The organism is Variovorax sp. GW823-FHT04B03 (assembly GCF_058796495.1).
The window spans coordinates 969353-1026428 of the sequence record NZ_JBXAIT010000001.1 but is presented as its reverse complement, the minus strand read 5'-3'; the positions used below and the strand labels follow the sequence as shown (position 1 = coordinate 1026428).

Below are 57076 nucleotides of genomic sequence, written 5' to 3'. Positions count from 1 at the left end.
CGCGAATGCGATTGTGTCCCGTCGATTCATCGACATCTGCTAAAGCGTTCGCCAGGGCTCCGCAGAGTTGGCAACGCGCCAATTGAACTTCAAGGAGTGACCACAGTGGCGAACGACTTTCTCTTTACTTCCGAATCGGTTTCCGAAGGCCATCCCGACAAGGTCGCGGACCAGATCTCGGACGCGATCCTCGACGCGATCTTCGAACAAGACCCCCGCAGCCGCGTCGCCGCCGAAACGCTGACCAACACCGGCCTCGTGGTGCTTGCCGGCGAGATCACGACCAACGCGCACGTCGACTACATCCAGGTCGCGCGTGACACCATCAAGCGCATCGGCTACGACAACACCGAGTACGGCATCGACTACAAGGGCTGCGCGGTGATGGTCTGCTACGACAAGCAGTCCAACGACATCGCCCAGGGCGTGGACCACGCCTCCGACGACCACCTGAACACCGGCGCCGGCGACCAGGGCCTGATGTTCGGCTACGCCTGCGACGAAACGCCCGAGCTGATGCCCGCGCCGATCTACTACGCGCACCGCCTCGTGGAGCGCCAGGCCCAGCTGCGCAAGGACGGCCGCCTGCCCTTCCTGCGTCCCGACGCCAAGAGCCAGGTCACGATGCGCTACGTGGACGGCAAGCCCCACAGCATCGACACCGTGGTGCTCTCCACGCAGCACAGCCCCGACCAGAGCGAAACGCCGACCAAGATGAAGGCCTCGTTCAACGAAGCCATCATCGAGGAGATCATCAAGCCCGTGCTGCCCAAGGAATGGCTGCAGAACACGCGCTACCTGATCAACCCGACCGGCCGCTTCGTCATCGGCGGCCCGCAGGGCGACTGCGGCCTCACCGGCCGCAAGATCATCGTCGACACCTACGGCGGCGCCTGCCCGCACGGCGGCGGCGCGTTCTCCGGCAAGGACCCGTCGAAGGTCGACCGCTCGGCCGCCTACGCCGCGCGCTACGTGGCCAAGAACATCGTGGCCGCCGGCCTGGCGCGCCAGTGCCAGATCCAGGTGGCGTACGCCATCGGCGTCGCCCAGCCGATGAACATCACGGTCTACACCGAAGGCACCGGCGTGATCCCCGACGAGAAGATCGCCGAGCTCGTGCGCGAGCACTTCGACCTGCGTCCGAAGGGCATCATCCAGATGCTCGACCTGCTGCGCCCGATCTACCAGAAGACCGCCGCCTACGGCCACTTCGGTCGCGAAGAGCCCGAGTTCACCTGGGAAGCCACGACGCAAGCGGCCGCACTGCGCGCTGCAGCCGGCCTCAAGTAAGCACTGCGATTACCGGGTCTCAAGGCCCGCCGTCCCCTCGGGGCGGCGGGCCTTTTCATTTCATGGCGCGTTCTTCAGAAGCGGTACGCGCCGCTCAGGCCCACCGTCCAGCTGCGCCCAGGCGCGGGCTCGTAGAAGCGCGCATTGCCTTCGTTGACGATGACCGAGCCCATGTAGCGCCGGTCGAACAGGTTGTCGACGCGCGCGAAGGCGTTGAAGTCCCAGCGCTCCCACTTCTTCAGGTAGCCGGCATACAGCGCCGCCACGGCGTAGCCGTGCGCGCTCGCGGTGTTCAGGTCGTTGGCCTGGATGCGGCTCAACGCGCGCATCTCGACGCCCGCGCGCCAGCCCTCGGGCGGCACCCAGCCGAGCGAGGCGAACAGCGACTGGCGCGCGATGCCCGGGATGCGGTTGCCCGCGTTCACGGCATTGCCGCCCGCGCAGGGCGACGGCGAGCAGAACGCATTGCGGTAGGTCGCGTCCAGCCACGTGTAGGCGACCTGCGTGCGCCAGTGGTCGGCCGTTTCGTGCTGCCAGCCCAGTTCGAAGCCGTTACGCCGCGTGCGCCCCGCGTTCTGGAAGGTGGCGCGGCCGCCGCTGTTGGTGGCGGTCACGATCTCGTCGCGCGTGCGCGTGTGGAACAGCGCCGCCGTCAGCAGGCCGCCGGCCAGCCGCGCCTTCGCTCCCACCTCGAGGCTGTCGTTCACCGACGGCCGCAGCCCGAAGTTGAGCCCGCTCGCCCCGCCCGGGCGGTACGACAGCTCGTTGAGCGTCGGCGTCTCGAAGCCCCGGCCGACCGAGCCGTACACCGCGAGATCGGGCGTGGCCTGGTAGCGCAGCGAGGCCACGGGCAGGGTCTTGCTGTAGCTCGCGCTGCCGCTGTCGTTGCGGTTGGCACCGGCTATGTACAGGTCGTGCGAATCGAAGTGCACGCGGCTGCGGCGCACGCCGGCCTCGAGCGTCCAGCGCTCCGCGAAACGCCAGGCGGCCTGCGCATACGGATCGAGATTCCAGACCTCGTTGCGCTCGTTGCGGCGCAGCCGCCCCTGCACGCCCAGCAGGGGCGCGGCCACCGGGCCCTGGTAGTTCTCGTAGCCGCGGCGGCGCTCGCGCAGGCTGTCGTAGCCCAGGCCTGCCACGAGGTCGAAGGGCCGGTCGGCCAGCTGCAGCGCGGCGGTCCAGCGCAGGTCGACGCCGCCGTACTGGCGCGAGAGGTCGATCACGCCGCCCGCGTGCAGCGGACTCTGCTGCGCGGACGGCGGGATCGACTGGAACTGCACCGTCTTGCGCTCGCCGCCATAGACCATGAACTGCAGCGCCTGCTCGGCATTGAGGCGCCGCTCGTAGCGCAGGCCGACCTGCGTCTGCTCGACCGTCTTGCGCGTGTCGTACTGCAGCGCCAGCGGCGCCTTGCGCGGTGCCTGCGCGACCTGCTCGGCCGTCAGGCCCAGCGGGTCTTGCGCCTCGATGCGCACGCTGTTGAACACCAGCGTGAGTTTGTCGCCGTTGTCGAGTGCGATGCCCAGCTTGCCGTTCGCGATGTTGCGCCGCGCGGCACTCTGCTCGCGCCAGCCGTCGGTGCGAAAGTGGCTCGCGCCGAGCAGGTAGTCGACCGCGCCCTGCGAACCGCTCAGCTGCAGCGACTGGCGCCAGCTGCCGAAGCTGCCGCCGGCCAGCGAGTACGACAGGCGCGGCGCGCCCTCCCCCGATGCGGTGAACGCCTGCACCACGCCGCCCGACGAATTGCCGTACAGCGCCGAGAACGGCCCGCGCAGCACTTCGACGCGGTCGACCGAGCCGATGTCGATGTTCGAGGTCTGCCCCTGCCCGTCGGGCAAGGTGGCCGGAATGCCGTCGACGTACAGGCGCACGCCGCGCACGCCGAAGGTCGAGCGCGCGCCGAAGCCGCGCACCGACAGCTGCAAGTCCTGCGCGTAGTTCATGCGGTTCTGCACCTGCAGGCCGGGCACGGCGCCCAGGCTCTCGGACAGGTTGACCTGCATCCGGCTGTCGCGCATCTCGTCGCCATCGACGCGGTCGACCGAGCCGGGCACGAGAAACGGAGACAGCGTGCCGCGCGGCGTCGAAACGGTGACATCGCGCAGCGTGCCGGCCGGCGACGTGGCGGGCTGCTGGCCGTGCACGGCCAGCGGAGCGCCCAGGATCAGCAGGCGAAGCGGGTAGGAGAGTGCGGCATTCATCGGCACCGATTCTGCGTCGGTGCCCTGCCCCTTTCGCCTAGCGCGAACCCGTGCGCGGCGAGCGGCGCCAGCCGTACCAGGCGCACACGAGCACCGGAATGCCCAGGCCCACCCAGGCCACCATGTCGCCGAGGCCGCCGTCGCTGAACAGCGCGGTGATCAGGCCGACGGTGGTCATAACGCCCAGCGCGATGGGCCAGCCCCACATGCGCCAGAAGGACTGGTGCGGTGCCTTGTGGTGCGTCGTCATGCCTGCACCTTCATGGCCGGTGCCGGGTCGGGCTGCGGGCCCGATGCCGAGGGCGGCGCGCGCTCCGTGGCGGGCGCCGCAGTCGTGGCAGTCCGTGCCGGCACGGTGTTGCCACGCTTGAGCCACAGGTACAACCCGCTGCCCAGCACGATGATGGTCGCGATGTCCAGCAGCGCCCACAGGATCTGCATCGGCATGCCGCCGTAGTCGCCGAAGTGCAGCGGCTGCGACACCAGCAGGCCCGTGAGGTACCACGGCATCTTCGGCGCTGCCGTCACCTCTGCGGTCTTGGCATCGACCAGCACCGGCTGCAGCAGCTTCGAGGTGAAGGGCTCGTTGCCGCGCAGGAAGAAGGTCGTGTGGTGCGGGCTCGAGAACGAGGTGCCCGGGAACGCGATGAACGACAGCTTCATGCCGGGCGCCTTCTGCATCGCGCCTTCCATCGAGCGCTGCAGCGAGCCGCGCTCGGCCACCGGCACCACCGGCTCGTTCTTGTAGGGCGCGAGCAGCGTGCTGAGCTGGTCGTACTGCCAGTACTTGATGATCAGGTCGGCCCAGGTGTTGATCATGCCGGTGGAGCCCACCACGAACAGCCACACCAGCGTGACGATGCCCAGCAGGTTGTGCAGGTCGAGCCACTTCAGGCGCGGACGCTTCTCGCGCCGCACGGTACCGAAGTCAAGCTTGCGCATGAACGGCGAGTACAGCACCACGCCCGAGACGATGGCCACCAGCAGCAGAAGCCCCATGAAGCCCAGGAACAGCTTGCCCGGCAGCCCGGCGAACAGGTCGACGTGCAGCTTGAACATGATGTACATGAAGCCCTGGCTGAACTCCGGCTGCGCCAGCACGACGCCGGTGCGCGCATCGACCGCCACCGACTTGAAGTCTTCGGTGGGCTCGGGCGTGGGCGTGAGCGTGACGAACCACAGGCCGTCGTCGTCCTCGGGCTGCGAGACGAACTGCACCACGCGGTCGGGGTGCTTGGCGCGGCCGATCTCGACCACCTTGTCCAGGCTGATGCGCGGCGTGTTCGCCGGCATCTTCGGCGCCTCGACCTCGGTGCCCAGCAGGTGGCCGATCTCGTGGTGGAAGATCAGCGGCAGGCCGGTGATGCACAGCAGCAGCATGAACACCGTGCAGACGAGGCTGCTCCACTTGTGCACCCAGGCCCAGGTCTTGATCTTTCGGCTGTCCATGTCGTCGTGCGTCGTTGGGTGGTGAAAAGGCTAGAAGCGGTAGGTGGCGCTCGCCACGATGTTGCGTCGCGCACCGTACCAGCAGTCACCGCGCGACAGGCAGGTGCTGAAGTACACCTTGTCCGTCACGTTGTTGATGTTGAGCGCATAGCGCCACTGGGCCGTATCGTAAGCAAACACCAGGTCGGCCAGCGCCACACCGGGGATGCGCGGGCCGGTGCCGAACTGGGTGTCGCGGAACGAACTCATCACGCGCACGCCGGCGCCGGCCGAGAAGCCGCTCATGCCGGCCACCGAGAACCTGTACTTGGCCCAGAAGCTGGCCTGGTGCTTGGGCAGGCCTTCGATCTGCGCGTCGGCGTCGGTGTAGTTGTAGTGGGCGATCAGGTCGAGGTTGGGGCCCACCGAGCCCTTGGCTTCCAGTTCCACGCCCCGGGTCTTGGTCAGGCCGCGCTGCGAGAACACCTTCGGCTGCTCTTCGACGATCTGGTTCTTCTCGCGCAGGTCGTACACCGCGGCGCTGAAGGCCATGGCGCGATTCTTCGGCTCGTACTTGACGCCCGCTTCCCACTGCTCGCCGCGCAGCGGCGAGAAGATGCGGCCTTCGCGCGGCGACTGCGGCGTGAACGACTCGCTGTAGCTCAGGTACGGCGACCAGCCCGAGGGATGGGCGTACATCACGCCCAGGCGCTTGGTGGTGGCGCTGCTCTTTTGCTCGTCGCTGCCGGCGGCGCTGGACACGGCCCGGTCATGACGCAGGCCGGCCACGAAGATCCAGTTGTCGAGCTTGATCTGGTCCTGCAGGTACAGGCCGGTCTGGCGCTGGCGGGTGCGCGGACGCGCCACGCGCTCGGGTTCGTCCACGTGGCCGTACACCGGCGCATAGAGGTCGATGGTGTCCGCGGTGGTGCCGCCCCAGACGTTCTCGCGCTGGCGCGCGAAGTCCGCGCCCACGAGCAGCGTGTGCTGGAGCGCGCCGGTCTGGAAGTGGCCTTCGACGTGGTTGTCCAGGGTCTGCGTGCGGTTGCGGGTCAGCTGGCTGTCGAAGTAGCGGGGGAACACGCGCTTGAAGATCGGGTCGGTCGACCAGCTGTCGAAGCCGCTGAACGCGCCGCCGTAGTGGTAGCGGTTGTCGTTTTCGTTCTTCGCGTAGCGGAAGTTCTGGCGCACGGTCCAGCTGTCGTTGAACTTGTGCTCGAACTGCCAGCCGAAGGTCTGGCGCTCGCTGTTGTAGTAGTCGCCGGCCTCGCCGATGAAGCGGCTGGCCGGCACGCGGCCGTTTGGGTTCGGCAGCAAGGTGCCTTCCCACGGCAGGAATTGCGAGCTGCTGCCGCTCTTGTCTTTTTGCCACAGCCCCTGCAGCGTCAGCGAGGTCGCCGCGTTGGGCCGCCAGGTGAGCGAGGGCGCGATCACGCTGCGGTCGTCTGGCACGTTGTCGACCTGCGAATCGGACTTGCGCTGCAGCGCGATCAACCGGTACGACAGCGAGCCGTCGGCATTCAGCGGACCGGTCAGGTCGGCCTGCACCTGCTTGCGGCCGAAGCTGCCGAACTGCACGCCCACCTCGCGCTGGGCCTCCTGCAGCGGCCGCTTGCTGACCATGTTGACCACGCCCGCCGCGGTGCCCGCGCCGAACAGCATGCCCGAGGGGCCGCGCAGCACTTCGAGGCGCTCCAGCGTGTAGGGCTCGGTGCGCGTGGTGCTGGTGTAGTAGCCGTAGGCCTGGCGCAGGCCGTCCAGGTAGATGTCGGGATAAGCGCCGCGCACGCGGATCGAGTCGGTGCGCGAATCGACACCGTAGGCGTCGGAGCGCACGCCCGCCGCATAGTTGAGGGCGTCCTGCAGGTTGTTGGCGCCCTGGTCGACCATCTGGTCGCGCGTGATCACGGTGACGGACTGCGGCGTTTCCGAGAGCGGCGTGTCGGTCTTGGTGGCGGTGACGGCGTTCTTCGCGCGGTAGCCGATCACGGGCGAGGTGGCGGTCTCGGCTTCGGCATTTGCATCGACGCGCACTTCAGGGAGCGAGCCCGTGCCGCCCGTTTGCGCCAGAACGTGCTGCTGCGCGTAGATCGCCAGGCAGCCCACCAGCACCGAAGCGGCCCTGCGCCGCGCCCTCATTCTTGCCATGTTTTTATTGCTCATTGAACACTATTGATAACAATTCGCATTCTATTGTCAAGAAAGTCGCGGTCCACGGGTTTTCCAGCACACGGGGGCGAAGCGTTGCAAAACCGCCGCGGTCGCCGTCGCGCGCCGGGCTACGATGCCGCCCGCACGCCCTTGCGTGCGCTGACAGGCCCCATGCTCAAGCTCCTCGCCTCGTTGTTTCCTGCGCTGCGCGGCCCGGCGCTGGTGCTGGTCGTGCTGGTGCTCACCGGCTGCGCCGGCCTGCCGCCGCGCCTGCCCGATGGGCCGCCCTCGATCGCCATTCCCGCTTCGGCCGCCACCCCAATCGGCCATGCCGCCGCCAGCCTCGATTCGCCGCCCGACGGGCTGTCGAGCATGCGGCCGCTGATCGAGGCCTCGTTCGCGCTCGATGCGCGGCTGGAGCTCATCCGCCGCGCCCGAGCCTCGCTCGACGTGCAGACCTACCAGCTCGGCAACGACAAGACCGGCCGCCTGCTGCTGCGCGAACTGCGCGACGCCGCCCGGCGCGGGGTGCGCGTGCGGCTGCTGCTCGACGACTTCTACACCGCCGGCATGGACCGCCTGCTGCTCGGGCTGGCCGCCGAGCCCAACGCGCAGGTGCGGCTGTTCAACCCTTTCGTGAACGCGCGCGACCATTCGTCGCTGCGCTGGCTGGAGTTCTTCGGCGATTTCCGGCGGCTCAACCACCGCATGCACAACAAGCTGTTCATCGCCGATGGCGCCATGGCCATCGCCGGCGGACGCAACCTCGCGGACGAGTACTTCCTGCGCAGCGAGAGCGCCAACTTCATCGACTTCGAGCTGCTGCTGGCCGGCCCAGTGGTGCCGCAGTCGGCCGGGATCTTCGACACCTACTGGAACAGCGACGTGGTCTACCCGCTGCAGCGCATGGCCGGCACCACGCTCACGCCCGACGAGCTCAAGGCCGCCTTCGACGCCGCGACCTCCCCCGCCTTCGCGCCGCTGCCCGATCCGCTGGCCGCCACCGACCTGCTGGGCGACCTGCCGCTGGGCGCGCAGCTGGACAACATCGGCGAGACGCGCTGGATCCGCGCCGAGGCCGCCGCCACCGCCGACAGCCCGAACAAGGCCCTGGGCACGATGGCGCGCCCGCAGGAGTCGCTGGCGCAGCGCTTCCACGAGATGCTGGGCGCCGCGAAGTCGAACGTGGTGGTGATCTCGCCCTACTTCATTCCCGGCGACGAGGGCATGGAGCGCATCCGCATGGGCCGCGACCACGGCCTGAGCATCACCGTGGTCACCAACTCGCTGGCCGACAGCGACGAGCCGCTGGTGAACATCAACTACAACCGCTACCGCGTCGACATGCTCAAGCTGGGCGTGAACCTGTACGAGGTGAGCACGCAGCAGCTCAAGCGCAGCGGCCAGTTCCGCAGCCTGCTCAAGAAGGCGCGCGGGCGCCTGCACGCCAAGCTGGCGCTGGTCGACCGCCAGTGGGTGCTGCTGGGCTCGATGAACCTCGACCCGCGCTCGGCCCTGCTGAACACCGAGTTCGGCGTGCGCGTGCGCAGCTTCGAGCTCACGCAGGCGCTGCTCTTCGCCTACCAACTGGACGACATGGAAGGCGTGTACCGCGTCGTGCTCAAGCCCGACGGCCAGAACGTGCAATGGATCGGCACCGGCGACGTGCACAACGAGGTGCTCGACAGCGAGCCCGACTCCAGCATGCTCACGCGCCTGCAGCTGCTGCTGTTCTCGTGGTTCGTGCCGACCGACCAGCTGTGAGCGGCGGGCGGGCGGCCCCGCGTCGCATCCTTGCCACAAATGCAAACGCCTCGCATTTAGCTCTTTAGAATTCAGCCCGCCGCGTCCAGCGGCCGTCATGGCGTCCCGCCACGGAGCTTCTTCCGTCCGCGCTGCGCCATTGCCTCACCCAGACATTTCCAGTTCAAGGCAGGGCACGACAACGCCCTTCGTCTCTCGCGACGAAGGGCGTTGTCGCGTACGGCTGCGCCTGCGCGGCGGCGCCCTCCAAGAACAAGCACAACCGGACAACATGAAGCCCTCTTCCCGCACAGCCACCCGCACCGCCACCCCCTCGCGCCCGCTGTGGCCCCTTTCGCTGCTGGCCGGCGCCGCCCTCGCGTCGCTGTCGGGCGTCGCGCTGGCACAGACCGCTGCCTCGACCCTGAAGGAAGTCACCGTCAGCGCCGAGGACGACAAGGGCTACGCCCCGGCCGCCACCAGCACCGCCACCAAGGGCAGCGCGCCGCTGCGCGACGTGCCGCAGGCCGTCAACGTGCTGCCCGAGCAGCTGCTGCGCGACCAGGGCGCCGTGTCGATGCAGGACGCCCTGCGCAACGTGCCGGGCGTGAGCTTCAACCACGGCGACGGCCAGCGCGACCAGGTCGTGATCCGCGGCTTCAGCGGCATCTCCGACTGGTTCGTCGATGGCGTGCGCGACGACGCGCTGTACTTCCGCGACCTCTCGGACACCGAGCGCATCGAGGTGCTCAAGGGCCCGGCCGCCGTGCTCTACGGCCGCGGCTCCTCGGGCGGCCTGATCAACCGCGTGACCAAGAAGCCGGTGTTCGAGCGCCGCTTCGGCGAGGTCTCGCTGGGCCTGGGCAGCCACCACTACACGCGCAGCACGATCGACCTGAACACGCCCATCGGCGAGAACATGGCGTTTCGCCTGAACGTGGCGGGCGAGCAGTCGGACAGCTACCGCAACCAGCAATTCACCGACCGCCACAACATCGCGCCCTCGCTGGCGATCAAGTTCAGTCCGCAGACCGACCTGCTGCTGCAGTACACGAACCTGCGCGACCAGCGCCTCACCGACTTCGGCATTCCGGCGCTCAACGGCCGCCCGGTCGACGTGCCCATCGGCGCCTACTACGGCTCCGCGCACGGCAAGCGCGACGACACCGTGACCAGCAAGGTGCAGACCTTCACCGCCACGCTGAACCACCGCTTCAGCGATGCGCTGAGCCTGCGCAACACCACGCGCTATGCGAGCTACCACCTGGACCGCAACAACACACTGCCCAGCGGCACCACCGACCCGGTGCGCCTGACGGTGGGCCGCACGCGCGGCATCGTCGACCGCGACGAGAGCGGCTGGTTCAACCAGACCGACCTGACCTGGCGCAACGACCTGGGCGGCTTCAAGCAGGAGTGGCTGGTCGGCGCCGAGTTCGGCGTGCAGCGCAAGCGCCTCTTCAGCGTGTCCTCGGCCACGGGCTACGAGCGCGTGAGCCTGTTCAACCCGGTGGTCGATCCGCAGCCGATTCCGCTCGCCACCTACCTCGCCGACGGCGCGATCCCGAGCAACAGCGAGTTCAAGACCGCGGCCGTCTACGTCCAGGACCAGATCACGCTGGCGCCGCACTGGAAGGCGCTGATCGGCGGGCGCTACGACGTGTTCAAGCAGGACACCAGCTTCGAGCGCAAGCTCGCGCCGCTGGAGCGCACCGACCGCAAGTTCAGCCCGCGCGCCGGCGTGGTGTGGCAACCCGACACGGTGCAGTCGTACTACGTGTCGTACAGCCGCTCGTTCCAGCCCTCGGGCGAGAACTTCGCGCTGTCCACCGGCAACATCGACAACGCGCCCGAGATCACCGTCAACAAGGAAATCGGCGCCAAGTTCGACCTGCTCGACGGCGGCCTGAACCTCACGACCGCGCTGTTCAACCTGGAGCGCTCGGGCATCAAGAACACCGACCCGAACAACCCGCGCCGCCAGATCAACGTCGGCACGCAGCGCACCAACGGCCTGGAGCTCGCGCTCAACGGCCGCCTGCCGGGCCGCTGGGACGTGAGCGCGGGCTATGCCTACCTCGACGCGAAGATGACCAAGTCGCTCGCCACCGTCAGTTCGCTGCAGCTGCCCGTGGGCGCCGCGATCCCGGTGCAGGGCAAGACCGCCGCGCTCACGCCGCGCCACTCGGCCTTCGTGTGGGCCATGAAGGACCTGGGCCACGGCTTCAGCGCCGGCGGCGGCCTGAACTACGTCAGCGCGCGCTATGCCTCGCTGAGCAACCTCGTCACGCTGCCCTCGTACCTGACCGCCGACCTCGCGGCCAACTACAAGACCGAGCGCTACGAGATCGCGCTGAACCTGAAGAACATCGCCAACCGCAAGTACTACGTGTCGGCCCACGGCAGCGTGGACAACCTGATCCTGCCGGGACCGGGGCGCGAGGTGCAGCTGACGCTGCGCGCGAAGTTCTGAGAACGCATCAGGTTGCCGCCGCCACCTTGCGCCGTTGCAGCCAGGTGACCCACCAGGCGCCCGCCGTGCACAGCACCAGGTAGACGACGGCGACCAGGATGTAGACCTCGACCACGCGCCCGTCGCGTTGCCCCACCTTGCTGGCGGCGCCGAGAAAGTCGTTCAGGCTGATCACGTAGACCAGCGAGGTGTCCTTGAGCAGCGCGATGGTCTGGTTGATGAGCGAGGGCGTCATGTTGCGAAACGCCTGCGGCAGGATCACGTGCCGCATCGCCTGCCCCGGCGACATCCCCAGCGACTGCGCCGCCTGCATCTGGCCGGCGCGCACGCTGCCGATGCCGGCGCGGATGATCTCGCAGTAGTAGGCGGACTCCGCGAGCACGAACGCCACGAGCGCGGCATAGATCGGCCCGACGCCGAGGTTCGGGTCGCCGGTCACGGCGCGCAGCACCACCGGCATCAGGAAGTAGATCCACAGGATCGTGAGGATCAGCGGGATCGAGCGGAACAGGTTCACGTACCCCGCCACGAGCGCCGCCACCGGCCGCGGCGCAAAAATCCGCGTGATCGCCAGCAGGGTCCCCAGGCCGATGCCGGCGGCCATGGAGGCCGCCACCAGCAGGGCGGTCATCTGCAGGCCCTGCAGCAGGTAGGGCCAGGCGCGCTGCAGGGCGACCCAATCGAAGTCGTAGCCCATCACGCGGCGCCCAGCAGCCCGGGCACGCGCACCCGATGCTCGATGCGGCGCATCAGCACGATCACGCCGTAGGTGATCGCCATGTAGATGAGCGTCGCCACGATGAAGGCCTCGAAGGGATGGGCGCTGAACTCGCTGAGCTGGCGCGTCTGCCCGGTGAGCTCCATGAGCCCGATCGTCAGCGCGACGGCCGAGTTCTTGAACACGTTCAGGAAGTCGGACGTCAGCGGCGGGATGACGATGCGCAGGGCCTGCGGCAGGATCACGTAGCGGTAGGCCGCCACGGTTCCCAGGCCCATCGCCATGGCCGCCTGCTTCTGGCTGCGCGGCACCGACTCGATGCCCGCGCGCACCTGCTCGGCCGCCTTCGCCGCCGTGTAGAGCGTGAGGCCCACCAGCACGGTGAGGAACTGGTTCGCGGTCGGGTTCATCTGCTTGATCGCATGGCCCCAGGCGGTCGGCAACAGCTCGGGCACCACGAAGTACCAGAGAAACAGCTGCACCAGCAGCGGCGTGTTGCGAAAGCAGTGGATGTACACCGCCGACAGCGCGCGCGCCGTCCGGTGGGGCAGCGTGCGGGCCACGCCGGCGATCAGGCCCAGGCCCAGTGCCAGCGTCCAGGCCAGCAGCGACAGCGCGACCGTCCACAGCAACCCGCGCACCAGCATCAGGCCGTACAGGCCCTCCCCCGTGACCGAGGGTTTGAAGAAGATCAACCAATCCCAGGTGTAGTGCATCGCGAAAGGTGCCGGGAGGCGGTTCGGTTCGTGAAGGGGTGGCCGCGCCCGCGCCTTACAGCGGCTGGTCGCTCGGATGGCGCACGAGCTCCTGCATGTCGGGCGACATCGGGAAGTTGACCGTCACGCTGCCCTTCACCGCGATGGGCTTGAGGAAGTACTTCTCGTACAGCGCGGTGAACTCGCCCGATCGCATCATCCCGGTGATCACGCCGTCGACGAGCTTCTTGAACGCCGCGTCGCCCTTGCGCAGCATGCAGCCATAGGCTTCCTTCTGCTGCGGCACGCCGACCACCTCCCAGTCGGCCGGGTTCCTGGCGCGGGCGATGTTGCTGAACAGAATGATGTCGTCCTGCGTCGCGGCCACCGCGCGCCCCGTCTCCACGGTCAGGAAGTTCTCGTTGATGTCCTTGGCCAGGATGATCTGGATGCCCCACTTGTTCTTCTCGTTGAGCTGCCGCAGCATGCGCTCCGCCGTGGTGCCCGCGCTGACCACGACGTTCTTGCCCACGAGGTCGGCCCAGTGCTTGATGCCGGAGTTCTTGCGCACCAGCAGCCGCGCGCCCACGACGAAGAAGGTCGTCGAGAACGACACCTGGTTCTGCCGCTCGGCGTTGTTGGTGGTCGAGCTGCACTCCAGGTCGACCGTCTGGTTGGCCACCAGCGGAATGCGCGTCTGCGGCGTGACTTCCAGGGTCTTGACCTCCAGCCGGGCGAGCTGCAGGTCCTTCTTCACCTGGGCGACCACGCGCTGCGAAATTTCCCAGGCGAAGCCGGCCTGCTTGTTGTGGTCGTCCAGGTAGTTGAACGGGATCGAGGCGCCGCGCGTGGCCACCGTGATCGCCCCGGTGTCCTTGATCTTCCTGAGCGTGCCGTCCAGCGGCGATGCGGTCTGCGCGGCAACGCCGGCGCACAGCGCGAGGCCGGCCATGGCGAGGAGGGAACGGATCAACGCGGCGTGAAGGGTCGGCTTGAAAGTCATCGCGGGCTCCAGGTGTCGGGGGTCAGAGGTCGAAACGCGTGGCGCAGGCGTCCAGTGCGCCCAGCAGCTCGTCGCGCAGGGCCTGCGGGTCGTCCAGGCCGATCGACAGGCGGATGACCGGCCCTTCGACGTCGCAGAAATTGCGCCTGACGAGTTCCTCCGCCGGGTAGAAGGCCGCGATGCTGCGCACGCCGCCCCAGCTGGCGCCGATGGCAAAACGCTTCAGGCCGGCGAACAGCGCCCGGTAGGCGTCGTAGGGGCAGTCCACCAGCTGCAGCGACATCACGCAGCCGGGCTGCGCGAAATCGCGCGCCCACAGCGCATGGTCCGGCGCGCCGGGCAGCGCCGGAAAGAGCATGCGGCGCACGAGGCGGTGCGCGGCGAGTTGCCCGGCGATCAGGCGCGCGCTGGCGGCCTGGCGCTCCATGCGCACCTGCATCGTGTCCAGGCCGCGGGCCACCAGGAAGCAGTCCTCCGGGCTCACGGCCAGCCCCATCAGCGACTGCAGGCCGCGCAAGGACCGGTACAGGCCTTCGTCCTGGGTGGTGACGCTGCCCATCAGCACGTCCGAATGGCCGCCCATGTACTTGGTGCATGCGTGCACGCACAGGTCGACGCCGTGCGCCAGCGCGGCAAAGCCCAGCGGGCTGGCCCAGGTGTTGTCGATGGCGGTCAGCACGCCACGGGCCCGCGCCACGGCGGTGATCGCCGGCACGTCCTCGACTTCCATCGTCACCGTGCCGGGCGACTCCAGCCAGATGAGCCGCGTGTTCGGGCGCACGAGGCGCTCGATGCTCGCGCCGATGCGCGGCGCGTAGAACTCGACCTCGATGCCCAGCGCCTGCAGCCGCTCGACGGCGAAGGACTTGGCCAGGCCGTAGGCGGCATCGGTCATCAAGAGGTGGTCGCCCTGCTTGAGCAGCGCGAGCAGCACGCCGCAGATGGCCGCCTGTCCGGAAGGAAAGACGATGCCGTGCGCGGCGCCGTCCAGCTCGGCGATGCGCGCCTCGAGGGCGCGCTGCGTCGGCGTGCCCGTCGTGCCGTAGCTGAAGCCGTCCGGCAGGCGGGTGCGGCGATGCACGAAATCGTCGAGCGAGTCGAACACGACCGTGGAAGCGCGCCACACCGGCGGCGCCAGGCTGGCGAAGGCGGCGTCTGCAGGGGACGTGCCGGGATGGGAGGTGGAAGGGTTCACGGTGGAAGTCAGTTCGCGGGGGCCGACTCGATGAGCTGCAGCGCGTGCTTCATCTGCTCGACGGCCATGGTTTCGAGATCGGTGTAGACCTTCATCTCCACGCCCAGGCGGGTGAAGGTTTCGCGGGCGGTGGCGATCCGGGCCGGGTCCTGCGTCTTCGGGTTGGCCAGCGCCGCCTCCAGGCGCTTGTACTCGCTGGTGAGCAAGGCCGGCTGCTCGCCGAGGGCACGCAGGCCGGCGTTGGTCATCGAACGGATGCGCAGCAGCATCTTCACGTCCGACTGCTCCATCTCGCCCTGCGCCCGCTCCAGCGCCAGCCTGGCGGCCACCGCCTGCGGGCTGTCGGGCTTGCGGGTGGCCGCAAGGGTCTGGAACCTGGCGACGTCGCTGGAAAAGTCGTGCGCCCATGCGGGCGCCGCACACGCCAGGACCGTCACTGCAAGCGCTGTTCGAAGGTTCATCTCGCGTCTTTCGGGAAGTGGCTGAAGACACCAACTCTAGGACGCTGGAGATAATCCGGATCGCGCCCGAAATTCTTTCTCCATAAGCGGTTGTTATATGTTGCTCCGAGAGATCGAGGTGTTCCGTTCCGTGATGTCCGTGGGCTCCGCGAGCAAGGCGGCTGCGCTGCTGGGCGTGACGCAGCCGGCCATCAGCCAGTCGCTGCGCAGGCTCGAGGAAGCCGCGGGCTTTCCCCTGTTCCGCCGGCTGCGCGGCCGCCTGCACCCCACGCCCGAAGCGCAGGCGCTGCTGACCGAGGTCGAGCGCGTCTTCGTGGGCCTGAGCAGCATCGAGCACCGCATGCGCAGCCTCAAGCGCTTCGGCGTCAACACGCTGCGCATGGCGGTGTACCCGGCCTTCGGCCTGAGCTTCGTGCCGCGGGTGCTGTCGCGGCTGGTGGCCGAGCGCGGCGACGCCGACGCCCGTCCGCAGATTTCGCTGCAGGTGCTCAGTTCGCGAGAGGTGCACGAGGCCGTGCTGGGGCGCCAGGTCGACTTCGGGCTGATGGCCGACGAGATGCCGACGACCGGCCTGGAGCACTCCGAATTCGCGCGCTTTCCGGGCGTGGTGGTGATGCATGCCAAACACCGGCTGGCCCGCGCCAGGACCATCCAGCCGCATCAACTCGCCGAAGAGCCCTTCCTCGCGCTCAACCCGGAAGATGCGTCCCGGCGCCGCCTGGAGCGGGCCCTGGCGGACTGCAACGTCGCATTGAGCGTGCTGGTCGAGACCCCGTACGCGGCCAGCGTGTGCGAGATGGCCCTGAGCGGCATGGGCATCGGCGTCGTCAACCCGGTCACCGCGCTGGAGTACGCGCAGCGCGGCCTGGCCGTGCGCCCGCTGTCGCTGGAGGTGTCCTTCGCGGGCATGCTGGTGCTGCCGCCGGGACAGCCGCTGTCCGGCCTGGCGGTGCGCGTGCTCCAGCTCATGCGCATCCAGCTGGCCGAAGACCAGAAGGCCCTGGCGGGCCTTCTCAAGCCTCGCGCCAGGTAGCGCCACGCAGGCGCAAGGCATTGGTGATCACCGAGGCCGAGCTCAGGCTCATCGCCAGCGCCGCGATCATCGGCGACAGCAACCAGCCCGTGAACGGGAACAGCACGCCCGCGGCCAGCGGCACGCCCAGGGCGTTGTAGAGGAAGGCAAAGCCGAGGTTCTGCTTCATGTTGGCGATGGTCTGCTCGGAGATCACGCGCGCCTGCGCAATGCCGCGCAGGTCGCCCTTGACCAGCGTCACCTGGGCGCTGTTCATCGCGACATCGGTGCCGGTGCCCATCGCCACGCCGACGTCGGCCTTGGCGAGCGCAGGCGCGTCGTTGATGCCGTCGCCGGCCATCGCGACGATGCGGCCTTCGCGCTGCAGCCTGTCGACCAGCGCGAGCTTGTCGGCCGGCTTCACTTCGCCGTGCACCTCGTCGATGCCCAGCTTCGCGGCGACGGCGCGGGCCGTGGTCAGCCCGTCGCCGGTGGCCATGATGACGCGCAGCCCCGAGGCCTTGAGCGCGGCCAGCGCCTCCAGCGTGGTGGACTTGATCGGGTCCGACACCGCGAGCAGGCCGGCGGCCTGGCCGTCCACCGCCAGGAACATGACACTCGCGCCCTCGGCCCGCAGGGCCTCGGCCTGCGGCTTGAGGTCGTCGACCCGCACGCGCAGCTGTGCCATGAGCGCCGTGTTGCCCAGCGCCAGCTTCCGGCCGGCCACGGCGCCGCTCACGCCGATGCCGCTGCTGGATTCGAAACCCTCGGGCGTGTCCAGCGCCAGCTGGCGCTCGCGCGCCGCCCGCACGATGGCGTCGGCCAGCGGGTGCTCGCTGCCCTGGTCCAGGCTGGCCGCAAGGCGCAGCACCTCGTCCGCGGTGAAGCCCGGCGCAGGCACCGCGCGCTCGAACTGCGGCCGGCCTTCCGTCAGGGTGCCGGTCTTGTCGACGATGAGCGTGTCGACCTTGCGGAAGTTCTCGATCGCCGCGGCATCGCGGAACAGCACGCCCTGCGTGGCCGCCTTGCCGGTGGCCACCATGATCGACATCGGCGTCGCGAGGCCGAGCGCACAGGGGCAGGCAATGATGAGCACCGCCACGGCATTGATGAGGCCGTAGACCCAGCTGGGCTGCGGCCCGAAGAAGCCCCAGGCGAAGAAGGTCAGCACCGCGATGGCGATCACCGTCATCACGAAGTAGCCGGCGACCTGGTCGGCCATCCGCTGCATCGGCGCGCGCGAGCGCTGGGCCTGCGCGACCATCTGCACGATGCTCGCGAGCACGGTCTGCGAGCCGACCTTTTCCGACTGCATGACGAGGGCGCCGTTCGTGTTGAGCGTCGCGCCGATGAGCTTGTCGCCCACGCGCTTGGTCACGGGCAGCGGCTCGCCGGTGAGCATCGACTCGTCGACCGCGCTGCCGCCTTCGATCACCACGCCGTCCACCGGCACCTTCTCTCCGGGGCGCACGCGCAGCTTGTCGCCCACATGCACGTGGGCGATGGGCACGTCTTCCTCGGTGCCGTCGGCGCCGATCCGGCGCGCCGTCTTGGGCGCGAGCCCCAGCAGCGACTTGATGGCCGCGGAGGTTTGCGAGCGCGCCTTGAGCTCGAGGATCTGGCCCAGCAGGGTGAGCGAAATGATCACCGCCGCCGCTTCGAAGTAGACCGACACGCGCCCCATCGACACGAACGACGCGGGGAACACGCCGGGCGCCACCGTGGCCACGACGCTGTAGACAAAGGCGGCGGCCGTGCCCAGGCCGATCAGGGTCCACATGTTCGGGCTGCGGTTCGCCACCGACTGCACCGCGCGCACAAAGAACGGCCACCCGGCCCACAGCACGATGGGAACAGTGAGCACGAGCTCGATCCAGCTTTGCGTGCCCATCTCGAACCACTGCAGGCGGTGGCCGGCCATGGCGAGCACGGTGACGGCGACGCTGAGCGGCAGCGTCCAGAAGAAGCGCCGCTTGAAGTCTTTCAGCTCGGGATCTTCGCCCTCGTCGAGGGTCGGCATCTCGGGCTCCAGCGTCATGCCGCACTTGGGGCAATTGCCCGGGTGGTCCTGCCGGACCTCCGGGTGCATGGGGCAGGTGTAGACCGTGCCCTCCGCAGCGGGCTGCGCAGGGCCCGCGGGCGCATGCCCGTGCGATGCGTGGTGATCGTGGTGGTCGTGATGACCGTGGGGGTGTCCTGCGTGCCTGGTGGACGTGTCGTTCATTCGCGTTCTCCGACAGGAAAGGGGGAAGCCCTTGAGGGGGAAGCGATCAGTGTCCAGGTTGACACGATGTGAAGGTCAAGCCCTGTCGCGCGATACCCTGGAAGAAAAAGCGCCGGCATGGCGGCCGGCGCGTGAAAGACGCGTGCGCAGGACGCTCACTTGCCGGCCTTGCCCACCAGCACCGCGCCCTTCATTCCGGCGTCGTAGTGGCCCGGCTGCAGGCAGCCGAAGTCGACCTTGCCGGCCTGGGTGAACTGCCAGACGATCTCGCCGGTCTTGCCCGCGGCCAGCGTGACCATGTTCGGATCGGCGTGCTCCATCTCGGGGTTCTTCTTCATGGCCTCGTAGTGCGCCAGCAACGCCTTCTCGGTCCCGAGCACGAGCTCGTGCTTCAGGACGCCGGAGTTCTTGACGACGAAGCGCACCGTCTCGCCCTGCTTGACCTTGATGTCCGCCGGCGTGAAGCGCATCGAGTCCGTCATGTCGACCTGGACCGTGCGCGTCACCTTGGCGGCCACGCCAGGCTTGCCGACGGCGGCCTCGGCATCGTGGCCGTGGCCACCGGCATGGGTGCCCGAGGCAAAGGCGCCGGCAGCGGCCAGTGCGGCTCCTGCGGCGAAAACGGTGTTGCGGAAGGTGTGTGTCATGGTGTCCTTGGAGGTTGCCGGGATGCCGCGACTCTAGGAAGCCAAGCCCGTCCACCACCGATCACCCGGATTACAAAAAAGCAATCTGCGCGCGCGACCCTCTGCATTGGCGACATCGGCATCGCCTTATTTTGCCCGGGCAAAATAGCCAAAAACTTCCCGGCCAATGGCACCCCGACACCCGGTGTTTCCCCTGAAAGGCCCGGCTGTGCCAAACGGCGGCAAGGGCGCCGCCCTTGAAAGGGCATCGAATGCCCTTATGATTAGCACTCGCTGCTGACGAGTGCTAACAGCCCTCCCATCCAGTCGACAGGTCGCCGGTTTCTCCGGCGCCCGACCACAAACAAACCCGTTTCTTACCCTTCCAGGAGATGCAATGAAACTTCGTCCTTTGGCCGATCGCGTGATCGTCAAGCGTGTTGACAGCGAAACCAAGACCGCCTCCGGCATCGTCATCCCCGACGCAGCCGCCGAAAAGCCCGATCAGGGTGAAGTCCTGGCCGTGGGCCCGGGCAAGCGCAACGACAAGGGCGAACTGGCCGCACTGACCGTCAAGGTCGGCGACCGCGTCCTGTTCGGCAAGTACAGCGGCCAGACCGTCAAGGTCGATGGCGACGAACTGCTCGTGATGAAGGAAGACGACCTGTTCGCAGTCGTCGAGAAGTAATTCTTCTCCTCCCTTTCGATCCCATCCAATCCAATCCATTCGGAGTTAATTCATCATGGCAGCAAAAGACGTAGTCTTCGGCGGCGAAGCCCGCGCACGCATGGTCGAGGGTGTCAACATCCTGGCCAACGCAGTCAAAGTGACCCTGGGCCCCAAGGGCCGCAACGTGGTGCTCGAGCGTTCGTTCGGCGCCCCCACCGTGACCAAGGACGGTGTGTCCGTGGCCAAGGAAATCGAACTCAAGGACAAGCTGCAGAACATGGGCGCCCAGCTCGTGAAGGAAGTGGCCTCCAAGACCAGCGACAACGCTGGTGACGGCACCACGACCGCCACGGTCCTGGCCCAAGCCATCGTTCGCGAAGGTTTCAAGCTGGTGGCTGCCGGCATGAACCCGATGGACCTGAAGCGCGGCATCGACAAGGCTGTCACGGCCCTGGTCGCCGAGCTGAAGAAGGCTTCCAAGCCCACCACCACCTCCAAGGAAATCGCGCAAGTCGGCTCCATCTCGGCCAACAGCGACGAAACCATCGGCAAGCTCATCGCTGACGCGATGGACAAGGTCGGCAAGGAAGGCGTGATCACCGTGGAAGACGGCAAGTCGCTGGACAGCGAACTCGACGTCGTCGAAGGCATGCAGTTCGACCGCGGCTACCTGTCGCCCTACTTCATCAACAACCCCGAGAAGCAATCGGCGCTGCTCGACAACCCCTTCGTGCTGCTGTTCGACAAGAAGATCAGCAACATCCGTGACCTGTTGCCCGTGCTGGAGCAAGTCGCCAAGGCGGGCCGTCCGCTGCTGATCATTGCCGAAGAAGTCGAAGGCGAAGCCCTGGCGACCTTGGTCGTGAACACGATCCGCGGCATCCTGAAGGTCGTGGCTGTGAAGGCACCTGGCTTCGGCGACCGCCGCAAGGCCATGCTGGAAGACATCGCCATCCTGACGGGCGGCAAGGTCATCGCTGAAGAAGTGGGCCTGACGCTCGAAAAGGTGACGCTGGCCGACCTGGGTCAAGCCAAGCGCATCGAAGTGGGCAAGGAAAACACGATCATCATCGACGGCGCTGGCGCTGCTGGTGACATCGAAGCCCGCGTGAAGCAAGTTCGCGTTCAGATCGAAGAAGCGACCAGCGACTACGACCGTGAAAAGCTGCAAGAGCGCGTGGCCAAGCTGGCCGGCGGCGTGGCAGTGATCAAGGTTGGCGCTGCCACCGAAGTCGAAATGAAGGAAAAGAAGGCTCGCGTCGAAGACGCCCTGCACGCCACCCGCGCTGCAGTGGAAGAAGGCGTTGTGGCTGGCGGCGGCGTGGCACTGCTGCGTGCCAAGCAAGCCGTGGGCGAGTCGGTCAAGGGCGACAACGCTGACCAGGAAGCCGGCATCAAGCTGGTGCTGAAGGCCATCGAAGCGCCCCTGCGCGAAATCGTGAACAACGCCGGCGGCGAAGCCTCGGTGGTGGTGAACGCTGTGCTGGCCGGCAAGGGCAACTACGGCTTCAACGCTGCGAACGACACGTACGGCGACATGCTCGAGCTGGGCATCCTGGACCCGACGAAGGTCACCCGCACCGCACTGCAGAACGCCGCTTCGGTGTCCTCGCTGCTGCTGACGACCGAAGCCATGGTTGCTGACGCACCCAAGGACGAGTCCGGCGCCGGCGGCGGTGGCATGCCCGACATGGGTGGCATGGGCGGCATGGGCGGCATGGGCATGTAATTTCGCTCGCCCCCAGGCTGCGCGGCACTTCGTGTCCGCTACGCCAACCCCCTACCGGGGGCAACACCTGCGGCCCGGCAAAGCCGGTTCCGCGGTGTTTCGCGAAACAAAAAACCCGTCTTGCGACGGGTTTTTTTATGGGCGTTCGGTTTGTTGTGCCGGCTATCGGAACTGGTCGCGCAGTGCCATGTAGAGCACCTGAAAACGCGCATGCCGCGTCTTGTGTCCGTCGGCCCCTTCGGACGAAGGCACCAGTTGCTGCTTGACCGGCGGCAGCGTGCACACCTCGGCCACCGCACCGCCATCAGCCAGCCATGCCAGGCGTGCCGCACCAAGCGCACCGCCTGTCTCGCTGCCCGCGTACAACGTCAGCCGTACCTGGAAGATGTCGGCCAGCAACTGCCCCCACCAGACACTGCGCGCCCCCCCACCCACGAGCGCGACTTCGCGCAGCGGCATGTCGGCCGGCAGGCGCAGCGTGTCGAAGCCATCGCGCAGCCCGAAGCTCACGCCCTCGACCACGGCGTAGGCAATCTCCGCGGGGCCATGCGCATGCGTGAGGCCGAACAGCACCCCTTGCGCATTCGGGTTGTTGTGCGGTGAACGTTCGCCCGACAGGTACGGCAGGAACAGCGGGCAGCGCGCGCGCTGCTCGGTCGCAACCGAGGCCGCGGCTTCGAGCAGCGCCGCCTCGTCCGCGAACTTGAAGGTCTTCGCCGCCCAGCTCACCGCGCTGGCGGCCGAGAGCATCACCGACATCTGGTGCCAGCGCCTGGGCAAGGCATGGCAGAAAGCGTGCATCGCCTGCTCGGGGTTCGGCAGGAAGCGGTCGGTCGAGACGAACACCACGCCTGACGTACCGAGCGAGACGAAGCCCTGTCCCGGCTCCACGAGCCCCATGCCGACCGCGCTGGCGGCGTTGTCGCCCGCGCCGCCGGCGATCTTCACGCCCTCGCGCAGCCCCCAGCGCGCCGCCAGGTCCGGCTTGAGCAGCGCGGAGACTTCACTGCCCTCGACCAGCCGCGGCATGTGAGCGCGCGTGAGCCCCGTGGCGGCGAGCAGTTCGTCGGACCAGTCGCGCGCGCCCACGTCGAGCCACAGCGTGCCGGCCGCGTCGGACATCTCGCTGACCGCTTCGCCGCTGAGCATGAAGCGCAGCCAGTCCTTGGGCAGCAGCACGCGCGCCACGCGGGCGAAGACCTCGGGCTCGTGCTCGCGCACCCACAGCAGCTTGGGCGCGGTGAAGCCGGGCATCGCGAGGTTGCCCGCGATCTCGCCCAGGCGCGGCACGGCGCGCGTGAGCGCCTCGCACTGCGCACCGCTGCGGCCGTCGTTCCAGAGGATGGCCGGGCGCAGCACCTCGCCTTCCGCGTCGAGCAGCGTGGCGCCGTGCATCTGGCCCGACAGGCCGATGGCGCGTACCTGCGCCAGCGCCTTCGCATGCGTGGTGCGCAGCTCGGCCATGACCGCCTCGAGCGCCTGCCACCATTGGGCAGGCGCCTGCTCGGACCACAGCGGGTGCGGCCGGTCGACCGTGAGCGGCGCGCGTGCCACGCCGACGATGCGGTGATCGTCCGCGAGCAGCAATGCCTTGAGCTCGGACGTGCCGAGGTCGAGTCCCAGATACAAGATGGTCTCCCTGATGGCGCCTTCGGAGCGGGCGCGTTCGCCTTGAAAGAAATCAGCCGAAGCGCGTGTCGGCCTGGCGCCTGAACTCGCTCGGCGTCATGCCCTTGATTTCGAGAAAGCGCCGGTTGAAGTTCGCCACGTTGTTGAAGCCCACCTGGTAGCAGATGTCGGTCACGTAGTGGTCGGTCTGCATCAGCAGGTGGCAGGCGCTGTTGATGCGCACGCGGTTCACGAAGTCGGTGAAGCTGTTGCCCGTCGAGCGTCGGAAGAAGCGGCTGAAGCGGCTCTCGCTCATGCCCAGCTCGGCGGCCACGTCCGACATCGAGATCGAGTCGGTCATGTTGTTGGTGATGCGGTTCACGATGTCGTTGATCTGGTCGACCTGCGCATCGCCGTCGCTGCCCTGCACGCCCTGCATCTGCACGCTCGACAGCAGCCGGTAGTCGGTGCACTGCGCCAGGTCGGCCATGAACTCGCAGAACAGGCCCAGGCGGCGCACGCCACGCGCGGCCTTGATGGCGTCCCAGTGCGCCAGCGCCTGTTCCGACATGCCGAAGAACTCGATGCCGTGGCGCGCGCGGTCGAGCAGCGGCATCACGTCGCGCAGCTCGGGAATCTCGGCGGCCGCGCGCTCGATGGGCTCGTGGCGGAACTGGATCACGCGGTCGCGCCCGGCGGCGCCTTCTTCGGGCACATCGAGCGAGATCCAGTTGTGCGGCAGGCGCGGCCCGCACAGCACGAGGTGGCCGGGCTGGAACGGCCCGATCCAGTCGCCGATGAAGGCCTTGCCCGAGGTCTCGGTGATCAGGTGCAGCTCGTAGTCTTCATGGAAGTGCCATCGCACCAGCGGGCTCGGAAAGCCGTGCGCGAGGCAGCGCACCAGGCCGGTTTCCTCCGGGGCCTCGTAGCCCAGCGACGGGGAGCGCGCGAAGTCGCGCTCCAGCTCGGGTTGGCGTTGGCGAGGGATCGCGCGTTTGCGGGTGGTCGTGGTCATGGCGGCACGGATCGATCAGGGCCGGGAAGCGACGGCCTCGTTGTCTTCCTGCGAAAGCGCCGTGCGAACGGCTTCCAGCGTCGGTGGATCGGCGCCCTCGCGGGTGCAGTTCAGGGCCGCGGCGGTGGCGGCGAAGCGCATCACGGCGCGCCAGGCGTCGTCGCCAAGCTCGGCCAGTTGCGCCGGATGCTCGACGCCATGCGCCAGCAGCGCCACGGACAGCCCGGCGGTGAAGGTGTCGCCCGCGCCGATGGTGTCGACCACCTCGACGCGCGGCGCGGCCACGGTGAGCGGCGCGCTGCCGGTGCGCCAGAGCGTGGCGCCGGCACCGCCGCGCGTGACGACCACGGCGCGCGCGCCAGCCGTGAGGCATTCGGCCGCGAGCACATCGACCGGCCGCCCGGGAGCGAGCAGCGCGGCGTCTTCGTCGCTGAGCTTGACCAGGTCGGCCATGGCGAACCACGCGCTGACGCGGGCGCGGTAGGCGGCCATGTCCGGGATCAGGCTGGGCCGCACGTTGGGGTCGAACACGATCACGCAGCGCCCCGTGTGGGCGGCCACGAGGTCGGCGATGCGCGACGACGCCGGCTCCTGCAGCAACGAGATCGAGCCGAAGTGCAGGAAGCGGCATTCCGCCGGCAGCTGCGGCAACGGCTCGGGCGCCCAGGTGGCGTCGGCGCTGCCGCGTGTGTAGAAGGCGTAGCGGTTGGTCTGCGGCGTGCGCTCCACGAACGCCAGCGTCGACGGCGCGTCGCTGCGCAAAATGAGCCGGGTGTCGACACCGTTGCGTTCGAGAAAGGCCATCAGCCGCTCGCCGAACAGGTCGGTGGACAGCTGCGTGAGAAAGCCGGTCGGCTGCCCGAGGCGCGCACAGGCCACGGCCGTGTTCAGCGGCGAGCCGCCCTCATGGCCGAGGAACGCCAGGGTGCCGCCTTCGCCGGCTGTGAAATCGATCAGGGCCTCGCCCGTGAGTGCAATGCGCATGGTGCTTGGATTTTCTTCTTCTGTCAGGGCAAGGCGCGGGCATCGGCCAGGAAACCCGCTTCGGCAGCCAGGGTGGCGGGATGGTCGAGCAGCTCGGCAAAGAGGCGCGGCGGGATGGTGATGGCGCCCACGCCCAGCCCCAGCAGCGCCAGGTACGCCGCGCGCGAACGGATGCTCGCCACCAGCAGCCGCGTACCCGAAGAAGGCCGTTGCGCGACCAGCGATTGCATCTGCGCGATGAGCGCCAGCCCGTCGATGCCGGCGTCTTCGAGCCGGCCGAGGTACGGCGCCGCATAGGCCGCGCCCAGCTGCGCGGCGAAGTGCGCCTGCTCGGGCGCGTACACGGCGGTCCACGTCACAGGCACGCCCTGGGCGACGAGCCGCGCGCCGGCGTCCAGGCCCTGGCGCGTGGCGGGAATCTTGATGACGAGCTGGCCGGGGTCGAACTGCGGCAGCAGGAACGCGGCGTCTTCCAGCATGCCGTCGACCTCGCTCGAATACACCTGGGCCTGCACCTGGCGCGCGCCCAGGTCGATGCAGCGTTTCAGCAGACCGGGCACATCGGCGCGCCCCACGCCGGCGCGTTGCAGCAGCGTCGGGTTGGTCGTCACGCCGTGCACCACCGGGTGCGGCAGGCAGGCCTGCAGCTCGGCCAGGTCGGCGCTGTCGAGGTACAGGTGGAAGTCGTCGTTCATGCAGAAATGCGGAAGGAAGGTGGGGTTCAGCTCATGACATTGCCGCCATCGACATTGAGGGTCTGCGCCGTGATGTAGCGCGCCTCGTCGCTGGCGAGAAACACCGCCGCCCCTGCAATGTCGCCCGGCACGCCCATGCGCCCGAGCGGCACGGCGAGGCCGACACGCCGCTTCTTCTCGCCCGGCGCCAGCCCCTCGGCCTTGGCGAACAGGCTGTCGACATGGTCCCACATCGGCGTGTCGACCACACCGGGGGCGATGCCGTTGACGCGGATGCCGTGCGGCGCCATGGCCAGCGCGGCGCTCTGCGTGTAGCTGATGACGGCCGCCTTGGTCGCGCAGTAGTGCGACACCAGCGCCTCGCCGCGGCGCCCGGCCTGCGAGGCCATGTTGATGACCGACGCGCCCGGCGTGCCGGCCTCGACCATGTGGCGCAGCACGGCCTGCATCACGAAGAACATGCCCTTCACGTTGACGGCGAAGAGTTTGTCGAACGAGGCTTCGTCGCTGTCGAGCAGCGGCGCGAGGTCGAACACGGCGGCGTTGTTGAACAGCGTGTGGACGGGACCGAAGGCGACCTGCGCCTCGGCCAGCATGTGCGCGATAGCCTGCGTGTCGGTCACGTCGGCCGCGATGTAGGCAAGCGCGTCGGGATGGGCTTGCTGCAGCACGCGCACGGCCTCGGGCGCGGCGGTCGCGCGGTCGATCACGCTGCAGCGCGCGCCCTCGGCGATGCAGGCCTCGGCCACGGCCAGGCCGATGCCGCCGCCGGCACCGGTCAGCAGCACATGGCGGTCCTGCAGGCGGCCGCTCATGGTGCGGCCTTCTCTTCGATGAAGCGCGCCACGCGCGCACCGGCACGGCGCACCGCATCGATCAGCCGCGCATCGCCCGCGAGGCTGCCCCACAGCCCGGCATCGGCGCACAGCGCTGCCACCGGGTCGGCCGCGTCGCAGATGGCGTGCGCGGCGGCGTCGTCCATGCTCTGGTCCTGGTAGGCATAGGGCAGCGTGCCCCGGTACCAGCGCTGCAGGAACGCGAGGAACAGCGCGGGCAGCATCGCCACGCTGTCGATGCCCTGCCCGGCTGCCAGGCGCTCGCGCACGGTCGGCGCGATGAAGCCCGGGATCTTCGAGAAGCCGTCGGCCGCCACGCGCTGGTTGGTGTCGCGGATCGCAGGGTTGCCGAAGCGGTCAAGCACCACGTCGCGGTAGGCCGCGAGATCGATCGGGCTCGGGCTCAGGCACGGGATGACGTCGTCGGTCACGTAGTCGAAGGCCATGCGGCGAATGGCCGCGTCGTGCGTGCCTTCGTGGATGAAGCCCAGCCCCGCCAGCGTGCCGGCCCAGGCGATGCAGCTGTGCGTGGCGTTGAGGATGCGAATCTTGGCCTCTTCATACGGTTGCACCGAGTCGACCAGCTCCACGCCCACGCGCGCCCAGTCGGGCCGGCCGGCGATGAAGTCGTCTTCGATCACCCACTGGATGAAGCTCTCGCCCGTGACCGCCGCGCCGTCGTCGCGGCCCGTGGCGGCGCGCACGCGCGCGCGCAACTCGGGCGGCGGACGCGGCGTGATGCGGTCGACCATCGCGTTCGGGCAGCGGGTGTTCGCATCGACCCAGGCCTGCAACGGCGCGTCGCCGACGAGCGCGATGAACTCGAGCAGGCCCGCGCGAAAGCGGTCGCCGTTGTGGCGCAGGTTGTCGCAGTTCAGCAGCGTCACGGGGCCCGCCTGCGCGGTGCGCCGTGCCCGCAGGATCGCGCAGATCGCACCGTAGATCGTCTCGCCGGCCTCGCCGCGCCGCGCGCGTTCGATGTCGGCCGCGAGGTCGGTGAACGACAGGTCGAGCTTGCCCTTGGTGTCGAGGTAGTAGCCGGCCTCGGTCACGGTGAAGGAGACGATGCGCGTGGACGGCGCCGCGCCGCGCGCGATCACCGGGGCCAGCGAGGGCTCGTACGGCAGCACCTCGCGGATCGCCTCGATCTGCTCGTAGCGGTACTCGCCCGCCGGCGACACGGTCTCGAGCGTGTAGCGCCCGCCCTGGGCCTGCAGCGCCGCGACGACCTCGGCCATGTCGGGCCGGATGTTGGCGCCCGACAGCGACCAGCGGGTGTCGCCCGCATCGATCAGCCGCTGCAGGTAGACGGCCTGGTGGGCGCGATGGAACGAGCCGAGGCCGAGGTGAAGCACCGTGAATTCCGAAGGCGCCGGTGGGGTGGGCACGAGGCCCGCTGCTGCGAGGGTCACGGGGAAGGTCCGTTGAAAGTGAGGGTCGTCGGATCAGGCGGCGACGGCGCGGCCTTCGCGGCTGAACAGGTGCAGCACGGACGGGTCGAGCTCGACCGCCACGTCGTCGCCCGCCTGCAGCGGCGTGCGTTCGTTCTGGCGCGCGATGAGCGGCACGCCGCCCACGTCCACGTGGATCAGCGTGTCGGCGCCCAGCGCCTCGATGAGCTCGACGCGGCCCGGCACGCCGGCGGCCGCGCCCTGCTTCGGATGCACGCGCAGGCCTTCGGGACGCACGCCCAGGAAGCCGTCGCTCGGCAGGCGCCCGCCGGTCGCGGCGGAAAAACTCGGAATGGCGCTCGCCGCCACCATGTTCATCGACGGCATGCCGATGAACTGCGCGACGAACTGGTTGGCCGGGCGGTCGTAGAGTTCGAGCGGCGTGCCGACCTGCTCGATGAGCCCGTCCTTGAGCACCACCACGCGGTCGGCCAGCGTCATGGCCTCGACCTGGTCGTGCGTGACGTAGATGGTGGTGGCGCCGAGCGCGCGGTGCAGCTTGTGGATCTCGACGCGCGTGTTGCCGCGCAGCGCTGCATCGAGGTTCGACAGCGGCTCGTCGAAGAGGAACACCTTGGGCGCACGCACGATCGCGCGCCCGATGGCCACGCGCTGGCGCTGGCCGCCCGACAAATCTTTCGGCGTGCGGTCCAGGTACTGCGTGAGGTTCAGCGTCTTGGCCGCGTACTCGACCTTGGTCCTGATCTCGTCCTTGGCCACGCCCGCGAGCTTCAGCGCGAAGGACATGTTGTCGTACACGCTCATGTGCGGGTACAGCGCGTAGCTCTGGAACACCATCGCCAGGTCGCGCTTGCCCGAAGGCGTCCAGGTGATGTCCTTGCTGTCGAGCAGCAGGTTGCCGCTGGTGATGGGTTCGAGCCCGGCGATCAGGCGCAGCAGCGTCGACTTGCCGCAGCCCGAAGGCCCGACGAAGACGATGAACTCGCCCTTCTGGATTTCGAGGTCGACGCCCTTGATGATGTGGACGTCGCCAAAGCTCTTCTTGATGTTCTTGAGTTCGAGGTAGGCCATGAGATGTCTCCCTTTCTTTACTTGACGGCGCCGAAGGTCAGGCCTTGCACCAGTTGCTTCTGGCTGAACCAGCCGAACACGACGATGGGCGCGATGGCCATCAGCGACGCGGCCGACAACTTGGCCCAGAACAGGCCTTCGGGGCTGGAGTACGAGGCGATGAGCGTGGCCAGCGTGCCGGCCTTGGCGGAGGTGAGGTTGAGGGCCCAGAAGGCCTCGTTCCAGCTCAGCACCAGGCACAAGAGGCCGGTCGATGCGAGCCCGCCGACCGACAGCGGCATCACGACATGGCGGAACTCGGTCCACAGGCTCGCGCCGTCCATGCGCGCCGCTTCGAGGATCTCGTTCGGAATGTCCTTGTAGGCGCTGTAGAGCATCCACACCATGATCGGCAGGTTCGACAGCGTGAACACGATGGTGAGCGCGGTGAGCGAGTCCAGCATGCCCGCGGTCTGCGCGAGCACGTAGATCGGCACCAGCGCACCGACGGCCGGCATCATCTTGGTGGAGAGCATCCACATGAGGATGTCGCGCGTCTTCTTCGTGCGAAAGAACGCCATCGAGTACGCGGCGGGCGCGGCGATCAGCAGGCCCAGGATGGTCGAGCCCAGGCTGGTGATGAGCGAGTTGCGCGCGTACAGCAGGTAGTCGCTGCGGCGCTGCACCTCGCCGAAGTTGTCGAGCGTGGGTTCGAAGATGAACAGCGGCGGCACGTGGATGGCCTGCAGCTCCGTCTTGAAGGCCGTGAGGAACAGCCAGCCGAGCGGGAAAAACAGGAGCAGTGCCACGGCCCACGCACCGACGGTGCGCAGCAGCTGGGGAAGGAAGTTGCTGGGTTGCATGGTCGTTCCTTCTTCAGTCCAGGTTCTTGCCGATGATGCGGATCAGGAACACCGCGACGATGTTCGCCAGCACCACCGCGAACAGCGCACCCGCGGACGCCACGCCCACGTCGAAGTTCATGAGCGACTGCTTGAAGATCATGTAGGTCATGTTCGTGCTCTCGTTGCCCGGGCCGCCGTTGGTGGTGATGGCGATCTCGGCGAACACGCTGAGCAGAAAGATCATCTCGATCATGATCACCACGGCCATCGGGCGACCGAGGTGCGGAATGGTGAGATAGAAGAAGCGCTGGAACGAACTCGCGCCGTCCATGCGCGCCGCTTCCATCTGCTCGCGGTCCAGCGACTGCAGCGAGGTGATGAAGATCAGGCACGCGAAGGGCAGCCACTGCCAGGCCACCATGATGATCACGGAGAACAGCGGCACGTCGGTGAGCCAGTCGACCGGCTGCGCGCCGAAGAAGCGCCACACGTCGGCCAGGATGCCGTAGATGGGGTTCATCATCATGTGCTTCCACAGCAGCGCATTCACTGCGGGCATCACGAAGAAGGGCGAAATCAGCAGCACGCGCACGATGCCGCGGCCCGGGAAGGGCTCGTTCACCAGGAGCGCGAGCAGCACGCCGAACACCACCGTGATGACGATCACGCTGCCGATCAGCAGCAGCGTGTTCCAGGTGGCCGGCCAGAAGTCGGGGTCGGTGACGAAGTAGTGAAAATTCTCGATGCCCGCGAACGTGCGTTCGCCGGGCTGCATGAGGTTGTAGTTCACGAACGAGAAGTACAACGTCATCAGCAGCGGCACGATCATCCACAGGAAGAGCGTGAGCACGGCGGGCGCCATGAGGGCGCGGGGCAGGAGTCTTTTCATGGTCTGTTCCTCTCAGGCTGCGGCCCTCTCCCCGCGGGGAGAGGGGAAGAAGCGTGGCTTACTTGTAGTAGCCGGCCTTCTTCATTTCGCGTTCCGCAGCGAGCTGCGAGGTCTTCAGCGCCTGGTCGACCGTGACCTTGCCCGACAGCGCCGCGCTCATCTGCTGGCCCACCGCCACGCCGATGGCCTGAAACTCGGGAATGGCCGCGTACTGCACGCCGACGTACGGCGACTTGGGCAGGGTGCTGTCGCTGAGGTTGGCGCTGTCGATGGCCTTCTTCTCGGCGGCGGCGAACTTGGCGACCTTCTGGAACTCGGGGTTCGCGTAGGTCGACTTGCGCGTGCCGGTGGGCACCGTGCCCCAGCCGTGCTCCTTGGCCACGAGGTTGACGTACTCCTTGGAGGTCGCCCACTTCACGAAGGTCTGCGCGGCGGCGCCCTTGGTCGAGCTGGCGGGAATGGCCAGGTTCCAGGTCCACAGCCAGTTGGCGCCCTTGGGTGTCACGGCGACGGGGGCCTGCGCGAAGGCCACCTTGTCGGCCACCTTCGACTGCTTGGGGTCGCTGATGAACGACGCCGCGATGGTCGCGTCGACCCACATGCCGCACTTGCCTTCGTTGAAAAGCGCTAGGTTCTCATTGAAGCTGTTGGCCGAGGCGCCCGGCGGGCCGTAGGCCTTCATGAGATCGACGTAGAAGCCGATCGCGTCCTTCCAGGGCTTGGTGTCGATCTGCGGCTTCCACTGCATGTCGAACCACTGGCCGCCGTTCGTGTTGACCAGCGTGGTCAGGAAGGCCATGTTGTCGCCCCAGCCCGGCTTGCCGCGCAGGCACATGCCGTACAGGCCACCCTTGGGGTCATGGATCTTGCCGGCCAGCTCCTTCACCTGCGCCCAGGTGGGCTGCTCGGGCATCTTGAAACCGACCTTGTCGGCCAGGTCCTTGCGGTACATGAGCATCGAGCTCTCGCCATAGAACGGCGCGGCGTACAGCTTGCCTTCGTGCGAGAGGCCGGCGCGGATGGCGGGCAGCAGGTCGTCGGCGTCGTAGGCGGCATCGGTGGCGATGGGCTGCAGCCAGCCCTTCTTCGACCAGATCGGCGCTTCGTACAGGCCGATGGTCATCACGTCGAACTGGCCGCCCTTGGTGGCGATGTCGGTGGTCACGCGCTGGCGCAGCGTGCCTTCTTCCAGCGTGACCCACTTGAGCTTGATGTCGGGGTTCGCCTTCTCGAAGAAGGGCGTGAGCTTCTGCATCTCGATCATGTGGCCGTTGTTGACGGTCGCGATCACGAGTTCGGTGGCGGCGTGGGACACAAGGCCCGTGCCGATGAGTGCGAGGGCGAGGCCCGCTTTCAGAAAGCGCTTCATGGTGTCTCCTTGGGTGAGCGACGCCTCGGTATCGTGGTCGCCGTGCCCGGATTCTGGAGAAACGCGCTTGCGATTTTGGTATTTCGAGCAGCCCAACCAGTACTCTCTTGCACCAGTTGGCTAGTGAAATCCCTAGTTAACGCAATTCAGGATGGAAAACTGTCCGACTGAAGTTCTCGCCCGTCACGCATGCCCGCCCAGCAGCTGGCGCCGGAACTGCGCCGCCGCCGGCGACAGCGCCCGGTCCTCGCGGGTGATCAGGCAGATCGGCGGCACCCGCACCGGCAGCTCCACCGGCACGGTGCGCAGCACGCCCAGCCGACCGTAATGGTTGGCCTGCGAGGCGGGCATGACGGCGGCCATGTCGGAGTTCTCCAGCAGCGCCGTGATCGCGATGGGCGATGCCGTTTCGATGATGTCCAGCCGCGCCTGGATGCCGGCCTCGCGCATCGCCGCCTCGAAGCGCCCGCGCTGCGGCGAGCCCGGCGGCTGCAGCACCCATGACCAGGTCGCCATCTCGGCCAGCGTGACCGTGGCCGTGCGCTCGAACACCGGGTGCGCCGCGCGCACCACGACCACCTGCGACTCGCCCAGCAGCGGCACGCTCGCGTACTTGGCTTCGTCGTGGCCGTCGGTGAGGCGGCCCAGCACGAGGTCGACGTCGCCCTGCTCCAGCTGCGCCTGCATCAGGTCGCTGGTCTCGACCACCACCGACACGGCCACCTGCGGATGACGCAGGTGGTAGGCGACCAGCGCCGGTGCCAGCAGCTCGGGCACCGCGCCCGGCACGCTGCCCACGCGCAGCGCGCCGCTCAGGCCGGAACGCAGCGCGAGCATTTCCTCGCGCGCGGTGCCGAAGTCGCTGAGCACGCGGTGGGCGTAGCGGATCAGGATCTCGCCGTAGGGCGTGGGCGCCATGCCGCGCGCCAAGCGCTCGAAGAGCTGTTCGCCCAGCGACTCCTCCAGCTGCTGCAGCAGCTTGGTGGCCGCGGGCTGGCTGATGTTCATGGCCTCGGCCGCGCGGCCGAGGTGGCGGTGCGCATCGAGCCGGGCCAGCAGGAGCAGCTGGCGCGGCCTCACATGCAGCATCAGCGAGGCGTCGGTGAGGCCGGGTTTCATGCACAAAAGTATATGGAGCTTCAGCCTTTTTCGATTGGATCGCGCGACCGAAGCTCCGTAGGCTCGGGCCCACAACAAGCTGGAGACGACGCGATGACCCTCTTTCCCCTGGCCCGCGGTGCCGGCCTGGCGGCGCTGCTGGTGCTGGCCGCCTGCCTGAACGCGAGCGCGCAGCCGGCCTATCCCGACAAGCCGCTGCGCATCCTGGTCGGCGCCTCGCCCGGCGGCGGCACCGACATCCTCGCGCGTGTGCTGGCCGACAAGTTCGCGCCCGTGCTCAAGCAGCCCGTGACGGTGGAGAACCGCCCCGGCGCATCGAACACCATCGCCGGCGAACTCACGGCCCGCGCGCCGGCCGATGGCGCCACGCTGCTGCTGGCCACCAACACGGCGCAGGCCGTGGCGCCGCACATCCTCAAGCTCAAGTACGACCCGCTGAAAGACCTGCAACCCATCGGCCTCGTGGCCGTGATGCCCAACGTGCTGGTGGTGTCGGCCAGCTCGCCCTACAAGTCGGTGAAGGACCTGCTGGCCGCGATGGCCGCGAAGCCCGGCGGCTTCAAGTACGCGTCGTCGGGCATTGGCAGCACGCAGCACGTGGGCGGCGAAGCCTTCAACCTGGCCACGGGCATGACCTCGATCCACGTGCCCTACAAGGGCAGCTCGCAGGCGCACATCGACATCATCTCGGGCGAGGTCGAGATGATGTTCGACAGCACCTCGTCGGCCATGGGCCAGATCCGCGCCGGCAAGTTCCGCGCGCTGGCCGTGAGCGCGCCGCAGCGCTCGCCCGAGCTGCCCGACGTGCCCACGCTGGCCGAGCAAGGCGTCAAGGGCGCCGACGTATCGACCTGGTACGGCCTGTACGTGACGGCCGGCACGCCGCGCCCGGTGGTCGAACGGCTGAGCGCCGAACTCACGCGCACGATGGGCCTGGCGGACGTGCAGTCGCGCATCAAGGCCCTGGGCGGCGAGCCCGGCACGCTGACCGGCGAACCCTTCGCGGCGATGAACCGGCAGGAGTTCGACCACTACGGCCGGCTCGTGCGCGACGCGCGCATCAAGGCCGAGTGAGGCCGTCCCTTCACCCTTCTTCTTTCCTCAGACATCCGACCATGCCCACCCCCCCCTCCACCCCTCGCGTGACCTCCGCCAAACCCCGCATCGCCGTGCTGCTGGGCGACCCCAGCGGCGTCGGCCCCGAGATGGCCGTGAAGCTGCTCGCGCGCCAGCGCAACCTCGACGCCGCGCGCGTGCTGCTGATCGCCGACCCCGTCGTGCTGGCCGCGGGCGAGCGCGTGGCTGGCGCGAAGCTGGCGCCGCTGCAGGTGAACACCCTCGACAGCCTGCGCTTCGAGGACGGCCGTCCGAGCCTCCTCGTGCGCGACTGGATGGCGGGCGAGGAACCGGTGCTCGGCGAGTCGAACGAGCGCTCGGGCCGGGCCTCGTTCGAAGCGCTGGAGCTGGCCACGCAGGCCGTGCGCAACGGCCAGGCCGACGCGATCCTCTTCGCGCCGCTCAACAAGCATTCGCTGCGCCTGGGCGGCCTCGTGCACGAGGACGAACTGCGCTACATGCAGGAGCGCTTCGCCGTCACGGGCTTCGTCTGCGAGTTCAATCTCACCGGATCGCTGTGGACCTCGCGCGTGACCTCGCACATTCCGCTGAAGGACGTGGCGCGACACATCACCGTGGAAGGCGTGCGCGACGCCGTGAAGATCATCGCGTCGGCGCTGCGCCGCGCCGGCGTGGCACACCCGCGCATCGCCGTGACCGGGCTCAACCCGCACGCGGGCGACGGCGGCTCGATCGGCATGGAAGAGATCGAGATCATCGCGCCCGCCATCGAACAGCTGCGCACCGAAGGCCACGACGCGCGCGGCCCGTTCTCGCCCGACACCGTGTTCATCGGCGCACGGCGCGGCGACGTGGACGCGGTGGTGTCGATGTACCACGACCAGGGCCAGATCGCGATGAAGCTCATGGGCTTCGAGCAGGGCGTGACCCTGCACGGCGGGCTGCCTGTGCCCGTGGCCACCTCGGCCAGCGGCAGCGCCTTCGACATCGCCGGCCAGGGCGTGGCGCAGATCGAAGGGCTGCAGCAGGCTTTCGACCTGTGCGTGCGGATGGCGAGCGGCGCGCCGGCGCCTGCATCCGTCGAGGCGGCAGTGGCCTGAGCCACCGGGCGCCCCAAAGAAAAAGGGCCGCGTGTGCGGCCCTTCGAAGGAAAAAGCTCAGGCGCTCGGCGGTTCGCCGTAGGCGTTGCTCTCCGGCTGCGTCGGCTGAACGAAGAAGTAGATCAGCACGAGATTGATCAGCGGGATGATCGACAGCAGCAAGAACCAGCCGCTCTTGCCGATGTCGTGCAGGCGGCGCACGCCCACCGCGAGGGCGGGCAGAAGCAGGGCCAGCGCTGCAATGAAGTAGACGTACTCATGGATCAGGCCCGTCACGACGAGCACGCCGAACTGGGCCAGAAAAAACCACCAGAACTCGGAACGCGACGCACGACCCGTGAAATCGGTGTACTTGGCGATGCACGTCTTGACCGCTGTTTGAAAGTCCATTGACTCGCTCCTCTTGATGAATCCCAGGGAAATTTCCCCGGGGCCATCATATCGGCGCACTGTGCAACGACAAACTCGGCCAAACCGGCCACCACCCTGCAAACCAATGGCCTAAAGGCCTAGTGGATAGAGCCTTTGGCCAAGGCTTGCGAGGCTTGCAGTGACGTGCGCCGTCAGGTGCTCAGCCGCTGCAGCAGGCCGGCCGTGGAGGCATCGAGCCCCGAGACATCGCCCGAGGCCAGGCGCGGCTCGATGTCGCGCGCCAGCACCTTGCCGAGCTCCACGCCCCACTGGTCGAAGCTGTTGATGCCCCACAGCGCGCCGCTGGTGAACACGCGGTGCTCGTACATCGCGAGGAAGGCGCCCAGCGCTTCGGGCGTGAGCTTCTCGAACACGAAGAAGGTGCTCGGCCGGTTGCCCGGGAAGTTCTTGTGGCCGCCCTCGTCGAGCTTGCCGACCATCAGCGCCTGCGCCTGTGCGAGCGCGTTGGCCAGCAGCTTGGGGTGGTGGCCGTCGAGGTCGTGCGAGGCGTCGCGCACCGCCATGAACTCGAGCGGGATCACGTCGGTGCCCTGGTGCAGCATCTGGAAGTAGGCGTGCTGGCCGTTGGTGCCGGGCTCGCCCCAGAGCACGGGCGAGGTGCCGAAGGCCAGCGGCGCGCCGCTCGCGTCGACCTGCTTGCCGTTGCTTTCCATTTCGAGCTGCTGCAGGTAGGCCGGCACGCGCTTCAGGGCGCTGTGGTACGGCGCGATGCTGCGGCTCGTGAAGCGGTGGAAGTTGCGGTACCAGACGTCGAGCAGGCCCAGGCGCACGGGCAGGTTCTGCTCGAGCGGCGCGGTGCGGAAGTGCTCGTCCATCGCATGCGCGCCCGCCAGCAGCCGGCGAAAGCCGTCGGCGCCGATGGCCAGCGCGATCGGCAGGCCGATGGCCGACCACAGCGAGTAACGCCCGCCCACCCAGTCCCAGAAGCCGAAGGTGGTGTCGATGCCGAACTGCTTCGCGGCCTCGACGTTGGTGGTGAGCGCGGCGAAATGGCCTGCGATGTCGGTGCCGCCCGACTGTTCGTACCAGCGCTTGGCCGAGAGCGCGTTGGTCATCGTCTCGGCCGTGGTGAAGGTCTTGGAGGCGACCAGGAACAGCGTGTGCTCGGGCGCCAGGCCCTTGAGCACGCCCGCCAGTTCGTGGCCGTCGACGTTCGAGACGAAGTGGAAGCGCTTGCCCGGCGCCACGAACTCCGCGAGCGCCAGCACGGCCATCTGCGGGCCGAGGTCGGAGCCGCCGATGCCGATGTTGACCACGTCGGTGATCGTGTGGTCGCTGCGCACCTTCTCGGCGTAGGCCAGCATGGCGTCGAGCGTGGCGTGCACTTCGCGCAGCTCGTGGGCCGTCTGGCGGCCGGTGGCCGCGTCGGCCGGCGCGCGCAGCAGCGTGTGCAGCACGGCGCGGTCTTCGGTGTTGTTGATGTGCGCGCCCGCGAACATGGCGTCGCGGTGGGCCTCGAGGCCGCATTCGCGCGCCAGCGTGAACAGCAGCGCCTCGGTGCGCGCGTCGATCAGGTTCTTCGACAGGTCGGCGAAGACGTGCGGCGCCTCCTGGCTGAAGCGCGCGAAGCGCCCGGCGTCCTCCACGAAGGCATGGCGAAGATCGAACTGGCGACCGGCCGTGTCGAAGCTGGACTGCAGTTGCGCCCAGGCCGGCGCGCGGTCACAGCGCAGGGTCATGGTCATGTTTACTTGCCGCTTTCCTGCATGAGCTTTTCGAGCTTCACGGCGTCGGCCGCGAAGGCGCGGATGCCCTCGGCGAGCTTCTCGGTGGCCATGGCGTCTTCGTTGAGCGCGAAGCGGAAGCCGGCCTCGTCGTAGCTCACCTTCTCTGCGGTGCCGCTCGCGGCAGCCTTGGCGTCGAGCGCGTGCGTGAGCGGCTCGTTGCTCGCGGCCAGCTCGGCCAGCAGCTCGGGGCTGATGGTCAGCAGGTCGCAACCGGCGAGCGCCTGGATCTGCCCCACGTTGCGGAAGCTCGCGCCCATGACCTCGGTCTTGATGCCCTGCTGCTTGTAGTAGTTGAAGATTTCGCGCACCGACTTCACGCCCGGGTCGTTGGCGCCCGCGCTGGCGGCTTCGTCCCACTTCGCACCGGCCGACTTCTTGTACCAGTCGTAGATGCGGCCCACGAAGGGCGAGATGAGCTGCACGCCGGCCGCGCCGCAGGCCACGGCTTGCGCGAACGAGAACAGCAGCGTGAGGTTGGTGCGGATGCCCTTCTGCTCCAGCAGGCGCGCGGCCTCGATGCCTTCCCAGGTGGAGGCAACCTTGATCAGCAGGCGCTTCTCGGTGTCGATGCCCTCGGCCTTGTACAGCGCCACGATGCGCTCGCCGCGGGCCACGGTGGCGGCGGTGTCGAACGAGAGACGCGCGTCGACTTCGGTGGACACGCGGCCCGGGATGATGGAGAGGATTTCGGTGCCGAAGCGCACCAGCAGGCGGTCGATGACTTCGTCGAGCGGCTTGCCGGCGTGCGCCTTCACGGTCTCGTCGAGCAGCGGCCGGTACTCGGCCTTCTGCACGGCCTTGAGGATCAGCGACGGGTTGGTGGTCGCGTCCTGCGGCTTGGAAATGCTGAGCTGCTTGAAGTCACCGGTGTCGGCAACCACGGTGGTCCACTGGCGGAGTGCATCGAGTTGGTTCATGAAATCAATTATCCGGGGAGGGGTGTGACAAGTCCTGCACGCAGTTGCGCGGCGGTCGATGTTTTCATGCGAACCGTAGCACGGGTTTTCGCGAAGCTCCATCGGCCTGCAGCGCGAAGGGTTGTCGGCCGCCCTGCCCTACAGGGGCTGTGGTCCCCGGCTGACGGCAGCCGCCCGCGGCCCGGGGCACCCTGAACGGGACGCGGCATCCACGCCGAGAACGACTTTCCCCAGGAGCCCTCATGACCCCTCGCCCCCCACGCCCCGCTACCGCCGCCGGCCGCGCATTCGACGACCGCCGCACCAGCCACGCGATCGGCACCATGGCCACCGCCTTCGTCGTGGGCGGCGTGGCCACCTGGTACGCGCTGGGGGCCGCACGCACGGCCCGTGCCCGGCCCGCCGGCCCGGCCGACGGCGCCCCGCTGATGCGCGCGCCACTGCAGGTGGTGGCGCCGGTCGACCTGCACCGCTACGCCGGCGTCTGGCACGAACAGGCGCGGCTGCCCAACCGGTTCCAGAAACAGTGCGCCGGCCCGGTGAGCGCCGAGTACACGCCGCAGCCCGACGGCACCGTGCAAGTGCGCAACCGCTGCGTGCGCGACGACGGCAACTTCGACGAGGCGATCGGCAGCGCGCGCGTGGTGCCCGTGGCCGGCCAGCCCGGCGCGGGGCGGCTGCAGGTGCGCTTCGCCCCCGCCTGGATGGGGTGGCTGCCGCTGGTGTGGGGCGACTACTGGATTTTGAAGCTCGACCGCGACTACCAGGTGGCGCTGGTCGGCACGCCCGACCGTGAGTACCTTTGGGTGCTGTCGCGCGCGCCGCGCCTGGAGGACGACGCGCTGCAGGCCGAGCTGGACTACGCCCGCAGCCTGGGGTTCGACACCGACAAGGTGGTGCTCACCGGCAGGTAGCGCTGCAGTTGCGCCGGCAGCTTGTCGGGCGCGGTGCAATGGATGGCGTGCCAGCCGAAGGCGCGGGCCATCTCGACGTTGGCGGCCGAGTCGTCGATGAACACCGTCTGCTCGGGATCGAGGCCGTGGCGCATGGCCAGCAGCTCGTAGATCTCGCGCTCGGGCTTGAGGAACTTCACGTCGCCCGAGAACACGCCGCCGTCGAAACGCCGCATGAAGGCGTGCCGGCGCTCGAGGGCGCGGGCGAAGGGCACGGGCATGTTCGACAGGTAGTACAGGCGCAGCGGCTCGCCGGCGTCGCGCTGCACGAGCAGCTCTTCGAGCATCGCGACCGTGACGTCGATCGGCGCCAGCCGCTCCCCCAGGCCGTCGAGCATGGCGTGCAGCGACTCGGCCGGCAACGCCAGCCGCGCCGACATGCGGGCGATGGCATCGTCCAGCGTGCGGGTGCCGCAGTCGAAGCCGGTCCAGTCGTCGTGATGGAAAAGGGCCCGGCCCAGGGCCGCGGCGGCGGCGTCAGTGGGGGCGTGAGAGGGGAGATGGGCCTGGACCAGCCGTGCCGGCTCCCAGGCGAACAGCACGGCGCCAAGATCGAAAACCACGTTCATGGCGCCATTGTTTCATGCGCCGGGCACCACGCTCACGCCATGGGTTCCGAGCGACAGGGTGGTCTGCGTGCCGGCCGCCAGCGGGCGCGACAGGTCGGTCGAGACCACGAAGACCGGCCCCAGCGGGGTGTCGAAGCCGTATTCGTAGAAGCTGCCCAGGTACGCCGACTTGCGCAGCGTGGCCGGCAGGCCGTCGAGCGCGCCGATGTCCCAGGCCTCGGGCCGCACCGCCACCTTCACCGTGCCGGGCACCACCGCGTAGCGCGGCTGCAGCCGCAGTGGGCCGAGCGTGACGCTGCCGTCTGCCTGTGCCACGGCCGGGAACACCATCGCCTCGCCCATGAAGCCGGCGACGAACTCGCTCTCGGGCCGGCCGTAGAGCTGCTCGGGCGTGCCGCGCTGGGCGATCACGCCGTGGTCCATGACGATGATCTGGTCGCTCACGGCCAGCGCCTCGCTCTGGTCGTGCGTCACGTAGGCCACGGTGAGCTTCAGGCGCTGCTGCAGCGAGCGGATTTCCTCGCGCATCTCGCGCCGCAGGCGGGCGTCGAGGTTCGACAGCGGCTCGTCGAACAGCAGCACCGCCGGCTCGAGCACCAGCGCGCGCGCCAGGGCCACGCGCTGCTGCTGGCCGCCCGACAGCTCGCTGGGCAGGCGCTCGTCGAAGCCGACCAGGCCCACGCCCCGGAGCGCCTCGCGCGCCCGCGCCGTGGCCTCGTCCTTCTTCACGCCGCTCATGCGCAGGCCGTAGCCCACGTTCTCGATCACGTTCATGTGCGGGAACAGCGCGTAGCTCTGGAACATCATGCTCACGTTGCGCTCGCCCGGGCCGAGCGTGGTGACGTCGCGCCCGCCCATGAAGATCGAGCCCGAGGTCGGCGATTCGAGCCCCGCGATCATGCGCAGCGTGGTCGTCTTGCCGCAGCCCGAGGGGCCGAGGATGGTGGTGAGCGTGCCCACGGGCACCTCGAAGCTGATGCCCTTGACGGCCATCGGGCCGTTCTTGTCCGTGCCGTAGCGCTTGGTGACGTTGCGGAATTCGATGCCGTTCATGCTGCCAGGCTTTCCATTTTGTGATGTCCCTCATGCGGAGGCACGGCCCCGCGCCGCCCCAGCTTGCGCTCCCCCACCACGAACTGCACCAGCGCAATGGCCAGCGACATCAGCACCATTAGCACCGTGCAGTAGGCGAGCGCGATGCCGTAGTCGCCGTTGCCGACGCGGCCGATGATGTAGGTGGTGGCCAGTTCGTTCTCGGCCGTGACCAGGAAGATCACGGCGCTCACCGTCGTCATGGCGCGCACGAAGCTGTAGACCAGCGCGGCCACCAGCGCCGGCTTGAGCAGCGGCAGCACCACCTTGAACAGCGTCTGCGAGGTCGATGCGCGCAGCATCAGCGAGGCCTCGTCGAGCGAGCGGTCGAGCTGCTTGAAGGCCGCCGTGCCGGCGCGCACGCCCACCGGCAGATTGCGGAACATGAAGCACAGCACGATGATGAGCCCGGTGCCCGTGAGCTCGAACGGCGGCACGTTGAAGGCCAGGATGTAGCTCACGCCCAGCACCGTGCCCGGGATCGCAAAGGCCAGCAGCGCGCCGAACTCGAAGGCACCCTGCCCCTTGAACTCGTTGCGCGCCAGCAGCCAGGCGATCAGCAGGCCCAGCGCCGCGGTGATCGGCGCCGAGATGCCGGCCAGCTTGAGCGTGGTGATCAGCGAGTTCCATGCCGTGCCGGCCCACACCAGCCCGAACTGGCCCCACTCCAGCGCGAAGGCGCTCTTGAAGTGGTTGAGCGTGAAGCTGTAGTCGCGCCCCCAGGTCTGCACGAAGCCGCCCGCGAAGGCGAACAGGTAGACCACGGCGGTGAAAGCGATCCACGGCAGCGCGATGCACTGGATGGTGCGACGCACGCCGTCGGGCAGCGCCATCGCGATGCCGGCGTCGCCCTTGCCGCTCACGGTCGTGTAGTTCTGCTTGCCGAGCAGGCCGCGCTGCAGCGCGAACACGCCGAGCGCGAACAGCGTGAGCACCCAGGCCAGCGACGCGGCGCGGCCCTGGTCGTACTGCGCGCCGACGATGGCGAAGAAGATGTCGGTCGACAGCACCGAGAACTGCCCGCCCACCACCACCGGGTTGCCGAAGTCCGCAATGCTTTCGATGAAGCCGACCAGGAAGGCGTTGGCCAGCCCGGGCTTGAGCAGCGGCAGCGTCACGGTGAAGAAGGCCCGGCGCCGGTCGGCGCGCAGCATCTGCGCGGCTTCTTCCAGGCTGGGCGCGATGCCCTGCACCACGCCGCGCATGATCATGAAGGCGATGGGCGTGAAGGCAAAGAGCTGCGCCACCAGCACGCCCGGCATGCCGTAGAACCAGCGCGTGGGCTCGATGCCGAAGACGTTCTCCAGCACCTGGTTGACGATGCCCGCACGGCCGAACAGCAAGATGAGGCCCAGGCCGACGACGAACGGCGGCGTGATGATCGGCAGCAGCGCCAGCACCCGCAATGCGCCCTGCCCGCGCCGGTTGCCGCGCTCGGCCATCAGCGCCATCAGCGTGCCCAGGAAGGTGGTCCCGGCCGCGGTGAGCAGCGCCAGCACCAGCGTGTTCCACGCCACGCCGCAGCGCACCCCGCCCGCCAGGCAACCCAGGCCCCAGATGCGCTCGGTGAACACGCGCGCCGCGAAGGCCGTGATCGACCACTGCCCGTCTTCGTTGAAGAAGGCGCCCGACAGCGCCCGGCTCACCGGGTAGGCGATGAACAGCGCCATCAGCACGCCGCAGCCGACCACCGAGGCAGACACGAACAGGTCACCCTTGAACAGGCCGAGCCGCGCCATGCCGAAGGCCGCCAGCAGCACCAACGCCGTGAGCGCCACGAAGCCGCCCGCGCCGATGCCGAACTGGTTGACGGCCAGTTCGCCGAACTGGGTGTTGAGCGCCGCGACGCTCCAGCCGCGCGCGCCGATGGTGAAACCCGCCACGGCCAGGCCGATGGCGCCGATCGCACCGCCCGCCAGCAGCCAGCGCCCCTGCGCCTTGCCGGCCGGCAGGGCCGCGCCGACGGCGCACAGCAGCAACCCGGCCAGCCCGATGAAGAGCCAGCTGCGGCCCTGCGTCGCGGCCTGCATCAGGCCGTTGGCGCCCTCTGCCTGCCCGAAGACATGCGGAACGGCTTCGTACCAGGTCGCATCCTGGATCGCATACCAGGGCAGCACGAGATAGGCCGCCAGGCCCAGCGCGACCCAGGCCCAGATCCATCGCCGCGCGCGCCGGGCGGCGGCCAGGGACGCCGGGTTGGCCGGCGCGCCTTCGTTGGAACGCGCCTGCACTTAGCGCGGCAGCGAGTTGACGTCTTTTTCCCAGCGCGCGATCAGGCGGCGGCGCTCGGCGCTGGCGCCGTACTTGGCGTAGTCGTAGTTGATGAACTTGATCTTCTTGAAGTCAGGAATGCGCGGATCGAGCTTGGCACTCGCGTTGCTCGGCAGCTGGAACTGCTTGTTGGCGGCGCCCAGCTCCTGCGCGGCGGGCGTGAGCGCCCATTCGTAGAACTTCTTGGCCGCATCGAGGTTGCGCGCGCCCTTGATGACGCTCATGGAGCCGATCTCGGCGCCGGTGCCGTCGCTGGGCGTGATGGTTTCGACCGGGAAGCCCTGCATCTTCTCGCCCGGGCCGTCGTGCACAAAGCTGATGGAGATCGCGGTTTCGCCGCGCGCCACCGCCTTGATCGGGCCGGTGCCCGAGCGCGTGTACTGGCCGACGTTCTTGTGCAGCGCCTTGAGGTAGTCGAAGGCCTTGTCCTCGCCCATGAGCTGCACCAGCGTGGCGATCATGGTGTAGGCCGTGCCGCTCGACGCGGGGTTGGCCACCTGGATGTCGCCCTTGTACTCGGGCTTGAGCAGGTCGGCCCAGGTCTTGGGCACGGGCAGCTTCTTCTTGGCCAGCAGCTCGGGGTTGTAGCCGAAGCCCAGCGGGCCCGAGTAGATGCCCACGGTCTTGTAGCCCGACTGCTTGGCCTGCTGCTGCGCCCAGGGATGCAGCTGCGTGAGCGTGGGCGACTTGTATTCGAGCGTGAGCCCCTGCTCGGCCGCCTGCAGGTGCGGGTCGCCCGTGCCGCCGAACCAGACGTCGGTCTTGGGGTTGTCCTTCTCGGCGATGAGCTGGGCCAGCGCCTCGCCCGAGCCCTTGAGCGCCATGTTGATGCGCACGCCCGTGGTGCGGGCGTAGACGGTGGAGATCACGTTGCACCACTCGGCCTGCACCGAGCAGATGACGTTGACGGTCTGCGCCGACGCGGCGGCCGACAGACCCAGCAGCGCGGCTGCCGTGAAAAGCTTCTTCATTGGTATTCCCCTGCCTCGGCAATAAAAAAAGGCCTCGCGGCCATGGGACAGCGTAGCTTTAGTACAGGTGTGCCGAATCGGTACAAGTACCATCGCGACTGGCACGTTGCCTGCTCGGCATTCAGACAAAGGAAAGTTTTCTCATGAGCTTCGATCTCGTTCTGTTCGGCGGTACTGGCGACCTTGCGTGGCGCAAGCTGATGCCCGCGCTGTTCCAGGCCTTCAGGCACGGCAGCCTGCCGCAGGACGGGCGCATCGTCGGCGTGGCGCGCGACGACCTGTCGGACGACCAGTACCGCGAGCTGATCCAGTCGCGCTTCAGCGCCGTCGAAGGCGCCAAGCGCCCCTCCCCCGAGGAGTTCAAGAAGTTCGCGTCCATGCTGCACTACCTGCGCATGGACCTGTCCAAGCCCGCCGACTACGCCAGCCTGGCCGACCTGCTCAAGCAGCGCGACGCCAAGACGGTCGTGATGTACGTGGCCACGGCGCCCGCGCTCTTCACGCAGGTGGTCGAGCAGATCGCCGCCGCCGGGCTCAACGGCCCGCGCACCCGCGTCGTGCTCGAAAAGCCGCTGGGCCACGACCTGGCCTCGAACCGCGCCATCAACGCCGCGGTGGGCAAGGTGCTCGAGGAGAAGCAGGTCTTTCGCATCGACCACTACCTGGGCAAGCCCTCGGTGCAGAACCTGTTCGCGATGCGCTTCGGCAATGCCCTCTTCGAGCCCATCTGGCGCCGCGAGCACATCGCCAACATCCAGATCACCATGGCCGAGGACCTGGGCGTGGAAAAGCGCGGTGCCTTCTACGACCAGACCGGCGCGCTGCGCGACATGGTGCAGAACCACGCGCTGCAGCTGCTGTGCGCCGTGGCCATGGAGCCGCCCATCAACGCGCACGCCGACGCCATCCGCGACGAAAAGCTCAAGGTGCTGCGCGCCCTCAAGCCCTGGACGCCCGAGAGCCTGGGCCTGCACGCGGTGCGCGGCCAGTACACGGCCGGCACGGCCTACGGCGAGCGGGTGCAGGGCTACCGCGACGAGCCGGGCGTGAACCCCGACAGCCGCACCGAAACCTTCGTGGCGCTGCGCACCGAAATCGCCAACTGGCGCTGGGCCGGCGTGCCCTTCTACATCCGCACCGGCAAGCGGCTGGCCTCGCGCGACGCGCGCATCGAGGTCAACTTCCGCCCCACGCCGCACGCCATCTACCGCGCACCGGCGGGCAACGTGAACAAGCTGGTGATCAACCTGCAGCCCAAGGACGGCCTGGAGCTGCACATGCTCGCGCAGGCGCAGGACAACCGCCAGCGCGGCGGCAACGGCCACGCCAGCGCCGCGCAACTGGCGCCGGTGCAGCTCGACCTGGACTTCGACAAGCGCTTCGGCGCCGAACGCGTGGGTGCCTACGAACGCCTGCTGCTGGACGTGATCGACGGGCGCCTCAACCTGTTCGTGCGCAGCGATGAGCAGGAAGAAGCCTGGCGTTGGGTCGAGCCGCTCATCGACTCCTGGGAGTCCGACGGCGGCCCGCGCCCTTATGCGGCCGGCACCTGGGGCCCCAGCGCCTCGAGCGCCATGATCGCGCGCGACGGCTTCGCCTGGGGCGAGGAGCAGTAGCGCCGACGCCGAATGCGCCGCGCCTTCAGCCGAACTGAAGGCAGCGCATGCTGAGCGTGCCCGACTGGAAGCCTTCGTAGACCGTCTTCGCACGCTCGCCCGGCGCCGCAGCGCCCAAGGCATACAGGAAGGGAAAGTAGTGGTCCGGCGTGGCCACGGCGGTCGACGCCCCTTCGAGTTTTTCGTAGCCGATGAGCGCGCGGTCGTCCCGGCCGGCCAGCGCGGCCTTCACCGCCTCGTCGAACGACTGCGCCCACGGGCGGCTCGCCTTCGGGCCATCGGGCGTGCCGCGGTCGGTGGCGCGCAGGTTGTGCACCACGTTGCCGCTGCCCATCACGAGCACGCCCCGGTCGCGCAAGGCCGCTAGGTCGCGCCCCACCGCATGGTGGAACGCCGCCGGTTTGTCGTAATCGATGCTGAGTTGGAAAACCGGCACGTCGGCCTTCGGGTACAGGTGCTTGAGCACGGTCCAGGTGCCGTGGTCCAGCCCCCACTGCTCGGTGGCGATCACCGGCGCCTGCTTGACGGCGCCGATCGTTTCGCGCGCGAGCGCGGGATGGCCCGGTGCCGGGTACTCGATGTCGAACAGCGCCTGCGGAAAGCCGCCGAAATCGTGGATCGTCTTGGGCCGCGTCTGCACCGTGACCCCGGTCGCGCCCTGGCTGAGCCAGTGCGCCGACACGCTGAGGATCGCCGTGGGGCGCGGCAGCTCGCGGCCCCAGGCAGCGAGGCGGCGGGTGAAGGCGTTGTCCGCCAGCGCATTCATCGGCGAGCCGTGGCCGATGAAGATGACGGGCATGCGGCGCGCCGGTGCTGCGCCAGCCGCGTGCGCGATCTCGGTCATCGACGCCAGCGCGGCGGTCGCGCCCAGCGCCGAGCCCATGAGAAAGCCGCGGCGGCCGAGCAGGCGGGTCATCGGGGTGGAGGTCATCGTGTCAGGGGGTGTGGGTTCGAGGCCAACCCGGGACTGTGCAACAGAGTGACGGCAGGGAAAGTGCGTTTACGCACACCGTCCGGCGCAAGGTCCATGCTTCACGGCACGAATGCACGCAGGCGCTCGCCCAGCGGCGCCAGGAAATCGCGCAGCAAGGGCTCGCGCATCAGCGTGTCGAGGTAGCCTGGCGCCAGTCGCCCGTTCTCCGCATACACCGCCAGCACGCGCAGGCTCTCGCCGCGCAGCACGGTGGTCGCGTGGACGTCGCCCTGCCGCTCGCAGGCGCTCGCCATGTCGCGCAGCAGCGCCGTGGCATCGTCGGCGTCGGGCGCCCATTGCTGGCCGTAGAGCCGGGCCAGCCGCTGCGCCTCGGCGGACGGCACGTCGGGGAAGACCAGGGGCAGCAGACGCTCTCGCACACGGGTCAGCGCCGTCACATCGGTTTCCGTGAGGCCCGCGGCATGGCGGCGCGTCAGGTGGCTCAGGTTCATGCCGAGGTTGGCGAGCCGCACACCGCCGCGCACCAGTTCCAGCAGCAGGCCGAGCCATGCGAACCGGCCGAGCGTGGCGTCGAAGCCGAGCCCGCGTTGCTGGATGCGCGGCAGCGACAGCATCAGGCCGCCCATCAACAGCGGTTGTTCGTGCGGCAGATGCGCCAACAGCGCGGCCAGGATCTGGTCGTGCATCTCCGGCAGGCGCTGCATCGGTGGTTCCGCGTCGCCATCGCGGGTGTACCAGGCACCGACCGCGCCGATCTCCGGCGACGCGCGCAGGAACGCGGACTGCACCTGCAGGCGCTCGGGCGCACAGCGCACGGTCGGTGCCCACAGCGCCAGCGTGTCGCCGCGCGCCTGCATCAACCCCCACTGCGCAGCCGCTGCCCAGCCCATTGGGACGGGCGCCTGCAACAGCTGCAACCCCGCCAGCCGCGGGTCGGCGGCCATGCGCGCGCGAACCACGTCGACGGTGGCATCGGTGGAGCCGTCGTCCACCAGGATGATCTGGTGCGGTGCGAGGCTTTGCTCGGCGATCGATGCGAGGGCCTCCGCGACATCGGCTTCGTCGTCTCGCGTCACCATCAGGACGGCCACCTGCGAGGCAGGCTCAGCCGTATTCCGTGCCTGCTGCCCCACCCATCGCTGCCGGGCCGCCGCAAGGTAGCGCTGCATCGCCCCCGCCAGCACCTCATGCTGGGGCGGCAAGGATTGCAACGCCCGCGGCCCGGCGATTTCCAGCGCGCGCCGCCGCGGCGCATCGGCCACCAGCGCGCGCACGCGGTCGACCAGCTCGTCCTTCGTGCACCCTTCGACCGTGTCGCGCAGCACGGGCGGAATCTCGGAATGCGGATACAGCTCCGACACCACGGCCTTGCGGTGCCGCAGCAGGATCGACAGGCGCGGCAGCTCCACGGTGCTGGAGTGGTCGGCCTTGCGCATGTTCAGCCCGACCTTGGCGCGCGGCAGCAAGGCGTCGCGCTGCGACGGCGTCCAGGCGGTGCCGAAGGGGTAGGCCACGCGCAGTCCGGCGGCCGTCAGTGCTTCCAGCACCTGCAGCCGCCGGGGCGTCGTCTCGCCGAAGAAGATGACGTCGATGTCCTGCTGCGCGTCGTCCAGCACTTCGGACGCCGGCAGCAGCGGCGTGGCCATCGGCTCGAAGCCCGGGCCCACGTAATCCGACCGATGGATGCCCAGCGCCGGGTGGTGCACCATGTTCTCGAGGCTGTACTCCCACACGTGGGCGCGCTGCAGCAGCCGTTGGTAGCCGGGCATCTCCGCGAGCAACGCGGGCAGGGCCGGCTCGAAGTTGACGACGATCGCGTTCGGCGGCAGCTCGTCGTCCGAGGGCAGGCTCAGGCCCATCGCGAAAAAGAAGAGGTTGATGTCCTCGTTGTCGACACCCGGCCCCGGCGCAATGCTTGTGGTGTAGCCGAGGCGTTCGCAGGCGAGGCGAAAGCCCTCCATCACCTCCCGCACGTTCTCGTTGCCCAGCGAGCAGAAGCGCAGGTGCGGCCGGTACGGAAAGTCCGCCGGCCAGCCCTGCGGGCTGCCGCCTTCACTCACACACGGCCTTCCTCCACCGCATGGCAGGCCACCTGCACGCCCTTCAGGCTCAGCAGCTGGGGCCGCTCCGTCGAGCAGCGCGCATTCGCATGCGGGCAGCGCGGATGAAAGGCACAACCGGTCGGCGGATTCAGCGGATTCGGCACTTCGCCTTGCACCGGCGTGCGCGCACGGCCGGTGTGCTTCATCTGCGGGATCGCGTCGAGCAGCATGCGGGTGTACGGATGCTGCGGCTCGGCGAAGAGTTTCTGCTTGTCGGCCACCTCGACCAGCCGGCCCAGGTACATCACGCCGACCTGATCGGCCACGTGGCGCACCACCGCAAGGTTGTGCGAGATGAACAGGTACGTCAGGCCCTGCTCGCGCTGCAGGTCCTTCATGATGTTGAGCACCTGCGCCTGCACGCTCACGTCGAGCGCCGAGGTGGGCTCGTCGCACACGAGGAACTCGGGCTGCGTGGCGAGCGCGCGCGCGATGGAGATGCGCTGGCGCTGGCCGCCCGAGAACTGGTGCGGGTACTTGCTCATGTCCAGCGGCGAGAGACCGACCGACTGCAGCAGCTCGCCCACGCGCTGGCGCAATGCGTCCTTGTCGCTCAGGATGCCGTGCTCGCGCAGCGGCTCGCCGATGATGTCCTCGACGATCCAGCGCGGGTTGAGGCTCGCGTAGGGGTCCTGGAAGATCATCTGGATGCGGCGGCGCAGCTGACGGCCTTCGGGCGTCTTGAACGCGGCATGCGCGTCCTGCCCGTCGAACTGGAGGCCGCCGCGCGTGGGCGCATACAGGCCCACCAGCAGGCGCGCCACGGTGCTCTTGCCGCAGCCCGATTCGCCGACCAGCGCGAGCGTCTTGCCACGCTCGATGGAAAAGCTCACGCCGTCGACCGCGTGCAGCAGCACGCGCGGCTTGCGTTCGAGCACGCGGTTGAGCCAGGGCGGCGACACGTCGAAGGTGCGCGCGAGGTCGTGCGCGACCACAAGCGGCTCGCCGGTCTTTGTCGCCGCAGCGTCCTTGCGGGGTTCGATCACGGCGCTCATCGGGTCACCTCCGCCAGGGGTTCGGCCGCCTCGGGCGTGGCGCGCTCGCCGGCCGCCAGGGCATCGTGGTGCTGCGCGGCGATCTCGGCCTGGCCCGCATGCGGGTCGGCGGCATCGTGCAGCCAGCAGGAGGCGCGCGTGGCGCCCGCGTGCATCAGCTCGGGCCGTTCGGTCAGGCAACGTGCGAAGGTGCGCGGGCAGCGCGGGTTGTAGGCGCAGCCGGTGGGGATGGCATTGAGCCGCGGCATGGCGCCGTCGATCTGGTTGAGCCGTTCGCGGTCGCTCGTCATGTCGGGGATCGACGCCATCAGGCCCGAGGTGTAGGGATGCGCGGGCTGGTGGATCACCTCGTGCACCGGGCCGATCTCGGCGATGCGGCCCGCATACATCACGGCCACGCGGTCGCAGGTCTCGGCGATCACGCCCATGTCGTGCGTGATGAGCATCACTGCCGCGCCACGTTCCTTGCAGACCTGCTTGAGCAGCTGGATGATCTGCGCCTGGATCGACACGTCGAGCGCGGTGGTCGGCTCGTCGGCCACGATGAGCTTGGGCTCGGCCGCGAGCGCCAGGGCAATCACCACGCGCTGGCGCATGCCGCCCGAGAACTGGTGCGGGAAGTGATCGATGCGCTGTTCGGCGGCGGGAATGCCGGTGTCCTGCAGCAGGCCGATGGCGCGCTTGCGCGCTTCCGACTCGGTCACGGGCAGGTGGGTGCGGATGGTCTCGATGAGCTGGCGACCCACGGTGTACAGCGGGTTCAGCGAGGTCAGCGGATCCTGGAAGATCGCGCCGATCTTGCGGCCGCGGATGGGGCGCATCGCATCGAAACCGAGGTTGTCGATGCGTTGGCCCTCGAGCAGGATCTCGCCGCCGGCCACGCGGCCCGGCGGTTCGAGCAGGCCGATGATGGCCGCGCCGGTGAGCGACTTGCCCGCGCCCGATTCACCCACCACGCCGAGGATTTCACCGGGCGCGATGTCGAAGGAAATGCGGTCGAGCGCGCGCAGCGTGCCGCGGCGGTTCGGAAATTCGACGACGAGGTCTTTGACCTGGAGCAGCGTCATGAGGCGTTCTCCTTTTCTGTTCAGCGCAAGCGCGGATTGAGCGCGTCGCGCAGCCAGTCGCCGAGCAGGTTCACGCTGAGTGCGATCAGCACCAGCATCAGGCCCGGGAACACCGTGATCCACCATTCACCCGAGAACAGGTACTGGTTGCCGATGCTGATGAGCGTGCCCAGCGAAGGCGAGGTCGGCGGCACGCCGACGCCCAGGAACGAGAGCGTGGCCTCGGTGATGATCGCGGTCGCGACCTGGATGGTGGCCAGCACCATCACCGGCCCCATCACGTTGGGCAGCACGTGGCGCAGCATGATGCGCAGCGGCGCCACGCCGGTGACGCGCGCGGCCTGCACGTACTCCTTGTTGCGCTCCACCAGCGTGGAGCCGCGCACGGTGCGCGCGTACTGCACCCAGCCCGTGAGCGAGATCGAAATGATCAGCACGCCGAAGGCCAGCGATTCGTGCGCGCCGGGAAAGAGCGCACGGCCGACGCCGGCGATAAGCAGCGCGACCAGGATGGGCGGGAACGACAGCATCACGTCGCACACGCGCATGAGGAAGGAGTCGAGCCAGCCGCCGAAGAAGCCGGCCAGCAGGCCGAGCACCACGCCGACGACCACCGACAGCACCACCGACACCACGCCGACGATCAGCGAGATGCGCGCGCCGTAGATCACGGCCGAAAGAATGTCGCGGCCCTGGTCGTCGGTGCCGAGGATGTATTTGGTGGAGCCTTCGGCGCTCCACGCCGGTGGCAGGCGGGCGTCACCAAGTTCGAGGGTGGCGAGGTCGAAGGGGTTGTGCGGCGACACCCATCCGGCGAACACCGAACAGAAGACGCACACCAGCGCAATGACGGCGGCGGCGATCGCCACCGGCGAGGTGCGGAAGCTGTAGCCGACATCGCTGTCGAGCCAGCGAGCAAGGGTTTTTTTCATCGCCGGGCCGCGTGGGGGTTATTTTTCATCGTGAGGCAAAAAAAGAATGGGCCCGCAAGAAGCGGGCCCATGGTCGGGCCGCTCAGGCAGCGGCCCACGGTCGACTTACTTGATGCTCATCCACTTGAAGTACATGAAGTTGTCGGCCAGTTGCACCAGCTCGACCTTCTTGCTCACGCCCCAGGCCAGCGACTGCTGATGCAGCGGCAGGTGGCCGATGTCGTCGGTGTGGACCTTGAAGGCTTCCTTGATCATCTCGTTGCGCTTGGCCTTGTCCGACTCGGACTGGATCTTCTTGGTCAGCTCATCCAGCTTCGGATTGCAATAGGCGCCCAGGTTGAACTGGCCCGTGCCCTTGTCGTCGGGACACGAGGTGAGCGAGCTCAGCGCGTTGTGCGAGTCGTAGGTGGTCGGGGTCCAGCCCAGCATGTAGAAGCTGGTGTCGCGGCGCAGGATCTTCGGGAAGTAGGTGCCCTTGGTCTCGGCCACGAGGTTGATCTTGACGCCGATCTTGGCCAGGTTGGCGGCCACGCTCTGGCAGATCTGGCCGTCGTTGACGTAGCGGTCGTTCGGGCAGTTCATCGAGACTTCGAAGCCGTTGGGGTAGCCGGCTTCGGTCAGCAGCTTCTTGGCGGCATCGACATCGAAGGGCAAGCGCTTGTCCTGGTCGGCGGTCCAGCCATTGATGCCCGGGCCGACGAGCAGCGCAGTGGGCTTGGAGGCGCCGCGCATCACGGTGCGCTGGATGCCGGCGATGTCGATGGCCTGGTAGAAGGCCTGGCGCACGCGCTTGTCCTTGAACGGGTTCTTGCCCTTCACGTTCGAGTACTGCAGCTCGTCACGCTTCTGGTCCATGCCCAGGAAGATGGTGCGCATCTCGGGGCCGGTGATGACGCGGGCGTTGGGTGCGGCATTGATGCGCGCGATGTCCTGCACGGGCACGGGCTCCATCACATCGACTTCGCCGGAGACCAGCGCGGCCACGCGGGTCGCGGGGTTGGCGATGGGCGTGAACACGATCTCCTGCGCGTTGCCGTCGATCTTGCCCCAGTAGGTGCCGTTGCGCGTGAACACGGTGCGCACGTTGGGCTGGCGTTCGCGCACGCGGAACGGGCCGGTGCCGTTGGCCTTGAACGAAGCGGTGTTCTCGATGCCCTTGCGGCGGTCGACGGGCTTGGTGGCCTGGTTTTCCTCGCACCACTTCTTGCTCATGATCATGGTGAGCGAGATCACGTCGGGCAGGATCGGGAAGGGGCCGTTGGTTTCGATTTCGACGGCGAGGTCGCCGACCTTGCGCACGGCCTTGATCTCGCTGAGCGTGGCCTTCATGTCGGAGCCGTCGCCCTGCGCACGCGCGAAGCTGAACACCACGTCGTCGGCGCTGAACGGCGTGCCGTCGTGGAACACCACGCCCTTGCGCAGTTCGAAGCGCCATACGTTCGGCGAGGTCTGCTTCCAGCTCGTGGCCAGCAGCGGTGCCAGGCTCAGGTCCTTGTTGCGGCCCACGAGAGTTTCATAGACGTTGGCGGTGACGCTCAGTTGCAGCGACTCGTTGAGCGAGTGCGGGTCGAGCGACAGGGCGTCGCCCTGGTTCGCGATGCGGATGGTCTGCGCGCTGGCGACCATGCTGACGGCGCCCAGGGCGCACAGGACAGCGACCGCAGCCGCTTGCTTCTTGAAACTCATGGGAACACTCCTCGGGTTGAAATCGAACACATCACGGCGCCGCGGTGGCGGCGGCTTTCCCTGGCTGCAGGCTGCGGGTAGCAGCCAGCGGCATGCCCTGCTCGATCAGGCCCGCATGCAGTGCGGCGCCCAACGGCAGGATCTCGTCATTGAAGTCGTAGCGGCTGTTGTGCAGGAAGGCGCCGCTGCGGGCGTCCTGGCCGATGCGCAGATAGGCACCGGCCTTCTTCTGCAGCATGAAGGAAAAATCTTCGGCACCCATGCTGGGCTCCAGGTTGCGATCGACGTTCTTCGCGCCGACCAGCGCCTGCGCCACGTCGGCCGCGAACATCGCTTCGGGCGCGGTGTTGATCGTGGCCGGGTAGATGCGTTCGTACTTGATCGTCGCGGTCGCGCCAAAACCGGTGGCAATGGCCGTGCACAGCTCGCTCAGTCGCTGCTCGACCTGCGCCTGCACGCGCGCACTGAAGGTGCGCACGGTGCCGACCAGCGTGGCCTCGCCCGGGATCACGCTCATGGCGCCGAGGTCGCCGGCCTGCACGGCGCAGATGCTGACGACGGCCGCGTCGATGGGGCGCACGCTGCGCGACACGATGGTCTGCGCGGCGGTGATGATGTGCGCGGCCACCACGACGGGATCGATGGTCTGGTAGGCATGCGCGCCGTGGCCGCCCTTGCCCTTGATCTCGATCGTCACGCGATCGGCCGCGGCCATCATGGCGCCGCGGTTGATGCCGACGGTGCCGGCCGGCATCGCGGGCCAGTTGTGCATCGCATAGACAGCGTTCACCGGGAAGCGGTCGAACAGGCCGTCTTCAATCATCACGCGCGCACCGGCCAAGCCTTCTTCGCCGGGCTGGAAGATCAGCACGGCGGTGCCGTCGAAGTCGCGCGTCTCGGCCAGGTAGCGCGCGGCGCCGACCAGCATGGCGGTGTGGCCGTCGTGGCCGCAGCCGTGCATCAGGCCGTCGTTGGCAGAGCGCCAGCCGAAGTCGTTGTCCTCGCGCATGGGCAGCGCGTCCATGTCGGCGCGCAGGCCGATCATGCGGCCGCTGGCCGTCGACTTGCCGCGGATGACGCCGACGACACCGGTCTTGCCGATGCCCTCGTGGATCTCGTCCACACCGCAGGCACGCAGCGCCTCGCGCACGCGGCCCGCCGTGTAGACCTCTTCGAAGCCGAGCTCGGGGTGGGCATGCAGATCGCGGCGAAAGGCCGTGATCTCGGGGTAGAAGCTGGCGATGTGCGCGAAGGCCCGGCCGGAGGCCTGCAGGCGCGGCGTTGCGGCAGCTGTTGCGACACTCACCTCAGTGGCCTCCCGCCTTGCCCACGCGCAGCCGGGGATCGACCACGAAGTACAACAGGTCGACCACGAGGTTGATCACCACGAAGATCAGTGCGATCAGGCACAGATAGGCGGCCATCACGGGGATGTCCGCGAAGGTCACGGCCTGGATGAAGAGCAGCCCCATGCCGGGCCACTGGAACACCGACTCCGTGATGATGGCAAAGGCGATCAGGCCGCCGAGCTGCAGGCCGGTGATGGTCATGACCGGCACCAGCGTGTTCTTGAGTGCGTGGCCGAAGTGGATCGCGCGGTTCGACAGGCCCCGTGCGCGCGCGAACTTGATGTAGTCGGTGCGCAGCACCTCGAGCATCTCGGCGCGCACCAGTCGCATGATCAGCGTGAGCTGGAAGATCGCCAGCGTCACCGCCGGCAGGATGATGTGGTGCCAGCCGTCGGCCTTGAACAGGCCGCTGGTCCACCAGCCGAACTGCACCGTGTCGCCGCGCCCGAAGCTCGGGAACCAGCCCAGCGTCACGGCGAAGACGAGGATCAGCAGGATGCCGATCAGGAAGGTGGGCAGCGACACGCCGAGCAGCGAGACGGTCATGAACACCTGGCTCATGAAGGTGCCGCGGCGCAGGGCGGTGTAGACGCCCATCGGAATGCCGACGAACAGGGCCAGGGCCGCGGCCACGAGCGCGAGTTCGAGCGTGGCCGGGAAGCGCTCGCCGATCAGGCGCGACACCTTGGCGCCCTGGCGCAGGCTCAGTCCGAATTCGCCTTGCGCGGCGTTGACGAGGAAGTGCCAGAACTGCACGAAGAAGGGTCGGTCGAGCCCCAATGCGGCGCGCATTTCACGGATCTGGTCGGGCTTGGCATCCTGCCCCAGCAGGAACACGACCGGGTCGCCGACATATTGAAAGAGGAGGAAGGCAATGAACGCAACCGCGATCATCACGATCACGGCCTGGATCAGGCGGCGCAGTACAAAGGCAGTCATTCAGCAACAAGAGTGATCGCGGCATGCTAGCAGTGCAAGCAGCGTGCCCGCACGGGGGTTCCCCGGGGGTGGAGGCGCAATTTTTACGGGTGAGAACAGGCGCGCGCCAAAAGAAAAAGCCACCCGGCTTGCGCCGGGTGGCTTTCAGTCTTTCGATTCGAAGCTGGCTTGCGCCAGCATCAAATTAGAAAGCGTGACGGATACCGAAGTCGTAGCCGGTCGAGGTCTTCGGGGTGAAGCCACCCGTGGTCACGAAAGCCGGGCCGCCGACGGTCAGAGCTGCACCGTTCTTGTTGCTCACGCGAGCAACGGTAGCGTACAGAGCCGTGCGCTTCGACAGGTTGTGCACGTAGCCGATAGCCAGCTTGTTGGCCTTCGGGTCAGCAACTGCGGGCTGGAACAGCACTGCGGGCTGGTTGTAGTCGTACTTGACGCTCGAGTACGAAGCGCGGATCAGGCCAGCACCGACCGGCACGGTCACGCCGAGCAGGTAACCGGTCAGGTCGATGTCAGGACGGCCGCCGGCGAACGGGGTGACTTCGTAGTCAACCTTGTTCTTGGCGCGCGACAGTTCACCGAACAGCTTCACGGGACCGAAGTCGTACGAAGCGCCCAGGTTCAGCGTGTTGACCTTGGTGGTCGTGCCGACGTAGAACTGGTCACCCACGGTGCTGCTGCCGTAAGCCAGAGCAACGTCCAGGGGGCCGTTGGCGTAGCCGAAGCGACCGCCGACGTAACGACCTTGACGCTGGCTGTTAGCCACATCAGGCGTTGCCAGGCCAGGGCTGTACTTGGTCTTCTCAGCGAAGCCGTACTGCACTTGACCGTAGAAACCACCCAGGTTCGGCGGCAGGAAGTAGCCGATGGTGTTGCTGGCGCGGACGTAGTTGCTGGAGCCAACGTTGG

Annotated in this window: 48 protein-coding genes (1 of these 48 only partly in view); 10 read left to right on the top strand and 38 right to left on the bottom strand. The window is 68.2% G+C overall.

What is annotated here, in order from left to right; all coding sequences use genetic code 11:
• The first annotated feature begins 105 nt into the window (after window positions 1-105).
• The gene (gene metK, locus AC1RAD_RS04580; protein WP_062471813.1) at window positions 106-1290 is read left to right on the top strand and encodes a methionine adenosyltransferase; all 1185 of its coding nucleotides are present in this window, start codon (window positions 106-108) and stop codon (window positions 1288-1290) included.
• Window positions 1291-1364: 74 nt separating this feature from the next.
• Here metK and AC1RAD_RS04575 read toward each other — a convergent pair whose 3' ends face one another.
• Genes AC1RAD_RS04575 through AC1RAD_RS04560 form a run of 4 tightly spaced genes read right to left on the bottom strand, consistent with a single transcriptional unit; the run spans window position 1365 to window position 7067 of the window.
• A complete protein-coding gene (locus tag AC1RAD_RS04575) occupies window positions 1365-3491 on the bottom strand; it encodes a TonB-dependent receptor domain-containing protein (protein ID WP_492734056.1) in 2127 nt (708 codons plus the stop codon).
• A gap of 37 nt (window positions 3492-3528) precedes the next feature.
• Window positions 3529-3741 (bottom strand): hypothetical protein, encoded by a 213-nt coding sequence (locus AC1RAD_RS04570; protein WP_070059960.1) that lies wholly within the window; start codon window positions 3739-3741, stop codon window positions 3529-3531.
• Window positions 3738-4940 (bottom strand): PepSY-associated TM helix domain-containing protein, encoded by a 1203-nt coding sequence (locus AC1RAD_RS04565; RefSeq protein WP_492734055.1) that lies wholly within the window; start codon window positions 4938-4940, stop codon window positions 3738-3740. The genes AC1RAD_RS04570 and AC1RAD_RS04565 overlap by 4 nt, the downstream gene beginning before the upstream one ends.
• Window positions 4941-4970: 30 nt before the next feature.
• On the bottom strand, window positions 4971-7067 hold the full coding sequence (locus tag AC1RAD_RS04560; RefSeq protein ID WP_492734054.1) for a TonB-dependent siderophore receptor: 2097 nt from the start codon (window positions 7065-7067) through the stop codon (window positions 4971-4973).
• A gap of 174 nt (window positions 7068-7241) precedes the next feature.
• On the opposite strand from AC1RAD_RS04560, the gene AC1RAD_RS04555 reads away from it, so the two are divergent.
• Entirely contained in the window at window positions 7242-8834 is a 1593-nt protein-coding gene (locus tag AC1RAD_RS04555; protein ID WP_492734053.1) for a phospholipase D family protein, read from the top strand.
• A 271-nt stretch (window positions 8835-9105) separates the two neighbouring features.
• The gene (locus AC1RAD_RS04550; protein ID WP_492734052.1) at window positions 9106-11286 is read left to right on the top strand and encodes a TonB-dependent receptor; all 2181 of its coding nucleotides are present in this window, start codon (window positions 9106-9108) and stop codon (window positions 11284-11286) included.
• Window positions 11287-11293: 7 nt separating this feature from the next.
• Here the strand turns inward: AC1RAD_RS04550 and AC1RAD_RS04545 are convergent, their stop codons facing one another.
• Genes AC1RAD_RS04545 through AC1RAD_RS04525 form a run of 5 tightly spaced genes read right to left on the bottom strand, consistent with a single transcriptional unit; the run spans window position 11294 to window position 15358 of the window.
• On the bottom strand, window positions 11294-11983 hold the full coding sequence (locus tag AC1RAD_RS04545) for an amino acid ABC transporter permease (protein ID WP_159278447.1): 690 nt from the start codon (window positions 11981-11983) through the stop codon (window positions 11294-11296).
• Window positions 11983-12720, bottom strand: a complete 738-nt coding sequence (locus AC1RAD_RS04540; RefSeq protein WP_159273998.1) for an amino acid ABC transporter permease — start codon at window positions 12718-12720, stop codon at window positions 11983-11985. Before AC1RAD_RS04540 ends, AC1RAD_RS04545 begins: the two co-directional genes overlap by 1 nt.
• A gap of 55 nt (window positions 12721-12775) precedes the next feature.
• Window positions 12776-13702, bottom strand: a complete 927-nt coding sequence (locus AC1RAD_RS04535; RefSeq protein ID WP_492734051.1) for a transporter substrate-binding domain-containing protein — start codon at window positions 13700-13702, stop codon at window positions 12776-12778.
• A 22-nt stretch (window positions 13703-13724) separates the two neighbouring features.
• Window positions 13725-14897 carry a trans-sulfuration enzyme family protein gene (locus AC1RAD_RS04530; RefSeq protein ID WP_492734050.1) on the bottom strand — a complete coding sequence of 391 codons (1173 nt, stop codon included), beginning with the start codon at window positions 14895-14897 and terminating at the stop codon, window positions 13725-13727.
• Window positions 14898-14905: 8 nt separating this feature from the next.
• Entirely contained in the window at window positions 14906-15358 is a 453-nt protein-coding gene (locus AC1RAD_RS04525; protein WP_492734049.1) for a hypothetical protein, read from the bottom strand.
• A gap of 97 nt (window positions 15359-15455) precedes the next feature.
• On the opposite strand from AC1RAD_RS04525, the gene AC1RAD_RS04520 reads away from it, so the two are divergent.
• Window positions 15456-16391 carry a LysR substrate-binding domain-containing protein gene (locus AC1RAD_RS04520; RefSeq protein ID WP_447741337.1) on the top strand — a complete coding sequence of 312 codons (936 nt, stop codon included), beginning with the start codon at window positions 15456-15458 and terminating at the stop codon, window positions 16389-16391.
• Here the strand turns inward: AC1RAD_RS04520 and AC1RAD_RS04515 are convergent.
• Together AC1RAD_RS04515 and AC1RAD_RS04510 are read right to left on the bottom strand one after the other, a co-directional pair.
• Window positions 16372-18594, bottom strand: a complete 2223-nt coding sequence (locus AC1RAD_RS04515; protein WP_492734048.1) for a copper-transporting P-type ATPase — start codon at window positions 18592-18594, stop codon at window positions 16372-16374. The two genes, AC1RAD_RS04520 and AC1RAD_RS04515, sit on opposite strands and share 20 nt — an antisense overlap.
• Window positions 18595-18749: 155 nt before the next feature.
• Entirely contained in the window at window positions 18750-19241 is a 492-nt protein-coding gene (locus AC1RAD_RS04510; protein WP_095743735.1) for a cupredoxin domain-containing protein, read from the bottom strand.
• A gap of 376 nt (window positions 19242-19617) precedes the next feature.
• Between AC1RAD_RS04510 and AC1RAD_RS04505 the strand changes: the two genes are divergently transcribed.
• Both AC1RAD_RS04505 and groL read left to right on the top strand, forming a co-directional pair.
• Entirely contained in the window at window positions 19618-19908 is a 291-nt protein-coding gene (locus AC1RAD_RS04505) for a co-chaperone GroES (protein ID WP_056572926.1), read from the top strand.
• A 55-nt stretch (window positions 19909-19963) separates the two neighbouring features.
• Window positions 19964-21619 carry a chaperonin GroEL gene (groL, locus tag AC1RAD_RS04500; protein ID WP_042579049.1) on the top strand — a complete coding sequence of 552 codons (1656 nt, stop codon included), beginning with the start codon at window positions 19964-19966 and terminating at the stop codon, window positions 21617-21619.
• A gap of 162 nt (window positions 21620-21781) precedes the next feature.
• On the opposite strand, the gene xylB is transcribed toward groL, so the two are convergent.
• The 11 genes from xylB to AC1RAD_RS04445 form a co-directional block, all read right to left on the bottom strand.
• Complete coding sequence (gene xylB / locus AC1RAD_RS04495) at window positions 21782-23248, bottom strand: xylulokinase (protein ID WP_492734047.1); 1467 nt, start codon at window positions 23246-23248, stop codon at window positions 21782-21784.
• 52 nt (window positions 23249-23300) lie between these two features.
• Window positions 23301-24242, bottom strand: a complete 942-nt coding sequence (locus AC1RAD_RS04490; RefSeq protein ID WP_070059980.1) for an AraC family transcriptional regulator — start codon at window positions 24240-24242, stop codon at window positions 23301-23303.
• A gap of 15 nt (window positions 24243-24257) precedes the next feature.
• Window positions 24258-25226: a carbohydrate kinase family protein gene (locus AC1RAD_RS04485; RefSeq protein ID WP_492686201.1), complete on the bottom strand. Its 969-nt coding sequence runs from the start codon at window positions 25224-25226 to the stop codon at window positions 24258-24260.
• A 23-nt stretch (window positions 25227-25249) separates the two neighbouring features.
• Entirely contained in the window at window positions 25250-25921 is a 672-nt protein-coding gene (locus AC1RAD_RS04480) for a transaldolase family protein (RefSeq protein WP_492734046.1), read from the bottom strand.
• A 26-nt stretch (window positions 25922-25947) separates the two neighbouring features.
• Window positions 25948-26736 carry an L-iditol 2-dehydrogenase gene (locus tag AC1RAD_RS04475; RefSeq protein WP_492734045.1) on the bottom strand — a complete coding sequence of 263 codons (789 nt, stop codon included), beginning with the start codon at window positions 26734-26736 and terminating at the stop codon, window positions 25948-25950.
• Window positions 26733-28112: a D-arabinitol 4-dehydrogenase gene (dalD, locus tag AC1RAD_RS04470; protein WP_492734550.1), complete on the bottom strand. Its 1380-nt coding sequence runs from the start codon at window positions 28110-28112 to the stop codon at window positions 26733-26735. Before dalD ends, AC1RAD_RS04475 begins: the two co-directional genes overlap by 4 nt.
• Before the next feature lie 90 nt (window positions 28113-28202).
• On the bottom strand, window positions 28203-29240 hold the full coding sequence (locus AC1RAD_RS04465) for an ABC transporter ATP-binding protein (protein ID WP_139700967.1): 1038 nt from the start codon (window positions 29238-29240) through the stop codon (window positions 28203-28205).
• Between the two features lie 17 nt (window positions 29241-29257).
• Window positions 29258-30082: a carbohydrate ABC transporter permease gene (locus tag AC1RAD_RS04460; RefSeq protein WP_013539656.1), complete on the bottom strand. Its 825-nt coding sequence runs from the start codon at window positions 30080-30082 to the stop codon at window positions 29258-29260.
• Between the two features lie 13 nt (window positions 30083-30095).
• Complete coding sequence (locus AC1RAD_RS04455) at window positions 30096-30953, bottom strand: carbohydrate ABC transporter permease (RefSeq protein WP_070059984.1); 858 nt, start codon at window positions 30951-30953, stop codon at window positions 30096-30098.
• 58 nt (window positions 30954-31011) lie between these two features.
• Window positions 31012-32322, bottom strand: a complete 1311-nt coding sequence (locus tag AC1RAD_RS04450; protein WP_062472668.1) for an ABC transporter substrate-binding protein — start codon at window positions 32320-32322, stop codon at window positions 31012-31014.
• A gap of 183 nt (window positions 32323-32505) precedes the next feature.
• The gene (locus tag AC1RAD_RS04445) at window positions 32506-33441 is read right to left on the bottom strand and encodes a LysR family transcriptional regulator (protein ID WP_492734044.1); all 936 of its coding nucleotides are present in this window, start codon (window positions 33439-33441) and stop codon (window positions 32506-32508) included.
• Between the two features lie 93 nt (window positions 33442-33534).
• On the opposite strand from AC1RAD_RS04445, the gene AC1RAD_RS04440 reads away from it, so the two are divergent.
• Window positions 33535-34515, top strand: a complete 981-nt coding sequence (locus tag AC1RAD_RS04440; RefSeq protein ID WP_492734043.1) for a Bug family tripartite tricarboxylate transporter substrate binding protein — start codon at window positions 33535-33537, stop codon at window positions 34513-34515.
• Window positions 34516-34556: 41 nt separating this feature from the next.
• Window positions 34557-35618, top strand: a complete 1062-nt coding sequence (locus tag AC1RAD_RS04435) for a 4-hydroxythreonine-4-phosphate dehydrogenase PdxA (RefSeq protein WP_492734042.1) — start codon at window positions 34557-34559, stop codon at window positions 35616-35618.
• Window positions 35619-35675: 57 nt separating this feature from the next.
• Here the strand turns inward: AC1RAD_RS04435 and AC1RAD_RS04430 are convergent, their stop codons facing one another.
• The 3 genes from AC1RAD_RS04430 to tal form a co-directional block, all read right to left on the bottom strand.
• Window positions 35676-36008 (bottom strand): DUF805 domain-containing protein, encoded by a 333-nt coding sequence (locus AC1RAD_RS04430; RefSeq protein ID WP_354345485.1) that lies wholly within the window; start codon window positions 36006-36008, stop codon window positions 35676-35678.
• A 173-nt stretch (window positions 36009-36181) separates the two neighbouring features.
• Entirely contained in the window at window positions 36182-37735 is a 1554-nt protein-coding gene (gene pgi, locus AC1RAD_RS04425) for a glucose-6-phosphate isomerase (protein ID WP_139700956.1), read from the bottom strand.
• A 2-nt stretch (window positions 37736-37737) separates the two neighbouring features.
• Window positions 37738-38694: a transaldolase gene (tal, locus tag AC1RAD_RS04420; RefSeq protein WP_062472658.1), complete on the bottom strand. Its 957-nt coding sequence runs from the start codon at window positions 38692-38694 to the stop codon at window positions 37738-37740.
• 242 nt (window positions 38695-38936) lie between these two features.
• Here tal and AC1RAD_RS04415 point away from each other — a divergent pair, with 242 nt between their 5' ends.
• On the top strand, window positions 38937-39608 hold the full coding sequence (locus AC1RAD_RS04415) for a lipocalin family protein (RefSeq protein ID WP_354345490.1): 672 nt from the start codon (window positions 38937-38939) through the stop codon (window positions 39606-39608).
• On the opposite strand, the gene AC1RAD_RS04410 is transcribed toward AC1RAD_RS04415, so the two are convergent.
• The 4 genes from AC1RAD_RS04410 to AC1RAD_RS04395 are packed head-to-tail and all read right to left on the bottom strand — an operon-like array spanning window position 39554 to window position 44550.
• Window positions 39554-40216 carry an HAD family hydrolase gene (locus AC1RAD_RS04410; protein WP_070059991.1) on the bottom strand — a complete coding sequence of 221 codons (663 nt, stop codon included), beginning with the start codon at window positions 40214-40216 and terminating at the stop codon, window positions 39554-39556. The genes AC1RAD_RS04415 and AC1RAD_RS04410 overlap by 55 nt on opposite strands.
• Window positions 40217-40228: 12 nt before the next feature.
• On the bottom strand, window positions 40229-41269 hold the full coding sequence (locus AC1RAD_RS04405) for an ABC transporter ATP-binding protein (protein ID WP_492734041.1): 1041 nt from the start codon (window positions 41267-41269) through the stop codon (window positions 40229-40231).
• On the bottom strand, window positions 41266-43539 hold the full coding sequence (locus AC1RAD_RS04400; RefSeq protein WP_492734040.1) for an ABC transporter permease: 2274 nt from the start codon (window positions 43537-43539) through the stop codon (window positions 41266-41268). Before AC1RAD_RS04400 ends, AC1RAD_RS04405 begins: the two co-directional genes overlap by 4 nt.
• Window positions 43540-44550, bottom strand: coding sequence for an ABC transporter substrate-binding protein (locus tag AC1RAD_RS04395; RefSeq protein ID WP_062472650.1), 1011 nt, complete (start codon window positions 44548-44550; stop codon window positions 43540-43542).
• 143 nt (window positions 44551-44693) lie between these two features.
• On the opposite strand from AC1RAD_RS04395, the gene zwf reads away from it, so the two are divergent.
• The gene (gene zwf / locus AC1RAD_RS04390; RefSeq protein WP_062472648.1) at window positions 44694-46166 is read left to right on the top strand and encodes a glucose-6-phosphate dehydrogenase; all 1473 of its coding nucleotides are present in this window, start codon (window positions 44694-44696) and stop codon (window positions 46164-46166) included.
• A gap of 25 nt (window positions 46167-46191) precedes the next feature.
• Here the strand turns inward: zwf and ygiD are convergent, their stop codons facing one another.
• From ygiD to AC1RAD_RS04345, 9 genes are all read right to left on the bottom strand, one after another.
• On the bottom strand, window positions 46192-47097 hold the full coding sequence (gene ygiD, locus AC1RAD_RS04385; protein WP_492734039.1) for a 4,5-DOPA-extradiol-dioxygenase: 906 nt from the start codon (window positions 47095-47097) through the stop codon (window positions 46192-46194).
• A 101-nt stretch (window positions 47098-47198) separates the two neighbouring features.
• Window positions 47199-49160, bottom strand: a complete 1962-nt coding sequence (locus AC1RAD_RS04380) for a glycosyltransferase family 2 protein (RefSeq protein ID WP_492734038.1) — start codon at window positions 49158-49160, stop codon at window positions 47199-47201.
• Complete coding sequence (locus AC1RAD_RS04375; RefSeq protein WP_492734037.1) at window positions 49157-50197, bottom strand: ABC transporter ATP-binding protein; 1041 nt, start codon at window positions 50195-50197, stop codon at window positions 49157-49159. Before AC1RAD_RS04375 ends, AC1RAD_RS04380 begins: the two co-directional genes overlap by 4 nt.
• The gene (locus AC1RAD_RS04370; RefSeq protein WP_062472640.1) at window positions 50194-51264 is read right to left on the bottom strand and encodes an ABC transporter ATP-binding protein; all 1071 of its coding nucleotides are present in this window, start codon (window positions 51262-51264) and stop codon (window positions 50194-50196) included. The genes AC1RAD_RS04375 and AC1RAD_RS04370 overlap by 4 nt, the downstream gene beginning before the upstream one ends.
• Window positions 51265-51284: 20 nt before the next feature.
• Complete coding sequence (locus AC1RAD_RS04365; RefSeq protein WP_095948286.1) at window positions 51285-52196, bottom strand: ABC transporter permease; 912 nt, start codon at window positions 52194-52196, stop codon at window positions 51285-51287.
• Between the two features lie 105 nt (window positions 52197-52301).
• Window positions 52302-53882, bottom strand: coding sequence for an ABC transporter substrate-binding protein (locus AC1RAD_RS04360; protein WP_070060000.1), 1581 nt, complete (start codon window positions 53880-53882; stop codon window positions 52302-52304).
• Window positions 53883-53913: 31 nt separating this feature from the next.
• On the bottom strand, window positions 53914-55188 hold the full coding sequence (locus AC1RAD_RS04355; RefSeq protein ID WP_070060001.1) for a M20 aminoacylase family protein: 1275 nt from the start codon (window positions 55186-55188) through the stop codon (window positions 53914-53916).
• Between the two features lies 1 nt (window position 55189).
• Window positions 55190-56170, bottom strand: a complete 981-nt coding sequence (locus AC1RAD_RS04350) for an ABC transporter permease (protein WP_056573001.1) — start codon at window positions 56168-56170, stop codon at window positions 55190-55192.
• A 184-nt stretch (window positions 56171-56354) separates the two neighbouring features.
• A protein-coding gene (locus AC1RAD_RS04345) for a porin (protein WP_159278462.1) crosses the window boundary here: on the bottom strand, window positions 56355-57076 show its 3' portion. It continues 523 nt past the right edge of the window; only the last 722 of its 1245 coding nucleotides appear in the window; its start codon lies beyond the right edge, outside the window; its stop codon occupies window positions 56355-56357.

Bases quoted from the DNA above. Each gene is read 5' to 3' on its own strand.
- AC1RAD_RS04515 (WP_492734048.1), bottom strand. From the start codon at position 18,594: ATGAACGACACGTCCACCAGGCACGCAGGACACCCCCACGGTCATCAC.
- AC1RAD_RS04395 (WP_062472650.1), bottom strand. From the start codon at position 44,550: ATGAAGAAGCTTTTCACGGCAGCCGCGCTGCTGGGTCTGTCGGCCGCC.
- AC1RAD_RS04520 (WP_447741337.1), top strand. From the start codon at position 15,456: ATGTTGCTCCGAGAGATCGAGGTGTTCCGTTCCGTGATGTCCGTGGGC.
- AC1RAD_RS04350 (WP_056573001.1), bottom strand. From the start codon at position 56,170: ATGACTGCCTTTGTACTGCGCCGCCTGATCCAGGCCGTGATCGTGATG.
- AC1RAD_RS04540 (WP_159273998.1), bottom strand. From the start codon at position 12,720: ATGCACTACACCTGGGATTGGTTGATCTTCTTCAAACCCTCGGTCACG.
- AC1RAD_RS04545 (WP_159278447.1), bottom strand. From the start codon at position 11,983: ATGGGCTACGACTTCGATTGGGTCGCCCTGCAGCGCGCCTGGCCCTAC.
- AC1RAD_RS04480 (WP_492734046.1), bottom strand. From the start codon at position 25,921: ATGAACGACGACTTCCACCTGTACCTCGACAGCGCCGACCTGGCCGAG.
- AC1RAD_RS04505 (WP_056572926.1), top strand. From the start codon at position 19,618: ATGAAACTTCGTCCTTTGGCCGATCGCGTGATCGTCAAGCGTGTTGAC.
- AC1RAD_RS04465 (WP_139700967.1), bottom strand. From the start codon at position 29,240: ATGGCCTACCTCGAACTCAAGAACATCAAGAAGAGCTTTGGCGACGTC.
- ygiD (WP_492734039.1), bottom strand. From the start codon at position 47,097: ATGACCTCCACCCCGATGACCCGCCTGCTCGGCCGCCGCGGCTTTCTC.
- AC1RAD_RS04415 (WP_354345490.1), top strand. From the start codon at position 38,937: ATGACCCCTCGCCCCCCACGCCCCGCTACCGCCGCCGGCCGCGCATTC.
- AC1RAD_RS04565 (WP_492734055.1), bottom strand. From the start codon at position 4,940: ATGGACAGCCGAAAGATCAAGACCTGGGCCTGGGTGCACAAGTGGAGC.
- AC1RAD_RS04435 (WP_492734042.1), top strand. From the start codon at position 34,557: ATGCCCACCCCCCCCTCCACCCCTCGCGTGACCTCCGCCAAACCCCGC.
- AC1RAD_RS04560 (WP_492734054.1), bottom strand. From the start codon at position 7,067: ATGGCAAGAATGAGGGCGCGGCGCAGGGCCGCTTCGGTGCTGGTGGGC.
- AC1RAD_RS04445 (WP_492734044.1), bottom strand. From the start codon at position 33,441: ATGAAACCCGGCCTCACCGACGCCTCGCTGATGCTGCATGTGAGGCCG.
- tal (WP_062472658.1), bottom strand. From the start codon at position 38,694: ATGAACCAACTCGATGCACTCCGCCAGTGGACCACCGTGGTTGCCGAC.
- AC1RAD_RS04510 (WP_095743735.1), bottom strand. From the start codon at position 19,241: ATGACACACACCTTCCGCAACACCGTTTTCGCCGCAGGAGCCGCACTG.
- AC1RAD_RS04410 (WP_070059991.1), bottom strand. From the start codon at position 40,216: ATGAACGTGGTTTTCGATCTTGGCGCCGTGCTGTTCGCCTGGGAGCCG.
- AC1RAD_RS04440 (WP_492734043.1), top strand. From the start codon at position 33,535: ATGACCCTCTTTCCCCTGGCCCGCGGTGCCGGCCTGGCGGCGCTGCTG.
- AC1RAD_RS04450 (WP_062472668.1), bottom strand. From the start codon at position 32,322: ATGAAGCGCTTTCTGAAAGCGGGCCTCGCCCTCGCACTCATCGGCACG.
- AC1RAD_RS04485 (WP_492686201.1), bottom strand. From the start codon at position 25,226: ATGCGCATTGCACTCACGGGCGAGGCCCTGATCGATTTCACAGCCGGC.
- pgi (WP_139700956.1), bottom strand. From the start codon at position 37,735: ATGACCATGACCCTGCGCTGTGACCGCGCGCCGGCCTGGGCGCAACTG.
- groL (WP_042579049.1), top strand. From the start codon at position 19,964: ATGGCAGCAAAAGACGTAGTCTTCGGCGGCGAAGCCCGCGCACGCATG.
- AC1RAD_RS04375 (WP_492734037.1), bottom strand. From the start codon at position 50,197: ATGAGCGCCGTGATCGAACCCCGCAAGGACGCTGCGGCGACAAAGACC.
- AC1RAD_RS04550 (WP_492734052.1), top strand. From the start codon at position 9,106: ATGAAGCCCTCTTCCCGCACAGCCACCCGCACCGCCACCCCCTCGCGC.
- AC1RAD_RS04525 (WP_492734049.1), bottom strand. From the start codon at position 15,358: ATGAACCTTCGAACAGCGCTTGCAGTGACGGTCCTGGCGTGTGCGGCG.
- AC1RAD_RS04460 (WP_013539656.1), bottom strand. From the start codon at position 30,082: ATGCAACCCAGCAACTTCCTTCCCCAGCTGCTGCGCACCGTCGGTGCG.
- AC1RAD_RS04405 (WP_492734041.1), bottom strand. From the start codon at position 41,269: ATGAACGGCATCGAATTCCGCAACGTCACCAAGCGCTACGGCACGGAC.
- AC1RAD_RS04475 (WP_492734045.1), bottom strand. From the start codon at position 26,736: ATGAGCGGCCGCCTGCAGGACCGCCATGTGCTGCTGACCGGTGCCGGC.
- AC1RAD_RS04570 (WP_070059960.1), bottom strand. From the start codon at position 3,741: ATGACGACGCACCACAAGGCACCGCACCAGTCCTTCTGGCGCATGTGG.
- AC1RAD_RS04535 (WP_492734051.1), bottom strand. From the start codon at position 13,702: ATGACTTTCAAGCCGACCCTTCACGCCGCGTTGATCCGTTCCCTCCTC.
- AC1RAD_RS04365 (WP_095948286.1), bottom strand. From the start codon at position 52,196: ATGAAAAAAACCCTTGCTCGCTGGCTCGACAGCGATGTCGGCTACAGC.
- AC1RAD_RS04360 (WP_070060000.1), bottom strand. From the start codon at position 53,882: ATGAGTTTCAAGAAGCAAGCGGCTGCGGTCGCTGTCCTGTGCGCCCTG.
- AC1RAD_RS04370 (WP_062472640.1), bottom strand. From the start codon at position 51,264: ATGACGCTGCTCCAGGTCAAAGACCTCGTCGTCGAATTTCCGAACCGC.
- AC1RAD_RS04455 (WP_070059984.1), bottom strand. From the start codon at position 30,953: ATGAAAAGACTCCTGCCCCGCGCCCTCATGGCGCCCGCCGTGCTCACG.
- AC1RAD_RS04555 (WP_492734053.1), top strand. From the start codon at position 7,242: ATGCTCAAGCTCCTCGCCTCGTTGTTTCCTGCGCTGCGCGGCCCGGCG.
- zwf (WP_062472648.1), top strand. From the start codon at position 44,694: ATGAGCTTCGATCTCGTTCTGTTCGGCGGTACTGGCGACCTTGCGTGG.
- AC1RAD_RS04575 (WP_492734056.1), bottom strand. From the start codon at position 3,491: ATGAATGCCGCACTCTCCTACCCGCTTCGCCTGCTGATCCTGGGCGCT.
- AC1RAD_RS04430 (WP_354345485.1), bottom strand. From the start codon at position 36,008: ATGGACTTTCAAACAGCGGTCAAGACGTGCATCGCCAAGTACACCGAT.
- AC1RAD_RS04490 (WP_070059980.1), bottom strand. From the start codon at position 24,242: ATGACCACGACCACCCGCAAACGCGCGATCCCTCGCCAACGCCAACCC.